The sequence below is a fragment of the Citrobacter sp. KH_055_1 genome (assembly GCF_057838705.1).
Window position 1 is genome coordinate 3,041,765 of the sequence record NZ_CM174473.1, and the last position, 57,671, is coordinate 3,099,435.

Sequence of the window (57,671 nt, forward strand, 5' to 3'; positions counted from 1 at the left end):
TTCATAAAAGTCCTTTTAAATCATAAGATAATGGAATGATTTCCAGTAACAGATCCGTTAATGACGACGATAGGCAACTTAGCCCCAAGGGGCAAGATGAATTTTATATTTCCCGCCACGACGGCTAAAAATTGCGAGTCTGTTTCCGAAAATAAGGTTGATCTTTAGTGATAGCAGGGTTACTGTATATCCATACAGTAACTCACAGGGCTGGATTGATTATGTACACTTCAGGCTACGCAAATCGTTCTTCGTCGTTCTCTTCAACATCAAGCAATAGTGCGCGCGTTTCTTCAGAAAATGCGACTGCCGGGCTTATCAGTGAAGTGGTCTATCGCGAGGACCAGCCCATGATGACGCAATTACTGCTATTACCCCTGCTTCAGCAGTTAGGGCAGCAATCACGTTGGCAGCTCTGGCTTACGCCACAACAAAAGCTGAGCCGTGAGTGGGTGCAATCAGCGGGGCTTCCATTAACGAAAGTTATGCAAATAAGTCAACTATCTCCCTGCCACACGTTAGAATCGATGGTTCGCGCGCTGCGCACCGGCAATTACAGCGTGGTTATTGGCTGGCTGACTGAAGAATTAACAGAAGATGAACATGCAGAACTGGTGAAAGCTGCAGATGAAGGGAACGCAATGGGATTTATTATGCGTCCTGTTCGCGCTCAGGCACTTGCGGGGAGACAGCATTCCGGGCTAAAAATTCACTCGAATTTGTATCATTAAGTAAAATTAGGATTAATCCTGGAATTTTTTTTCATACCTCAATCTGCCATTGAGATATAACGCATATTTTGTGTGAACGCCTGTCAGAAGCGGTTTTAGAGAAGTTTTGAGTTCAATTAATCAGCCATAAATGTTAAATATTGTGTATACAAGCCTTTTTTTTTCATATGCCTGACAGAGTTCACACTTGTAAGTTTTCAACTACGTTGTAGACTTTACATCGCCAGGGGTGCTCGGCTTAAGCCGCAGATATCGGTAGAGTAACTATTGAACTGATCCCCGGGTGAAGAATTTAACCGTGTTATCTCTCTGGAGATAGTCATGGCGAATTTTGGATGATAACGAGGCGCAAAAAATGAAAAAGACAGCTATCGCAATTGCAGTGGCACTGGCTGGTTTCGCTACCGTGGCGCAGGCCGCTCCGAAAGATAACACCTGGTATGCTGGTGCTAAAATGGGCTGGTCTCAGTTCCATGACGTAGGCAACAACCAGATCAACAACGCCGGTCCTACCCACGAAAGCCAACTGGGTGCTGGTGCGTTCGGTGGTTATCAGGTTAACCCGTACGTTGGTTTTGAAATGGGTTACGACTGGTTAGGTCGTATGCCGTACAAAGGCTACACCGACGGCACTCATCAAAACGGCGCTTTCAAAGCTCAGGGCGTTCAACTGACCGCTAAACTGGGTTACCCAATCACTGACGATCTGGACGTTTATACCCGTCTGGGTGGTATGGTTTGGCGTGCTGACGCTAAAAACAACGAAGGCTTTAAAGACCACGACACTGGCGTATCCCCAGTATTCGCTGGCGGCGTAGAGTATGCAATTACTCCTGAAATCGCTACCCGTCTGGAATACCAGTGGACCAACAACATCGGTGACGCGAACACCGTTGGTGGTCGTCCGGATAACGGCCTGTTGAGCGTTGGTGTTTCTTACCGTTTCGGCCAGCAGGAAGAAGCAGCTCCAGTAGTTGTAGCTCCGGCTCCGGCTCCAGAAGTACAGACCAAGCACTTCACTCTGAAGTCTGACGTTCTGTTCAACTTCAACAAAGCGACTCTGAAACCAGAAGGCCAGCAGGCTCTGGATCAGATGTACAGCCAGCTGAGCAACCTGGATCCGAAAGACGGTTCCGTTGTGGTTCTGGGCTTCACTGACCGTATCGGTTCTGACGCTTACAACCAGAGCCTGTCTGAGAAACGTGCTCAGTCCGTTGTTGATTACCTGATCTCTAAAGGTATTCCTTCTGACAAAATCTCTGCACGTGGCATGGGCGAATCTAACCCAGTTACTGGCAACACCTGTGACAACGTGAAAGCTCGCGCTGCACTGATCGACTGCCTGGCTCCGGATCGTCGTGTTGAGATCGAAGTTAAAGGCATCAAAGACGTTGTAACTCAGCCTCAGGCTTAAGTTCTCGTCTAATAAAAAACCCCGCGATGCGGGGTTTTTTTTCACCTGTGGTTCACCATAAAAACGTGGGTGCTCAGCACACCGAAGCCGACATCAGGCTATTCTTTTCCCAGCAGCGCTTGTAAATCCTGCTTCAATGTGGACATTTTGTTCGCGTACTTCTCTTTATGCTCAGCGTCTTCAATCAGCTGCACGATGGTTTCAGAAAGCGTTTTTCCACGCCGCTGCGCAAGCCCTGCTAAGCGCTGCCAAACCATGAACTCCAGATCGATAGATTTCTTACGCGTATGCTGATGCTCTGCATTAAAGTGCCGCTTACGCCTCGCGCGTATGGTTTGCTTCATACGATTTTGCAGCGCGGCATTCATGTGTTCTTCAATCCAGGTATTCACCCGAACCGGTTCATTTTCGAGGGTTAGCAATAAATCAACGGCTTCTTCGGCAGCGCTGGCTTCCACGTAACGGGTAATCAACTCCCCTTCACGATGCTTTTTCACCAGATACTTCCATTTCCAGCCGCTTTCAAGATTTTCAAGTTGTTGATATTTCATTGCGATCTCAATGTTACCGTGTAACTCTTATCAGAATATCAGCTTTTTGGGCATCTGAAGAAAAGAATATCCAGCCTGTGAACTGTCGCGCGTCATCATCCCCGTTTAGCGGTGCATTCCACGTGTGCAGTGCTGACGGTTACGGTATAATCTCGTTTTTTACAACAGACTAAAAAACATCAACTTTGACCATTACGAAACTTGCATGGCGTGATCTGGTTCCTGATACTGACAGTTATCAGGAAATATTTGCACAGCCGCACGTCACTGACGAAACCGATACCTTACTCAGTGATACTCAACCACGCTTACAATTTGCGCTTGAGCAACTGCTTCAGCAATGGGCGACGTCCTCCTTTATGCTGGTGAAAGCGCCGGAAGAGCTTGAGTATCTCAATCTTATCGCCACGGCTGCGCGCTCATTACATACGGATGCCGGAAGCTTAACCGGAGGTCATTACGACATCTCTGGGCACACTATCCGTTACCGTGCAGCACAGCACGCAGAAGACAATTTTGCGACCTTAACTCAGGTAGTCAATGCTGACTGGGTTGAAGCCGAACAACTGTTTGGCTGTTTGCGTCAGTTCAATGGTGAAATTACGCTGCAACCGGGACTGGTGCATCAGGCAAACGGGGGCGTGCTGGTTATCTCATTACGCACCCTATTGGCTCAACCCCTGCTGTGGATGCGCCTGAAAGCCATTGTCAGCCACGAGCGCTTTGACTGGGTAGCTTTCGACGAATCTCGTCCACTTCCTGTCTCCGTACCGTCTATGCCGCTGAAACTGAAAGTGGTGTTAGTCGGTGAGCGTGAGTCGCTGGCCGATTTCCAGGAAATGGAACCAGAATTAGCTGAACAGGCAATTTACAGCGAGTTTGAAGATAATCTGCAGATAGTGGATGCTGAAACCATGACCCAGTGGTGTCAGTGGGTCACGCATACCGCCATACGCAACAATCTTCCCTATCCCGCCCCTGACGCCTGGCAAACGCTGGTGCGTGAGGCCGTTCGTTATACCGGCGATCAGGCGACATTACCGCTTAATCCGCTGTGGATCATCCGCCAGTTCAAGGAAGTGGCCCCCCTTTGTGAAGGCGAAACCTGCAGCGCAGAACAGCTGGGTCTGATGCTGGCGCAACGCGAATGGCGGGAAGGTTTCCTGGCCGAACGCATGCAGGATGAGATCCTGCAAGAGCAGATCCTTATCGAGACGGAAGGCGAGCAAATTGGACAAATAAACGCGCTGTCGGTGATTGAGTTTCCAGGGCATCCTCGCGCGTTTGGTGAACCTTCTCGTATCAGCTGCGTTGTGCATATTGGCGATGGCGAATTTACCGATGTTGAGCGTAAAGCCGAACTGGGCGGAAATATTCATGCCAAGGGTATGATGATCATGCAGGCGTTCCTGATGTCGGAACTGCAGCTCGAACAGCAAATCCCCTTCTCTGCCTCGCTAACCTTCGAGCAATCCTACAGCGAAGTAGATGGAGACAGCGCATCCATGGCTGAACTGTGCGCATTAATTAGCGCCCTTGCCGATGTTCCTGTCAATCAAAGCATCGCGATTACCGGTTCTGTCGATCAGTTTGGCCGGGCGCAACCTGTCGGTGGCCTGAACGAGAAAATTGAAGGTTTCTTCACTATCTGCCAGCAGCGTGAATTAACCGGTACGCAGGGCGTGATTATCCCTTCAGCCAACGTCAGGCACCTGAGCCTACCGCCAGCCCTGTTACAGGCCGTTGAAGAAGAAAAGTTCACTATTTGGGCGGTGGATGACGTGACCGATGCGTTACCACTGTTGTTAAATTTGGTGTGGGATGGCGAAGGCCAAACAACGTTGATGCAAACTATCCAGGAGCGTATTGCTGCGGCAACGCAACAGGAAGGTCGTCACCGTTTTCCATGGCCGCTGCGTTGGCTGAACTGGATTATTCCGAACTGATCGGACTTGTTCAGCGTACACGTGTTAGCTATCCTGCGTGCTTCAATAAGATAAGGCTTACAGAGAACATGGTAGATAAACGCGAATCCTATACAAAAGAAGACCTTCTTGCCTCTGGTCGCGGTGAGCTGTTTGGCGCAAAAGGCCCACAACTGCCTGCACCAAGCATGCTGATGATGGACCGTGTCATCAAGATGACCGAAACCGGTGGCAACTTTGACAAAGGTTATGTTGAAGCTGAACTGGATATCAACCCGGACCTGTGGTTCTTCGGTTGCCATTTTATTGGCGATCCGGTGATGCCAGGCTGCCTGGGTCTGGATGCCATGTGGCAGCTGGTTGGATTCTATCTCGGCTGGCTCGGTGGTGAAGGTAAAGGCCGTGCACTGGGCGTGGGTGAAGTGAAATTCACCGGTCAGGTTCTGCCGACCGCGAAGAAAGTCACTTACCGCATTCACTTCAAACGTATCGTTAACCGCCGCCTGATCATGGGCCTGGCAGATGGTGAAGTGCTGGTTGATGGTCGTCTGATCTACACGGCGAACGATCTGAAAGTAGGCCTTTTCCAGGATACGTCTGCGTTCTAATTGCGGACATCTGTTAGCCTGATAAGATGCTACAAAAGGCGAAACCTCCGCAATGCGGAGGTTTCTTTTATCTAAAGAGACAGAATCAGGCCATTAACACCCTATCCCCCATGGCTTCTCGCCAGCCTCCCAGCCAGTATGACCTTTGATTCAGCGTCTGATAGGGACACATTTCTTTCGAGCGTCCGGCGATGCCGGCCTGATATCCACGTTGATGTGCCCGTTCCAGGCGATCTCGTTTTTGTCTCTTCATGCCTCGTTTCCCTCATCTTTGGGTCTGGTGGAAAAGAAAACAGTGATTACTAAGTGTGCAATCACACTAAACGAATACCCCGAAACATCAGACTCGTCAATGCGCAAAATTCACGCCAGTGTCATATTTGTGAGCTACCCGGTAAATCATCTATACAAAAATCATGAGTCAGAACAGTTATATCAGTCGCGAAAAAAATAAAAAAAACCGCCCAGGGCGCTGAGCCGAAGGCGGTGTAATTTACAATTATTTAAGCTTAAGGAATGCGTTTCAGTTCTTGAGCGATAGCCGTCGCCTCCTGACTCCATGCGCTGGCCAGTACCTTCACCATCTCATCATAGCCATCTTGCGTCTGCATGGCTTCGATGTGGAACGGGCGCTTAATCAGTTGTCCCTGGTGATTCAGCAACCATTCACCACTGACGATCACTTTACCATCGTAGCGGCCATGGAAGCCGGTTACCGTCACATTGAGCGTGTCCTGCGTACTGCCCAACGGTTGAGAGGCAACCACCCACCCTGGCAACTGCGTGCTCAGGTTGGCGACGAGAGTGTTACGCAATTGCTGATCTAACGGGCTGGCCCACAGATTACTGTTGGCAATAACGTACTTCACATCACTGGTTTGGTACACCACGCCATTACCTGCCAGGTAATCCGGTACCGCCACCTGCTCAACCCACAACAGGCGGTTACCCTGGTTAGCGCTACTCTGTACGCCCCCTTGGGCGATAGGGAGCTGGTAATAGCTTTTATTCTCTCCGCTGGAGCTACATGACGTCAGCCAGACCGCCATCATCACCACTAGCCACTTTTTCATTGTTTCGCCCTCTTCGGCTCTGGATCTTTTTTGTCCTTCGCTTCAAACACCAGCGCGTTACTCTTATCGTTCAACGTTTTCAATACCGGCTGCAACTCACGCAGAACCTGATCAAGACGCTGCATATCTGCCACCATCTTGTTATAGGCCGCAGAACCTGGCTGGAAGCCCTGCATGCTACGATTCAGTTCGCGCAGTGTATTCTGCATATCCGCAGGAAGCTGCTGCATCGACTGGCTACCGGTAATCTTATTCATGTTATCCAGCGTCGTTTGCAGATGTTTCATCGTGCGCTGGCTTTCTGAAAGTGTCGTGGTCGCCTGCACAATCATCGGATTCAGTGGCAGATTATTAATCTTATCCAATGCTTCCATCAAACGTTGCTGGATCTGCGCCAGACCACTGCTCACGGTCGGGATAATTTGGTAACCATTAAATTCGCGCACGCCCGTAATCGGTGGATCCTTCGGATAGAAGTCCAGATCGACATACAGCGCCCCGGTGACCAAATTCCCTGTTTTCAGGGATCCTCTTAATCCACGCTTGAGCAATTCGGCCAGATGGGTACCGACATCAGTATCTTCGCCCAACTGCGCCTTAAGGCGTTCAGGTTCAATGCGCACCAATACCGGAATACGATAATCATCATTGAACACCTGACGCATATTCGGGGCAAAGAAAGGCACCTTGCTAACCGTACCGAGGCGAATACCACGGAACTCCAGCGGTGCACCAGGCTGCAACCCGCGAATCGAGTCTTTAAAGAACATCAGGTAATCAATGTGATCCGTATACAGCGAGTCCTGAATACTTTTTTGATCGTCATACAGGCTAAACGTGGCCTGTTGTGCAACCGGCTGGCCTTGTTCTAACCCCTCCGGCACATCAAAGCTGACTCCACCGCCAAACAGCGTGGTTAGCGATCCCATTTCTACGCGCATCCCCGCCGAGGTGAGATCGACGGCAATACCGCTGTCCTTCCAGAAACGTACGTTGCTGGTGACCAGGCGATCGTTTGGCGCATTAATGAAAAGCTGATAGCTGATGGAGCGTTTTTGCGCATCAAAGGTGCTGGTCTCAACTGACCCTACACGATACCCGCGGAACAACACCGGGTCTCCCGGGCTAAGCTGACCGGCTTTTTTGCTGTCCAAAATCACGCGGATCCCCTTCGCATCTGGCGGTGCCAGCGGTGGAGAGTCCAGCAACTGATAATTGGCGAGCTGGCTGCCTTTGTTACCCGGCTGCAGTTCAATATACGCCCCGGATAACAGCGTGCCTAAGCCACTGATACCTTCACGTCCCACCTGCGGCTTCACTACCCAAAAGACCGAGTCTTTATGCAGCAGCTTTTCCATACCAGAATTGAGGCGTGCTTTAATTTCCACATGCGTCAAATCGTCGGTCAGCGTGGCACTTTCAACGACGCCGACATCCACGCTGCGGCTCTTGATCGTGGTTTTGCCACCTTCAATACCTTCAGCATTGGTTGTAATCAGCGTGACGACCGGCCCCTGATGACTGTAGTGATAAAACAGGACCCACGCGCCGATGAGTGCGGTGACGATTGGGAATATCCACACGGGCGACCAGTTTTTAACCTTTTGCACTTTGGCTTCCCCACTTTTAGATTCCATGCTGTCAGGACTCCTCATGGCCTGGTTCTGGTTCACGGTCCCACGACAGACGTGGATCAAACGTCATCGCAGAAAACATTGTCATAATGACGACTAAAGCAAACATCAATGCACCCATTGCAGGATAAATGTTCATCAACCCTCCCATACGCACCAGCGCAGAGAGTACCGCAATAACAAAAACATCGATCATTGACCAACGACCGACAAATTCCACAACTTCATAAATGAAATGCATACGTTCACTGTCGCGTTTGCCGTGCCCTTTGGCATCCCAGCACAGCCAGGCAATGGCGATCATTTTTAGCGTCGGCACCAGAATACTGGCAATAAAGATGACCGCTGCCACCGGATAAGAACCTTCGCTCCAGATTAAAACAACGCCTTCAATAATGGTTGATGGCAGTTTTGACCCTAACAAATCGGTAATCATGATCGGCATAATATTGGCGGGCAGATACAGCATGATCGACGTGAACAGGAGTGCCAGCGTCCATTGCAGACTGTTTTTACGTCGCACGTAGCCCGTTGTCTGACAGCGCGGGCAGACCGGCTCGTCAGCGGGAAGAATCGCGGTACAACAGGAGCAGGAACGCAACCCCTGGTGAATACCGGGTACACCGGGTTTTAAGACCTGCTTAACCTCCGGCATTGGCGCGATATCATCCCACAGCCAGCGACGATCGACACACTGAAAGGCGCGCAACTGAAGAACGCAAAACAGGCACCACGGGATAAAGCTGCTCCCCACGCCGATATCGCCATAGGCCATCAGCTTAACAAAGCTCACCAACACGCCTGCGAGGAAAATTTCTGCCATTCCCCAGCTTTTTAACTGAAACAGAATCCGCGCCAGCCACGCTTTCAGCCGCCAGGGCATCTCAACCCGGTTCACCAGCAATAAGATGGTGAACAGGCAAAAAGCAGGAACCAACTGCACGAATAATAAAAAGAAGGTGCCAAGACTGGCGTAGTCTTCTGAAAACAGAACGCCGGGGATTTCCAGCAACGTGACTTCGCTGCTCACCCCTGCGACATTCATGTTCACAAAGGGAAAAAGGTTCGATAAAAGCAGCATGAACAATGCTGCGATAACATACGCGGTGGGACGCTGTCTTGGCGCGTCCCACGCAACGGTTAATGTCGTGCCACATCTTGGACATGCCGCTTTTTGACCATGCGTCAGGCTCGGTAATGCCACCAGCATGTCACACTGCGAGCACAAAATATGCTTCGCGGCATGGTGATGTTCGCACATATGCGCTCCTTTAATTATGCGCCATTCTTCAAAGACTCAAGATACTCCCAGCGCTCAAAGGCTTGCTCAAGTTCTTGTTCCGCTTCGCTCAGATTAGCTAATACCTGCTGCGTTTGCTCATGTGGCTGACTGAAAAAAGAAGCATCAGCAACCTGGGCCTGCAACGTTTCCAGTTTAGCTTCCAGCTCTTCAAGCTGCGCAGGGAGCTGCTCCAGTTCGCGCTGGTGTTTATAGCTTAGTTTGCTGGTGCCGCGTTTTACAATTTCTGCTTTAGGGGCAGCAACTTCCTCAGTTTTTTTGGCAACAGGCTGTTTAAACGCCACATACTGTGACTGCTGCTCGCGTGCGTCATGGTAACCGCCTACATAACGACCAATTCTGCCGCCGCCTTCGAAGATCCAGCACTCGGTAACGGTGTTATCGACAAACTGACGATCGTGGCTAACCAGCAACACGGTTCCCTGATAACCGTCAATCAACTCTTCGAGAAGTTCCAGCGTTTCGACGTCGAGATCGTTCGTTGGTTCATCGAGAATCAAAAGATTGCTGGGCTTCAGAAAAAGACGCGCCAGTAACAGACGATTTCGTTCCCCACCGGAGAGCGCACGCACTGGTGTCATCGCTCGCTTAGGGTGGAACAGGAAGTCCTGCAGGTAGCCCAGCACGTGACGTGGTTTACCGTTGACCATCACCTCTTGCTTACCTTCCGACAGGTTATCCATGACGGTTTTATCCGGATCCAGCTCCGCGCGGTGTTGGTCAAAATAAGCCACTTCCAGCTTGGTACCGACATGGATACGACCGCTGTCAGCCTGTAACTGACCCAACATCAGCTTGATTAGCGTTGTTTTACCGCAACCGTTAGGTCCAATTAGCGCAATTTTGTCACTACGCTGTACCTGCGCCGAGAAGTCTTTCACCAGTTGTTTACCGTTAATCTGGTAATCAACATTCTCCATTTCAAAGACGATTTTACCCGAACGGCTCGCCTCTTCGACCTGCATCTTCGCGGTACCCATCACTTCACGACGCTCGCCACGCTCACGACGCATCGCCTTCAGCGCACGCACGCGGCCTTCGTTACGTGTACGGCGCGCTTTAATGCCCTGACGGATCCAAACCTCTTCCTGCGCCAGTTTGCGGTCAAACTCCGCATTCTGAAGCTCTTCTACACGCAGCGCTTCTTCTTTCTCCAGCAGGTACTGATCGTAATTACCCGGATAGGTCACCAGCTTGCCGCGATCGAGATCGACAATACGCGTTGCCATATTGCGAATAAACGAACGGTCGTGAGAAATGAAGATGATCGTTCCATTGAAGGTTTTCAGGAACCCTTCCAGCCAGTCGATGGTTTCGATATCCAGATGGTTGGTCGGTTCATCCAGCAACAATACGCGTGGATTGCTGACTAACGCCCGGCCCAGTGCGGCTTTACGCAGCCAACCGCCGGAAAGCGATGCCAGTTCCATGTCTGGCTCCAGCCCAAGCTGTTCCAGTACTTCATTGATGCGGTTTTCCAGTTGCCACAGATTGTGGTGATCCAGCTGTTCCTGAACCTTCGCCAGTTCCTGCAGGTTTTTATCACTCGGATCGGTGATCACCAGATGCGAAATATCATGGTAACGCTTGAGATACACCGCCTGCTCTGCAATCCCTTCGGCAACGAAATCGTAGACGGTACCCTGCACGTTACGCGGCGGATCCTGCTGCAGACGTGCCACAACCAGATCCTGTTCATAAATAATACGTCCGTCGTCAAGACCCTGTTCACGGTTGAGGATCTTCATCAGCGTCGATTTGCCCGCGCCGTTACGGCCAACCAGACAAACGCGCTCGTTATCTTCGATATGCAGTTCAGCATTATCAAGAAGCGGCGCATCGCTGAACGACAGCCATGCACCATGCATACTGATTAATGACATTTATTTTTCCTTTCAGGCTGCTGTAATCAGCCAGCAATTGTGGATCTGACGGTTACGGGCAAAGTCCTGAGAAAGCGTTTTTTGGGTAATTTCTTGTGCTTTCAATCCCAGTTCAGCCAGGCCGTCGAGATCCATACGGAATCCACGTTTGTTGTTAGAGAACATGATCGTGCCGTCTTTACGCAGCAGACGCTTCAGATCTTTCATTAGCGCCAGATGATCGCGCTGCACGTCAAACGAGTCTTCCATACGTTTTGAGTTAGAGAAGGTCGGTGGATCGATGAAGATCAGATCAAACTGTTCATTGGCTTCGCGCAGCCAGCCCAGGCAGTCGGCCTGAATTAAACGATGCGCGCGGCCGCTCAGCCCGTTAAGTCGCAGGTTACGTTCCGCCCACTCCAGATAAGTACGAGACATATCGACCGTTGTGGTGCTGCGCGCACCGCCAAGCCCGGCGTGTACGCTGGCGCTGCCGGTATACGAGAACAGATTAAGGAAATCTTTACCCTTGCTCATCTGGCCCAGCATGCGGCGCGCTATACGGTGATCCAGGAACAGACCGGTATCAAGATAGTCGGTCAGGTTAACCCACAGGCGCGCGTTGTACTCGCTCACCTCAATGAATTCACCCTTCTCATTCATCTTCTGATACTGGTTTTTCCCTTTCTGCCGTTCACGGGTTTTCAGCACCAGTTTATTCGGCGCAATCTCCAGTACCGACAGCGTGGCGGCAATGATGTCAAACAGACGCTGGCGAGCCTTCTGGGCATCAACCGTCTTCGGCGGCGCGTATTCCTGAACCACAACCCAGTCACCGTAGCGGTCGACCGCGACGTTGTATTCTGGCAGGTCAGCATCGTACAGGCGATAGCATTCAATGCCTTCCTGACGCGCCCATTTTTCCAGCTTTTTGATATTTTTACGCAGACGGTTGGCGTAGTCTTCCGCCACCGTGGCAGGCTTACTGTCTGCGGTGGTTTCCGCGACGTGATAGTTTTTCTGTACGCAATCCAGCGGGCCGTTTTTGGCTTTAAACTGCTTGTCAGCGCGTAATTGCAGACTGCTGAGCAAATCCGGTGAGGCGCTGAACAGCGACAGATTCCAGCCGCCAAACTGGTTTTTCATCGTGCGGCCCAGCAGGCTGTGTAGTGCGATCAGCGCCGGTTCGCTATCCAGACGTTCACCGTACGGCGGGTTGCTGATAACGGTACCATACGGACCTTGCGGTAGCGGGTTACTCAGTTTCGCTACGTCTTTGACGTCAAATGTCACCAGATCGGCAATCCCAGCGCGGCGGGCGTTGCTGCGCGCTTTTTCAATCACTCGGGCGTCACTATCAGAGCCATAGAAGTGCGACGTATAGTCCGCCAGCCCTTTACGCGCGCGAACCTGTGCTTCCGCTTTCACCTCTTGCCAGACCGCTTCATCATGCTGCGCCCAACCGTTAAAGCCCCAGTAGCCACGGTGCAGACCGGGTGCGCGATCGGTTGCCCACATCGCGGCTTCAATCAGCAGCGTACCGGAACCACACATCGGATCGAGCAGCGGCGTACCCGGCTGCCAGCCAGAACGCATCACGATAGCCGCAGCCAGCGTCTCTTTGATCGGCGCCTGACCGGCACGATCGCGATAGCCGCGCTGATGCAGACCATCACCGCTAAGATCGAGGGCAATGCTGGCGGTATCTTTGTTCAGCCAGACGTTAATACGCAGATCCGGGGATTCGCGATCCACATTCGGACGGGCCATATTTTTACGGGTAAAGGAATCGACAATCGCGTCCTTTACTTTTAATGCGCCGTACTGGCTGTTACGAATGGTGTCGTTTAAGCCGCTAAAATGCACGGCAAACGTCGCTCCTGGGTTAAATATCTCTGTCCAGTCGATTGCCTGAACACCGAGGTACAGATCAAGATCGCTGTAGACCTTGCACTCTCCCATCGGCAGGATAATGCGCGAGGCCAGGCGGCTCCACATCAGGCTCTGGTAAACAAGCCGCGTGTCGCCCTTAAAATGGACCCCACCCTGAACCACCTGGCACTCCGCGGCGCCGAGGTTTTCCAGTTCAGTTTTTAACAGCTCTTCCAGCCCACGGGCCGTACTGGCAAACAGAGAATTCATAATGTCACTTTTACTCCAATAAAATTGCTGCGCATTATAGCTAATCTCGCGCCCTTGTCATAAAGTTGAAGGCTTATTTTCGTTCGAGGGGCTGTACAGTGGTAACGTTAACCCGACTTTTTGTTCATCCGGTTAAATCAATGCGCGGTATTGGGCTCACGCACGCCCTGGCAGACGTTAGCGGTCTGGCCTTTGACCGCATCTTTATGGTTACCGAACCCGACGGAACGTTCATCACCGCCCGGCAGTTCCCCCAGATGGTCCGTTTTACCCCTTCCCCTTTACACGATGGGTTGCACTTAACCGCACCCGACGGCAGCAGTGCGTTGGTCCGTTTTGCCGACTTCGCCACCCAGGATGCGCCAACAGAAGTCTGGGGAAACCATTTTACTGCACGTATCGCGCCAACAGCTATCAATCAGTGGCTCAGCGGTTTTTTCTCGCGCGATGTACAGTTACGCTGGGTTGGCCCACAGTTAACCCGCCGGGTCAAACGCCACGACGGCGTACCGCTCTCGTTCGCCGATGGTTTTCCTTACCTTCTGACTAATGAAGCCTCACTGCGCGATGTGCAGCAACGCTGCCCGGCCAGTATCAGAATGGAGCAGTTTCGCCCCAACCTGGTGGTCTCAGGGGCTAGCGCCTGGGAGGAAGACACCTGGAAGGTGATTCGCATTGGCGAGGTCATCTTTGATGTGGCAAAACCCTGCAGCCGCTGTATTTTCACCACTATCAGCCCTGAAAAAGGCCAGAAACATCCGTCCGGTGAACCGCTGGCAACGCTGCAAACCTTCCGCAGCGCGGTGGATAACGGCGATGTCGATTTCGGTCAGAATCTCATTGCCCGCAACAGCGGCGTGATCCGCGTTGGCGATGAAGTTGAAATTTTGTCCACCGGGCCCGCCCGAGCTTACGGCGCGGTGGCTTCCGATGACACTATTGCACAGCAGCAGCAGCCTGATGCCAGCGTGCTTATCGACTGGCAGGGGCACACCTTTCGTGGCAACAATCAACAGGTGTTACTGGAACAACTGGAAAACCAGGGGATCCGGGTTCCTTATTCGTGCAGGGCGGGGATCTGCGGATGCTGCCGGATTCGGCTGGTAGAGGGCGAAGTCAGTCCGCTGAAAAAATCAGCGATTGGTGATGACGGGACGATTCTTTGCTGCAGTTGTGTGCCAAAAACAGCGGTCAGGCTGGAGAGTTAAACGGCCTGCTCAAGGCTGAAACTGTCGACAGGGAGTTGCGGTTTCAGTCTGTCATTCATGATTTTAATGGCGTCGCCAAGCTGCATGGTGCGCCCGGCAATAACCACGCCCGGCTGTGCCAACAGACACAGGGCCGCATTTTCCCCCGGCTCAACCACTAACAGATTGACCTGTTCCTCGGTATCGCTTAAATACACGCAGGCAGCGTCACCTATCCTCGGTGACCAACTAACAGTGTGCGCCACAAAGTGCCAGCTTTTTGGCATTTGCGGTTTTAGATAACGAATAGCCACCAGCGCATTGAGTACCAGCTCCGCTTTTTGTTCTTTGGCTAAATCCAGATCACGGCATTTTTCTTCAAAAGAAAAATAAAGCGCGGCATCATCAACACAAAAACCGGACGGAGAGAATGCATCGGGTGTGAGCATTTTGCGCGCAAAACGCGAACGAAATAACATGCCATTGGCTAAATCGAGCATCATACGATCGTGCTCTTCATCATAATACCAGCGCCAGTTATCGTCGGGTTTAATTCGCATCAGTATCTCTCCATTCCTTAATCATCGTCGTTACGACAGTATCCTTTTGCCGCTTCGTTTATTGCCCTAATAATAAAAGCTCAGAATGTTTAAATAAGCAACAGTAAAGGAATATAAAACAACCAGGGCCAGAAATAAAGCCCTGGTTTGTGATTAAGGTAGTATTCAGATATTGGTGATGATTTCTTTAATCAACGGCGGGCCTTTAAAAATAAAGCCTGAATAAATCTGAACCAGGGAAGCCCCTGCGGCTATTTTCTCACGCGCAGCGATGACTGAGTCGATACCGCCAACCCCGATAATCGGCAGTTGCCCTTTTAATTCCCGGGACAACATGCGAATAATTTCGGTGCTTTTTAATTGTAACGGTCGACCACTCAGGCCACCCATTTGATCGCAATTTTTCATTCCCTGTACCAGGGAGCGATCGAGCGTGGTGTTGGTGGCAATGACGCCATCAATATTATGGCGAACTAAACTGTCGGCCACCTGGATCAGTTCTTCTTCAGAAAGATCCGGGGCGATCTTTACCGCCACCGGAACATATTTATGGTGGATCGCCTGGAGATCGTTTTGCTTATTTTTAATTGCCGTCAGCAAATCATCCAGCGCTTCGCCGTATTGCAGCGTGCGTAACCCTGGCGTATTAGGTGAGGAAATATTAATCGCAATATAGCCAGCATAAGCATAGACTTTTTCCATACAAATCAGATAGTCATCTTTGCCATTCTCTACCGGGGTATCTTTGTTCTTACCAATATTGATCCCCAGAATGCCGTCAAAATGCGATTTCTTAACGTTCTCTACCAGGTTATCAACGCCCAGGTTATTGAAGCCCATGCGGTTGATCAAACCTTCTGCGTCAACCAGACGGAAAAGACGTGGCTTATCATTACCCGATTGAGGACGTGGCGTCACGGTGCCTATCTCAATTGAGCCGAACCCCATTGCACCGAGTGCATCAATGCACTCCCCGTCTTTATCCAGCCCGGCGGCAAGACCGAGCGGATTCTTAAACGTCAGCCCCATGCAGGTCACCGGTTTTGCCGGTACTTTCTGGCGGACAAGCGCTTCGAGCGGCGTGCCCGTAATGCGACGTAATTGCTGGAATGTCAATTCATGAGCGCGCTCTGGATCGAGCTGAAAAAGGGCTTTACGAACGAAGGGGTAGTACATGAACTCTCCTGGATTCCCGGTGTGCAAACCGGGGGCGTATTATGTGCGATCGTGAACAAAAAGGGAATTGACCTGCGGCAATAAAACGCAAACGTTTTCTTTCTTCTCCTCCTTTTATGCAGTTTTCAGCTTTTCTATCCCGCATAAATCATTTCGATAAACAAAATCTCTCTGCCAGACTGCACAAATTGTTATCAATGTTAAATAAAAACGAATATTTGGTTATAAGGAGAGAATATAAATATGCGCGTTATCACTCTGGCGGGTAGCCCACGCTTCCCCTCTCGCTCCAGCGCCCTACTGGAATATGCGCGAGAAAAACTGCATGGACAGGATGTCGAGGTCTATCACTGGAATCTGCACAATTTTGAGCCCGAGGATCTGATCTATGCGCGCTTCGACAGTCCGGCACTGAAGACGTTTATCGAACAGTTGCAGGATGCAGACGGACTGATTGTCGCCACGCCGGTCTACAAAGCGGCCTATTCCGGCGCATTGAAAACCTTGCTTGACCTGCTCCCCGAACGTGCACTGGAAGGCAAAGTCGTGTTGCCACTGGCCACCGGCGGCACCGTAGCACATTTACTGGCCGTCGATTACGCCCTGAAACCGGTACTCAGCGCACTGAAGGCCCAGGAGATCCTGCACGGCGTTTTCGCCGATGATTCGCAGGTTATTGATTATCAACATAAGCCGCAGTTTACGCCGAACCTGCAATTACGCCTGGACAGTGCACTCGAGACCTTTTGGCAGGCGTTGCAGCGTCGTGATGTCCAATTTGTGCACGTGAACACGCTGCGGGGTACCGCCCATGCTTAATTTACTCAAACGCCATACGCCGTGGCTGGCGCTGACCGGACTGCTGTCTTTATCCACGCTGGTTCACGCCGCAGAGACCGCGCCAGACGCCCTGCGCATTGGCTATCAGAAAGGCAGCGTCAGCATGGTGCTGGCTAAAAGCCATCAGTTGCTGGAAAAACGCTACCCGCAAACAAAAATCTCCTGGGTAGAGTTCCCAGCCGGCCCGCAAATGCTGGAGGCGCTCAATATCGGCAGCATCGATCTGGGCAGCACTGGTGATATCCCGCCGATTTTTGCTCAGGCCGCCGGGGCCGATCTGGTCTATGTCGGCGTCGAACCGCCAAAACCGCATGCAGAAGTGATTTTGGTACCGAAAGACAGCCCCATCCACACCGTCGCAGAGCTTAAAGGGCATAAGGTCGCCTTCCAGAAAGGCTCCAGCGCGCACAATCTGCTGTTGAGGGCCCTGCAGCAGGCCGGGTTGAAGTTTACCGATATCCAGGCCACCTATCTGACGCCCGCCGATGCGCGTGCCGCTTTCCAACAGGGGAATGTGGATGCATGGGCAATTTGGGACCCTTACTACTCCGCCGCCTTGCTGCAGGGTGATGTACGCGTACTCAAAGACGGTACCGACCTTAAACAGACCGGATCGTTTTATCTCGCTGCACGTCCTTATGCCGAGAATAACAGCGCATTTATTCCTGGCGTGCTGGACACCTTCAGCCAGGCCGATTCCTTAACACTCAGCCAACGCCAGCAGAGCATCACCCTGTTGGCGAAAACGATGGGGCTACCTGAGCCGGTCATAGCGTCCTATCTGGACCATCGCCCGCCAACCTCCATTACGCCCGTCAGTGCTTCTGTTGCCGCATTGCAGCAACAAACTGCCGATCTGTTTTATGACAATCGGCTGGTGCCGAAAAAAATCGACATTCGCCAGCGAATCTGGCAACCCACTCAGCAGACAGGAGCAAAATTATGAGTCTGAATATGTTCTGGTTTTTACCCACGCACGGTGACGGCCATTATCTGGGAACAGAAGAAGGTGCACGCCCGGTCGATCATGGTTATCTGCAACAAATCGCGCAAACGGCCGACCGCCTGGGATTTACCGGGGTACTGATCCCGACAGGCCGCTCCTGTGAAGATGCCTGGTTGGTTGCCGCCTCAATGATCCCGGTCACCCAGCGGTTAAAATTTCTGGTCGCGCTGCGCCCCAGCGTGACGTCCCCCACGGTGGCGGCACGCCAGGCGGCGACGCTCGACAGACTGTCCAACGGTCGGGCGCTATTTAATCTGGTAACCGGCAGCGATCCACAAGAGTTAGCAGGTGATGGTGTTTTTCTCGATCACACTGAGCGTTATGAAGCCTCCGCTGAATTTACCCAGGTATGGCGACGCTTGCTACAGGGCGACACCGTGGATTTTAACGGTAAACACGTTCACGTCCGTGGGGCAAAACTCTTTTTCCCGCCCGTGCAACAACCCCATCCGCCACTGTATTTCGGCGGGTCTTCCGACATAGCGCAGGAACTGGCCGCTGAGCAGGTTGATCTCTACCTGACCTGGGGTGAGCCGCCCGACTTGGTGAAAGAGAAGATAGAGCAAGTACGGGCAAAAGCAGCGGCGCTTGGGCGTAAGATCCGCTTTGGTATTCGCCTGCACGTGATTGTGCGCGAAACCACCGCTGAGGCATGGCAGGCAGCGGATCGCCTGATTGCCCATCTGGATGATGACACCATTGCCAAAGCCCAGGCCGCTTTCGCCAGAACCGACTCTGTGGGCCAGCACCGAATGGCAGCGCTGCACAACGGCAAGCGCGACCAACTGGAAATTAGCCCGAACTTGTGGGCGGGCGTTGGACTGGTACGTGGCGGGGCCGGGACCGCACTGGTGGGGGATGGTCCAACAGTGGCGGCACGGATTAATGAGTATGCCGCGCTGGGTATCGACAGCTTTGTGTTGTCCGGGTATCCACATCTGGAAGAGGCGTACAAGGTCGGCGAGCTACTGTTCCCGCATCTGGATGTCTCGATCCCAGAAATACCGCAGCCGCAACGCCTGCATCAACAAGGTGAAGCCGTGGCGAACGAATTTATTCCGCGTAGCGTCGCGCAACGCTAAGGAGCCCGATGATGGCAACGCCGCAAAATAAGTGGTTACTTCGCTTTGCTCCGTGGTTTTTACCGATTGGTCTGGTGGCGCTCTGGCAGCTGGCATCATCCATGGGCTGGCTGTCCACCCGCATCCTGCCCTCTCCAGAAGGTGTAGTAGAAGCTTTCTGGACGCTTTCCGTCAGCGGCGAGCTTTGGCAGCATCTGGCGATCAGCACCTGGCGGGCAGCGATCGGCTTTTCTATTGGCGGATCGATTGGCCTGACGTTGGGGCTGATAAGCGGCCTGTCACGCTGGGGGGAACGGTTGCTGGACACCTCGGTGCAGATGCTGCGTAACATACCGCATCTGGCGCTGATCCCTCTGGTCATTTTGTGGTTCGGTATTGATGAATCCGCCAAGATCTTTCTCGTTGCCCTGGGTACCTTGTTCCCGATTTACATCAATACCTGGCACGGGATCCGCAATATCGATCGCGGGCTGGTGGAAATGGCTCGCAGCTATGGGTTATCCGGTATTTCACTGTTTATCCATGTGATCCTGCCCGGCGCTCTGCCCTCGATCATGGTCGGCGTACGTTTTTCCCTTGGGCTCATGTGGCTGACGCTTATCGTGGCGGAAACCATTTCAGCGAACGCTGGCATCGGCTACCTGGCAATGAATGCCCGCGAATTTCTGCAAACGGATGTGGTCGTGGTGGCCATCATTCTCTACGCCCTGCTCGGCAAGTTGGCCGACATCAGCGCGCAACTACTGGAACGTAGCTGGCTACGCTGGAACCCGGCTTACCATGCGAAGGAGGTCACCGTATGAATACCACGCGTTTAAATCAGGGAATTCCGCTACTGCTAAGCGGCGTAACAAAACGCTACGGCGCCAATACGGTGCTCAATCAGCTAGATTTGCCTGTTCCAGCGGGGCAATTTGTTGCCGTGGTGGGCCGCAGCGGTGGCGGGAAAAGTACCCTGCTGCGTCTGCTGGCCGGTCTGGAATCGCCCACCTCAGGGGAATTGTTCGCCGGCACCGCGCCGCTGGCAGATATTCAGCATGATACGCGAATGATGTTTCAGGACGCACGCCTGCTGCCGTGGAAATCAGTCATTGATAACGTAGGACTGGGCCTTAATGGCCACTGGCAAGATGCAGCCCGGGATGCGCTGACGTCTGTTGGGCTGGAAAATCGGGCGCAGGAATGGCCTGCCGCCCTTTCCGGTGGGCAAAAACAGCGCGTGGCGCTGGCACGGGCACTGATTCATCGTCCCGGATTACTGTTGCTGGATGAACCACTGGGCGCGCTGGATGCGTTAACCCGTCTGGAAATGCAAGATTTGATTGTCTCGCTGTGGCAAAAGCAGGGATTTACCGTACTGCTGGTCACCCATGATGTCAGCGAAGCGGTGGCGATGGCCGATCGCGTGTTGCTGATTGAAGATGGAAAAATTGGTCTGGATTTGACGGTAGATATTCCACGTCCACGCCGACCAGGTTCAGTGCGCCTGGCAGAACTGGAAGCAGAAGTGTTGAATCGGGTGATGCAGCGTGGCGAGGCAGAACAGTCAATCCGACTACATGGATAAACATTCAGGACATTGTAGGCCCGGTAAGCGTTTGAGCCACCGGGCATTTTGCCGGATGGCGGCTTTACCGCCTTCTCCGGCCTACAAAACCACAGGTCAACGTCTCAGGCTAACGCTTTGGTTATCTTCTCGAACAGATCGCCGGACAGATTCTCCAGACCTTTCAGTTGCTCGAGCGCCGCACGCATCTTCGCCTGGCGTTTGGCATCATAACGTTTCAAGCGGATCAGCGGCTCAATCAGACGTGAGGCCACCTGCGGGTTACGGCTGTTCAGCTCGGTCAGCATGTCGACCAGGAACTGATAACCGCTACCGTCTTCCGCATGGAACGCCGCCGGGTTGCTGCCCGCGAAAGCGCCAATCAAAGAACGAATACGGTTCGGGTTGCTCATGCTAAAGGAACGATGCTGCAACAGGCCGCGTACCGTTTCCAGCACGTTGTCCGCCGGGCTGGTGGATTGCAGGATAAACCATTTATCCATCACCAGACCGTCATGATGCCACTTGTCGTCATACGCCTGCATCAGCGCATCGCGACACGGCAACTGCGCCGCTACCGCCGCAGACAGGGCCGCCAGCGCATCAGTCATGTTATTGGCTTCACGGTACTGCTTGCTCACCAGGGTATCTGCCAGATGCGTTTCGCCGAAAGCCAGGAAACGCAGACAAGCATTACGCAGCGTGCGTTTGCCAATATCGCCATGTTCAACGCGGTATTCTGCAAGATGGTTGGCGTTATACACGGCCAGGAACTCATCTGCCAGTTCGGCAGCCAGCGTACGGGTTAACGCCTCGCGCACGTCGGTAATCGCCACTGGATCGATAATCTCAAACAGCTCGGCAATTTCATTCGCCGAAGGCAGCGTCAGGATTTCTGCCGCCAGCGCCGGATCGATTTTCTCATCCAACAAAATGGCACGGAACGCATCAGCCACGTGCACCGGCAGCGACAGCGGTTGCCCTTGCTGATGGCGAGCAACGTTCAGCTTGATATAGGTGGCCAACAGGCTTTGCGCCGCATCCCAACGAGAGAAATCGTTACGCGCGTGACGCATCAGGAAGGTTAACTGCTGATCGCTCCATTTATATTCCAGTTTTACCGGTGCAGAGAATTCGCACAGCAGCGCCGGAACCGGCTGGAAGTAGACGTTATCAAAGACAAAGGTTTGTTCCGCCTGGGTGACGTTGAGCACAGAATTCACCGAATGCCCGCCTTTTTGCAACGGGATCACTTTGCCTTCGTTGTCGTACAACTCAATGGCAAAAGGAATATGCAGCGGCAGTTTTTCTGCCTGATCCGGTGTAGCCGGCGTACGTTGGCTTATCGTCAGCGTGTACTGTTCGGTGGCCGGGTTATAGTCATCACGTACGGTCACAATCGGCGTACCGGACTGACTGTACCAACGGCGGAAATGCGAGAGATCGACGTTAGACGCATCTTCCATCGCCTGCACGAAATCATCACAGGTCGCTGCGCTGCCATCATGGCGCTCAAAATAGAGCTGCATCCCCTTCTGGAAATTCGCTTCACCCAGCAGGGTGTGGATCATCCGGATCACTTCTGCGCCCTTTTCGTATACGGTCAGGGTATAGAAGTTGTTCATCTCAATGACACTATCCGGGCGGATAGGATGCGCCATCGGGCTGGCGTCTTCGGCAAACTGCAGACCGCGCATGGTACGCACGTTGCTGATCCGATTAACGGCACGAGAGCCAAGGTCGGAGCTAAACTCCTGGTCGCGGAACACGGTTAAGCCTTCTTTCAGGCTCAACTGGAACCAGTCGCGGCAGGTCACACGGTTGCCGGTCCAGTTGTGGAAGTATTCGTGGCCGATCACGCGCTCAATATCGAGGTAATCTTTGTCGGTGGCGGTATCGGTACGCGCCAGCACGTATTTGGAGTTAAAGATGTTCAGACCTTTATTCTCCATCGCGCCCATATTAAAGAAGTCCACCGCGACAATCATGTAGATATCGAGGTCATACTCAAGGCCAAAACGCTCTTCATCCCACTTCATGGAATTTTTCAGCGAGGTCATCGCCCACGGTGCGCGATCCAGATTGCCGCGGTCGACGTACAGCTCTAACGCCACTTCTCGCCCGGAACGGGTGGTAAAGGTGTCACTCAGAACATCGAAATCACCGGCTACCAGGGCAAACAGGTAGCATGGTTTCGGGAACGGATCCTGCCACTGTACCCAGTGACGACCGTTGTCCAGCTCGCCCTGAGCAATACGGTTACCGTTAGACAGCAGGAACGGATAGCGGGTTTTATCGGCGATAATTTTAGTGGTAAACCGTGCCAGCACGTCAGGACGGTCGAGATACCAGGTAATATGGCGGAAACCTTCCGCTTCGCACTGCGTGCACAGCGCTTCGCCGGACTGATACAGGCCTTCCAGTGCGGTATTCGTCGCCGGACTGATTTCATTCACGATACGCAGCGTAAAACGTTCCGGCAGGTGGCTGATGACCAGCGCCCCTTCTTCTTCTTTATACTCTGTCCACGGTTCGTCGTTCACGTGGATTGACACCAGGGTCAGATCCTCGCCATTCAGGCGCAGAGGGGCATCAGACGCACCATGACGGACAGCCTGGCTCACGGCAGTGACCACGGTTTTTTCAGCATCCAGGTCAAAGGTCAAATCAATATCAGTAATCTGGTAATCCGGCGCACGGTAGTCGTGGCGGTATTTGGCTTGTGGCTGTTGTGTCATAAAAAACCTTTAGCATCTATGGTAGAGTCTCGGGTTCAGTCTATTCCTGTTGCGTAAATCGCGCTACGCAGAATGTTCATCTTTTCAGGCACAAACACCCTTTTTGCTACATTTATATAACACGAGGCACGAATTGCCCTCGACCAGAAAGTCAGCTTATGGTGTGATCGGGGTTCAATAAATCGCTAAACAGGGTATACTCCAGCGGTTTTCTTAGTTGTTTATTGTACTAAACGCTCCCGTGAGAGGATGCTACTGCGCACCTATGACACAATTCGCTTCTCCTGTTCTGCACTCGCTGCTGGATACAGATGCTTATAAGTTGCATATGCAGCAAGCCGTTTTTCACCACTACTATGATGTACAAGTAGCGGCTGAATTTCGTTGCCGTGGCGATGACCTGCTCGGTATTTATGCCGATTCTATTCGCGAGCAGGTGAATGCTATGCAGCACCTGCAACTGCAGGAGGACGAGTACCAGTGGCTCTCCGGCCTGCCTTTCTTTAAAGCTGATTACCTCAGCTGGCTTCGCGATTTCCGCTATAACCCGCAGCAGGTATGCATCACCAACGATAACGGTAAGCTGAATATTCGTTTAACCGGCCCGTGGCGTGAAGTCATCATGTGGGAAGTCCCGCTGCTGGCAGTGATTAGCGAGCTGGTGCACCGCTACCGTTCACCAGAAGTCGGTGTGCCGCAAGCGCTGGATGAACTGGAAGGCAAACTAGTCGAATTCTCTGCTTTAACGAAAGTTGTCGATATGTCCCGCTTCCATCTGATGGATTTTGGTACGCGCCGTCGTTTTTCGCGTGACGTGCAGCAGGCGATTGTTAAACGTCTCCAGCAAGAGCCATGGTTTGTGGGCACCAGTAACTACGATCTCGCCCGCCGCCTGTCATTAACTCCAATGGGGACTCAGGCACACGAATGGTTCCAGGCTCATCAACAAATTAGCCCTGAACTTGCCACCAGTCAGCGCGTCGCACTTGCCGCATGGTTGCACGAGTACCCTAATCAACTCGGCATTGCGCTGACCGATTGCATCACCATGGACGCCTTTTTACGCGATTTCGGCGTTGAGTTTGCGACCCGCTATCAGGGTCTGCGCCATGACTCTGGCGATCCGCTGGAATGGGGTGAAAAAGCCATCGCGCATTACGAGAAATTGGGTATCGATCCACTGAGCAAAACGCTGGTGTTCTCCGATAATCTCGATTTGAAGAAAGCAATCGAACTGTATTGCCACTTCTCTTCTCGCGTGCAGCTGAGTTTTGGGATTGGCACGCGCTTAACCTGCAATATTCCTCAGGTCAAGCCGCTGAATATCGTTATCAAGCTGGTCGAATGCAACGGCAAACCGGTGGCGAAGTTGTCCGACAGCCCGGGTAAAACCATTTGCCATGATAAAGCGTTTGTCCGCGCGCTGCGCAAAGCCTTCGATCTTCCGCATATCAAAAAAGCCAGTTAATCTCTCCAGGGAGTCGTTTCGACTCCCTTTTCGCGTTTATTTCCGAAATCTTTCACTCCAGCTACGAATTCTGCTTGTCTGATTGCAGATGCCAGGTAACATAGGTATCCCCCCCCATTTACGGGTGGACATGTGTTTATATATCCGACTATTAACAGAGAGACTATTATGAGCGTAGTGCCTGTAGCCGACGTACTCCAGGGCCGCGTAGCCGTTGACAGCGAAGTCACCGTGCGCGGATGGGTGCGTACCCGCCGAGATTCAAAAGCTGGCATCTCCTTCCTCGCCGTTTATGACGGTTCCTGCTTTGATCCTGTACAGGCCGTCATCAATAATTCTCTGCCCAATTACAATCAAGACGTATTACGTCTGACGACGGGCTGCTCGGTTATCGTAACGGGTAAAGTCGTTGCGTCTCCAGGACAGGGACAGAGCTTTGAAATCCAGGCAACCGAAGTTGAAGTGACCGGCTGGGTTGACGATCCTGATACCTACCCAATGGCCGCTAAACGTCACAGCATTGAGTACCTGCGTGAAGTGGCGCATATGCGTCCGCGCACCAACATGATTGGTGCAGTCGCGCGCGTTCGTCATACGCTGGCGCAAGCGCTGCATCGCTTCTTCCACGAGCAGGGTTTCTTCTGGGTATCCACTCCGCTGATCACCGCCTCCGATACCGAAGGCGCCGGTGAAATGTTCCGCGTTTCAACGCTGGATCTGGAAAACCTGCCGCGTAACGATCAGGGTAAAGTCGATTTCGATAAAGACTTCTTTGGTAAAGAAGCGTTCCTGACCGTTTCAGGTCAGCTGAACGGCGAAACCTACGCCTGTGCCCTGTCCAAAATCTATACCTTTGGACCGACCTTCCGTGCAGAAAACTCCAATACCAGCCGCCACCTGGCTGAGTTCTGGATGCTGGAGCCGGAAGTTGCGTTTGCCGATCTGAACGATGTTGCGGGCCTGGCTGAAGCCATGCTGAAGTACGCGTTCAAAGCCGTACTGAATGAGCGTGCAGATGACATGAAATTCTTCGCTGAACGTGTCGACAAAGACGCGATTTCACGCCTGGAGCGTTTCATCGAGGCTGACTTCGCGCAGGTGGATTACACCGACGCGGTAAGCATTCTGGAAAACTGCGGTAAAAAGTTCGAGAACCCGGTTTACTGGGGCGTGGACCTGTCTTCCGAGCATGAACGTTACCTCGCGGAAGAGCACTTTAAAGCGCCGGTGGTGGTTAAAAACTACCCGAAAGACATTAAAGCGTTTTATATGCGCCTTAACGAAGACGGTAAAACCGTCGCGGCAATGGACGTACTTGCTCCAGGAATCGGTGAGATCATCGGTGGTTCCCAGCGTGAAGAACGTCTGGACGTGCTGGATGCCCGTATGCTGGAGATGGGGCTGAACAAAGAAGATTACTGGTGGTATCGCGATCTGCGCCGCTACGGCACCGTTCCGCATTCTGGTTTCGGTCTGGGCTTTGAACGTCTGATAGCCTACGTTACTGGCGTACAAAACGTGCGTGATGTTATTCCGTTCCCGCGTACACCGCGTAACGCCAGCTTCTGATCCTGAATGATTCTGCCAAAGGCCAGCATTGCTGGCCTTTTTTATATCCATCGCCCATACACCGTTTTTTCACTTAAGACAGACTCGCCATTCTCCCTGAATACAACCTCTTACTCCATTTGTCCTGTTACGTAATGTTTCTCTGCAATACATATGAACAAAAAACAATCAGTTCTTTTATTGTGGATTAGCATTTTCTGATTAAATAGACCATTTTTTAATCACTCGCATGGCATTCTGGATGGCCAAAAATAGTCAACTGTAAAAATCGAACTTTCCATTATTCGCACAGAAAAACGCCGTTATGATAATTAAATATAAGAAAATCATATAAATAGAAATGAAAGTGCTGTTTTTTAGCGCGGAGACAACTGAAGTTTGAAGTTGTTCACAAAGTTGCATAAAAATAACATTTGGTTACACATTTTTTCTTTTTGAAACCAAATCTTTATCTTTGTAGCACTTTGACGGTAGCGAAACGGTTGTTTGAATGGAAAGATGCCTGTCAGACACATAAAGACACCAAACTCTCATCAATAGTTCCGTAAATTTTGATTGACGGAATTTATTGGCGGCAGTGGCAGGTGTCATATAAAAACCGATGAGGGTAATAAATAATGATGAAGCGCAATATTCTGGCAGTGGTTATCCCTGCTCTGCTGGTAGCCGGGGCAGCTAACGCTGCAGAAGTTTATAACAAAGATGGCAACAAGCTGGATCTGTACGGTAAAACCGTTGGTCTGCACTATTTTTCTGACAATGCTGATAACGATGGCGATCAGACTTATGCCCGTCTTGGTTTCAAAGGGGAAACTCAGATTAACGATCAACTGACCGGTTACGGTCAGTGGGAATACAACTTTGCCGGCAACAATTCTGAAGGCGGTAGTGACGCTCAGAACGGCAACAAAACCCGTCTGTCATTTGCCGGTCTGAAATACGGCGACGCAGGTTCTTTCGATTACGGTCGTAACTACGGTATCGTTTACGATGCACTGGGCTACACCGATATGCTGCCAGAGTTTGGTGGTGATACTGCATACAGCGACAACTTCTTCGTGGGTCGTGTGGGTGGCGTTGCAACTTACCGTAACTCCAACTTCTTCGGTCTGGTTGACGGCCTGAATTTTGGCATTCAGTACCTGGGCAAAAATGAACGTGCTGGCAACATCGGCCGCTCTAACGGCGACGGTGTGGGCGGTTCTGTAAGCTACGAAATGGATGGCTTCGGTATCGTCGGTGCTTACGGCGCAGCTGACCGCACCAACGCACAGGAAAACTCTGCCTACGCTAACGGCGGCAAAAAAGCTGAGCAGTGGGCGACCGGTCTGAAATACGACGCTAACAACATCTACCTGGCAGCAAACTACGGCGAAACCCGTAACGCTACTCGCCTCACGACCAACCTGAATGGTACCGAGACCACAGGCTTCGCCAACAAAACTCAAGATTTCTTTGTTGTCGCTCAGTACCAGTTCGATTTCGGCCTGCGTCCGTCCATCTCCTACAACAAATCTAAAGCGAAAGACGTAGAAGGTATCGGCAACGAAGATCTGGTGGACTACATCGAAGTAGGCGCAACCTACTACTTCAACAAAAACATGTCCACCTATGTTGACTACCAGATCAACCAGATCGATTCTGACAACAAACTGGGCGTGAACTCTGACGACACCGTGGCACTCGGTATCGTTTACCAGTTCTAATAGCAGACCTCTTTGCTAAATGCCTAAAAAACAGGACTTCGGTCCTGTTTTTTTATGTCCATCAGCGGATTCTTGCGTCTTCAAAAAACACTCTATCTTTTCGTCACTAACGGTTGGCATTTTGTAAATCTACCGTTAACCTGATAGCGGACTTCCCTTCTGTAACCACAATGGAACCTCGTCATGTTTGAGAACATTACCGCCGCTCCCGCCGACCCAATTTTGGGCTTGGCTGATTTGTTTCGTGCCGATGACCGCCCAGGGAAAATCAACCTCGGGATCGGTGTATATAAAGATGAGACAGGCAAAACGCCGGTGCTGACCAGCGTGAAAAAAGCCGAGCAATATATACTGGAAAATGAAACCACCAAAAACTACCTTGGCATTGACGGTATTCCGGAGTTTGGTCGCTGCACTCAGGAATTACTGTTTGGTAAAGGTCACGCACTGATTAACGACAAACGCGCACGTACCGCGCAAACCCCTGGTGGTACCGGTGCATTGCGTGTGGCGGCAGATTTCCTGGCAAAAAACACCTCAACGCAGCGCGTATGGGTAAGTAACCCAAGCTGGCCGAACCATAAAAGCGTCTTTAACTCCGCCGGTCTGGAAGTTCGTGAGTACAATTATTACGACGCTGCCAGCCATTCATTAGACTTTGATGCGCTACTGGCAAGCCTCAGTGAAGCACAGGCAGGTGACGTGGTACTGTTCCACGGTTGCTGCCATAACCCTACCGGTATTGACCCTACGCTGGAGCAGTGGCAAACGCTGGCACAGCTGTCGGTAGAAAAAGGCTGGTTACCACTGTTCGACTTCGCTTATCAGGGCTTTGCTCGTGGTCTGGAAGAAGATGCCGAAGGCCTGCGTGCATTCGCCGCGCTGCACAAAGAGCTTATTGTCGCCAGCTCTTACTCCAAGAACTTTGGCCTGTACAATGAGCGCGTGGGTGCCTGTACGCTGATTGCTGCCGATGCCGACACCGTTGACCGTGCGTTCAGCCAGATGAAGTCCGTCATTCGTGCCAACTATTCCAACCCACCGGCCCACGGTGCATCGGTTGTCGCCACCATTCTGAGCAATGATGCCCTGCGTGCAATCTGGGAGCAGGAACTGACCGACATGCGTCAGCGCATTCAGCGTATGCGTCTGCTGTTTGTGAATACATTGCAGGAGAAAGGGGCAAACCGTGACTTCAGCTTTATCATCAAACAGAACGGCATGTTCTCCTTCAGCGGTCTGACGAAAGAACAGGTTCTGCGTCTGCGTGAGGAGTTTGGCGTTTACGCTGTCGCTTCCGGGCGCGTGAACGTCGCGGGTATGACGCCTGACAACATGGCGCCGCTGTGCGAAGCGATTGTCGCCGTGCTGTAAGCTCACCTGAAAAGAGAAAGCCCGCATATTCGTGCGGGCTTTTTTTTGCCGGATGGCGGCTAGCGCCTTATCCGGCCTACGGACTGGATTTACCAGACCGGCATTTCATCCTGCAGGAACGGATTGTGCTGGCGTTCATTCCCCAGCGTTGAAAGCGGACCGTGACCAGGAATAAACGTCACGTCATCGCCCAAGGGTAATAACTTGCGTTTAATCGAGTCGATCAGCTGGCTGTGATCCCCGCGCGGGAAGTCGCTGCGTCCGACTCCACCTTTGAAAATCACATCGCCTGAAATCAGCAGCTTTGACTGTTCATCAAAGAAGACCACGTGCCCCGGCGTGTGGCCCGGACAATGCAACACCTGTAACGTCACGCTGCCAACGCTGATGCGATCGCCTTCGTTTAGCCAGCGATCGGGCGTTAACGGCTCGCAGTCACCCAAGCCAAACATGCGGCTCTGCGAAGGCAGTCCCTGTAGCCAGAACTCATCTTCTTTTTCCGGACCGATAACCGGTACACCATAATGTTGCGCCAGTTCAGACGCCGCGCCCACGTGGTCAAGATGACCATGTGTGAGCAGGATCTGCATAAGCGTCAGACCGCTGGCATCCACTTCCTGTTTGATTTTCTCGGCATCGCCGCCGGGATCGACCAACGCGGCAAGACGCGTTTGTTCACACCAGATCAGCGAGCAGTTCTGAGCGAATGCAGTGACCGGAATAATACGATAGTTCATACAGCTCCTGTTTCATTAAGCGACGGCTCACCAGTGCCGTGCAGGCCCGGTGTCAATATGCACAAAGTTACTGCGTGGGTAGTATCCTACACCACCTGCGCGCATAGATAACGCAGCTTTGCGAATATTACTTAATGCAACGCCTTCAATGTGGAAATCCATGGCCTGCCCTTTGGTGTGGTAACTTTTCTTTGCCACACCACGGCTGCGCGCGCGTAATTCGTTGTTGGTATCGACAGAACGATAGCCGGAGATCAGCTGTACGGGTTTACGCGTGCCGAGGAGGCCTTGCAGACGGAAGAGTTGATCGAACAATCCCGGATCGATGGACTTGACTTTATTCGCGCGAAAATCACGGAAAAAGTGGTTAAGTTTTGCTAATTCGTCCTGAATATAGCCCCTGCCATCAAAAAACTCAGCTTTAATTGACTCACCGGTATGCAGGTTATTCAGAGTCAATATACGCGGACGTGGGGTGGAGAGTGTAGCAAACGCAGGCGTGGGCAGGATGGCGGCGCCGAGGGCAACGCCACCAAGCGCCAGCAGTTTGCGGCGATTAGCGTCAAATTTGTCCATGGTATTAAGGTCTACAAGGTCAATGTTATCGTATGTATGCTCTAGCGCACGCGGGAAACCTTACCGGGCTAACTAGTCTGCGTCAAGGCTCCCAACCCCAGGAAATACGGGGCCTGTAGCCATTTCACCCCGTTTCCAACATAACTTACGACAATCATTTTCCTCGAACTGCTTCATTTATCTGATTAATTGTTCCACTTTTGACACAATTTGTGCACTGGATCGCGCAGTAAGATCGTAATTGTAAATATCTGTACGATATTGCGTACGCCCATCGGGTCCAACAAATGCGGTCAGATAGTAAAGATTAACCGGAATATTTTGGCGAATATTCACGTAGCGCGTATCCCCTTGTTTCAGGGCATCCGAGATCCGCGAATCATTCCAGCCCGCATCCTGTAGCAGCATATTCGCCAGTTCCGAGGCCTTATTCACGCGCACACAACCAGAGCTAAGCGCCCGCGTATCTTTCTGGAACAAATTATGATTCGGCGTGTCGTGCAGATAAATAGCGTCTGAACTCGGCATATTGAATTTATAACGTCCCAACGAGTTGCGCGCACCCGGCGCTTGCTGGAAGCGGAACGGCAGATTTGACGGCGTAATCGTCGCCCAGTCCACCTGCCACGGATCGATAGTTTCTTTACTGTTCCAGCCACGCATCACGGTATACCCGTGACGTTCGAGATAGCCCGGATCGTTCCATACCTTAGGCAAAATGTCTTTGCGCGCCAGCGTCGGCGGAACGTTCCACGGTGGGTTTACGACGACGTTATTCAGCGCGCTGCTCATCATCGGCGTTTTACGGTCAGGACGTCCCACAATAACCCGTGAATCCAGCATCTGATTACCGTTTTGATAATAGACCAGCGAGTAAGCCGGAATATTAACCATAATCCCGGTAGACATCTCACCCGGCAGCAGGCGTAAACGCTGGATATTCAGTGCCAGCACACCCGCGCGCTGCGCGGGCGTCACGTTCAGCCAGTCACGCGTTGCCGGACCAATTGCACCATCGGCCCCCAATCCCTGCCATGTCTGAAAACGCTTTACCGCCGCAACCAGTTCACTGTCGTAAGCACTACGCCCTTCTCGGGCAGATGTACTGACTGTCGCATCCAGCATGCCGGTGCGCTGCAAAATTTCGCGCAGGGCCGGAATATCATTACTCCATTCACCTGGGCGCAGCGTGGCTGTGCTGGTTAACTGTGGCCACGGACGTGAATCGCCCACCAGCTTCAGCAGCGATTCATGCATCGCCGCGTACTGCGGGTGCTGCGGCGTCAGACTGGCTATAAAGGGGGTTAACTGGCCGTTATCCAATGCCACCTGCCATTGATTAATCACTGAAATGGGCGGCGTAGTCAGCGCGTAAGGCTTGTCGCTGTAGAGCCAGCGATTGCCTTTGACCGGGATATTGGCAATAAAGTGAAGGTAGCCCATCATCGCGTCAGAAAGAACGGCATCCCGCGCCAGGCCCGTTACGCCTGGGTCGGTCAATAAAGCCACCCAATTGGTGAACTGCGGCTGAAAACCGGCAATCGCTACCTCGGCGAGCTGTTGCTGAAAGGCTTTGACCGCATCGCGATTTTCCCACATTGGTTTCATATCGCGGGCGGCGTACAGCAACTCCAGTTGGCTCATGTAAACCGGCGTATAACCTACTGGAAGTTGAGAACGTAATTCTGCGCGAGCATTATCCACAGACGCGCCATCCGGCAGCGCCTGAATACCCGCCATCACGGCTGTGGCGAAAGATTGTCCCTGCGGCTGCGATAACGCGGTTGGCTGCTCGCTGACGGTCGCTGAGCTGTCGCCAGGGATCATTTCAGGCTCATCGGCCTGCGCATTGAACAGCGGAGCGAATGTTACGGCCAGGCACAAACTGATTGCCGACAGCCGACGACCACACATTTTATTAAGCAACATCCCTTGCCCCCTGTTTTCTTTATCATACTTAAATAGCCAGGCCGTCTGTATTCTCCCGATTATCTCGGGGCGGGCCTGTAAAACGCCAATACGCTCTGAAGTATGACGAGCAAGCCCGGTGACGCGTCGGGCTTATCTTCAGTATATAAACATCAAATCGTTTTTGCCTAACCTAATGTAAAGAAATATAAAGAAATTACACCAGGCATTGAGTCCTTTTCAGAAAAGAAGAAGGCGGCCCTTTAGCCGCCTTCCTGACTTAACTTGCCTGTGATGAGGCATCTTCCGTTCCGGGCAGCGGTTCAGGAAGCTGCGGTGCAAACCCGCGCAGACCCACTACATGAACGTGCTCAGTATTCTGGAAGACCTTACGCACCAGTTTATAGGTGGTGCCTTTCTCCGGGCTGATGTTCTCCGGCGCGGCGATAATAAGCTGCATCTGCAAACGCTCGCACAGTTCAAACAGGGTCGCGATTGAGCGTGCATCCAGTCGTGCGGCCTCATCAAGGAACAGCAGACGACACGGGGAAATATCTTTCCCACGCAGTCTACGTCCTTCATCTTCCCAGCTTTGTACCACCATCACCAGAATCGACATCCCGGTACCGATCGCTTCACCCGTTGACAGCGCACCGGACTCAGCACGCAGCCAGCCGTCTGAACCACGGTTAACTTCAACTTCCATTTCCAGATAGTTGCGGTAGTCCAGTAGCTCTTCACCAATGGTTTGCGGCGTGCGCTGCCCCATGTCAATCTGCGGATTCAGACGCTGATACAGCTTCGCCAGCGCTTCCGAGAAGGTCAGGCGGTTGCTGTTAAACAGATCCTGGTGCTGCTCGTGCTGCTCGGACAGGACATCCAGCAACGTGGCGTGGGTTTCACGCACGTTAACGTTCAGACGAACGCTGTTAACCTGACCAAAGGAGACGTTTTGCAGACCCTGGTTCAGCATACGAATACGGTTTTGCTCGCGCTGGATAGTCTTACGGATGATGTTCGCCACGCTGCGGGAGCTGATCGCCAGCTTCTGTTCACGCGAGGTTAACTCTTCCGTCAGGCGGCTAAGCTCAATTTCCATTTGCTCGATGGCTTCCACCGGATCGTCGGTGCGGATAATATCCTGACGAATACGTTCGCGCAGATGCTGGTAGACCGCCACGAAGAACTGGATTTTGCGTTCCGGACGCTTCGGATCTTCGGACATGCGCAGTACGTCACGCAGGTGTTCGTTATCCGCCACCGCCAGACGTAGCGCACCCAACGCCTTATCCGACATTGAACGTAATTCATCCCCGGAAAGATAAGCCAGCTCGCGACGGTGCAGACGACGTTCAACGCCATTGTCTTTCACCATGCGCATCACGGCGCACCATCCGGCTTTCGCCATGACCACCTGCTCACGCATTTCAAAGTAATCACGTTCCAGCTTACGCAGCCTGCGGGTCAGGTTATCCATTTCCGCTTCGCAGAAGGTCAGTGCTTTTTCCAGTTGGTTACGGCGCGCACGGTTGTTGCTGAGTTGCGCATGCAGCTCATCACGACGGATACGCGCTCGTTCTTCCGCTCCGCTGTCGGCGCGAACGCCAATATCCTGCAGCTCGCGCTGTAAATCGTTTAGCAGCTCTTTTTTGGTGTCATACGAGCTTTTCAGCGACGCCATTACCTGGCTGTACTGACTTAGCTGTGCAGCATGACTGCGCAAGGCTTCACGAGCACGGGTACGTTCAGCTTCTGCGTGCTCCAGACGTTCACGTAGCTTCTCGTTCAGATCGCTGTTACCGCTGAGCATATCTGCCGAGTCGGAATAGCTAAAGTGCGCGCGGCGCTGGACGACTTCAGTCAGCGCAAACGCCTGCTGACGCGCGTCACGCTGCATTTGCTGCGAGTATGCGTAGTCTTCTTTTAACTGTTCAAACTGCTCGGGGTCATTTTGCAGAACCGAAACCATCGGCTCCAGTTTGGCAAGCTGATTACCATGCTGCTGAACGAAACGCGCGGCCTCCTGGGCTTCATCCAGACGTTCGCGGATTTCGTCCACGCGATCAGCTAAGGTGTCGTCGGCCAGCAGATTCAAACGCGGCAACAGGCGGTTAAGGGCTGAGACGCCCTCTTTCGCCTGTTCAAACTGCATGCGTTGCTGCTGGTTATCATTTTCATGATTGGTCAGCGCACGCTCCAGCTCAACGCGGCGGCTGTTCAGTTGGCGAATTTCCGCCTCGGGATCGGACTCAAACGCCACCGACAGATGGCTGCCGATAAAGCGGCTAAACGCCTGGTGCAGACGTTGCGTTTTCTGGACGTCAAACGAGAGCGTGGCGAAGCGTTCGGACAGCCCTTCACGTTCGGCATGCAGGGTTTCTATGCGGCTTTCCCGCGCGGCGCGACCAAAAATCGGTACCGTCGGGAAGCGAGAATAACGCCACTGACGCTCGGCGGTTTTCACCACCACCGCGCCTTCCAGTTCATCCACGCTGAAGACGCTGTCATCAAACGACTGCGGGTCCCCTTCGATGAAATAGAGATCTTCCGGGCAATCCGTCAGTCCAGACAGCTGTTCGGTGACCAGCGACAGGTCCGGGACCACGATGGCATGGCGCGACGGGCCATACAGCGCGGAGAAGTACGGGGCATCTTCAAGGCTGACGTCATCGTAGATTTCTGACAGCAGCACGCCACCAAAACGTTCGGCCAGTGCGTTGAGGCGCTGATCTTCTGCGCCCCCCGGCTGACTTAAGCGTTCTATCTCTTCATCTACCGCGTTTTTACGTGCGCCGACTTCATCACGCTCAACAATGGCTTCGCGTTCGCGCTCCAGCAGTTGTTGCAGATATTCGGTGACCTCCTGGCTGGAGGTAAACTCTTCACCGCACTGCTCGCTGAGCTGGTTGAGGCTATTTTGCGCCGCCAGCCAGACAGGGGCTCGTTGCATTAAATGCTGAATGCGGGATTGCAGCTGTTCCTGCTCCTGACGCAGGGTCATACGCTGTTCGCTGGCAGACGACACGCTATCAGACAAGGACGCGATGCGGGCTTCCAGCTCCTGGTGCAGGGCTTCCAGCTCGTCGATGTCGAAGTGTTTACCCTGACGCTTACAGAATTCAGCCAGCAAACGCTCGGCCTCCTGCTGTTCGCGCAGACGCTGTTCCAGCTCGTTCAGCCGCATGCGCAGCGGCTGAACCTGCTCCGCCAGATGCCGTTGCTCAACGCCTTCACGCAGCAGCTCACGCGCCACGCTCCAGGCTTCGCCGCGCGCCAGCGGGCCGTTTATCGCCGCCACCAGCTGATAGGCTTGTTCGAACTGGCTGTGCGCGGTTTGCGCCACGCTCATTTTTTGTTCGAGCGTCAGTAGTTTTTCCGTGGCTTCCTGCTCTTTCGCCTGGAAGGTTTCCAGCCACTCCGCTGCGGAGTCTGGCGTCAGATCCGGTAAATGACAGATCTCTTTGGCCCGGCTCAGTGCCTGAATCGCCTGAGTATACTGAATCGCACGCGTTTGCTGGACGTCCAGCGCCTGCTGATAATCGGCAAGCTGGTTTTTCAGCTCATCCACTTCCAGCTCGGCGGCTTCCGCCCGCGCTTCGTTGTCTTCCTGGCGATCGGCGGCTTCCGCCACCACTTCATTTTGTTCTTCGAGACGGATCTGTAACTCTTCGAGATCCGCTTCATAACGTTCAATTTTTTCCTGCTGACGCAGCGCGGTTTGCACCAGATTCAGGTGATCGCTGGCCGCCTGATAATCGGCTTCAAGGTCGCCTTCGGCGCCATTATGCTCGCCCAGCTCACGCGCCATATCCACGTGCTTATACTGCTCTGCCGCCAGTTGTTTACGTGACGTGTGCAGCTCACGACGATATTCCAGCGCTTTATCCAGGTGAATACGACGTTCGTTGGCATGGCGCATATAGTCCGCCGCCACGTAGTTGGTCGCTTCGCTGATCAGGTGCTTAAACAGGTCGCGGTCAGACTGGGTCACGCGTATGGCTTCCAGCGTCATGCGGTTTTCACGCAGCGCGGCTTCCATATCCTGGAACGCTTTACGCACCCCGCCGTTTTCCGGCAGCAGGTAGTCACGAAGCGAACGGGTGATGGCGCTGGAAATCCCGCCATAAAGCGAGGCTTCAATCAGACGATAGAATTTGCTTCGATCGGAAGCGGAACGCAGACGACGAGCGATGATGCCCAAATCGAACATCAGCGAGTGATAATCCGTTATCGAGTTGAATTGCTTAAACTGGACGCCTTCCATCTCCTCAAGCTTATCTTTCAGCTCTGCAAGAGACAGGACGCGCGCTTGACGCTCGTTCAACGTTTCTGTGACCAGTTCGGTTGGCTGTACCGACATCGGCAGCCCCTGAATGGCGAACGGTTTGATATCCACTTTACGATCGCGCCCGGCGACCTGTTGCAAGCGCACGCCAACCACTACGCGTTGATGACGCGAATTCAGGACGTCGAGCATCGAGTAACAGACACCCGCTTTGAGCTTACCGTGCAGGCCTTTATCGCGCGATCCGCTGGTCGCACCGGCTTCGGTGGTATTACGGAAATGCAGCAAGGTTAAGTCCGGAATCAATGCCGTAACAAATGCCGCCATAGTGGTGGATTTACCGGCACCGTTCCCGCCGGACAACGTGGTAACCAGTTCATCCAGGTCAAACGTGCGGGCAAAAAAACCATTCCAGTTGATCAGCGTTAGTGAGCGAAATTTACCGCGTTCAATCATTATTCTTCCTCTCCACTGTCCAGCTGATTCTCTTCTGGCTCATCGTTGAGTTGCAGATTATTTTCGACCGACATCGCCTCACCATCACGAATTAAACGACGCTGCGCTTCGCGCGGATCGTCACCGCTGCGCACATCCGCGCCAAAGCGGAACACCGATTCCGTAATGCGGAATTTGCTACTGTCATGGCCCATAAACCACACCATGCCTAAGCGGCGCAGGCGGTTTAATGAAGAACGTACTTTTTCCTGCAGCTTCTGACGGTCAACGTCCGAGCCGGTGGAGCGGTTATTCACCAGCCTGAGCAATTTAGCTTCGTCCGCCAACGTCAGCAGTTCGTCGTACAGTTCTTGCTGGGTAAAAATCCCTTCATTGGCCAGACGTTCCGGGCTGAGATAGAGATAGCAAAGAATTTTACCAACCATCATGTCCAGTTCAGACAATACTGAGCGCGGAATAAGCGTGGTCGAGCGCGGACGAAGGTAGAAAAAACCCTCCGGGGCGCGAATGAGCTCCACGTTATAGCGGCTGTAAAATTCTTCAAAATATTCCTGAAAGTCCATCAGGAAGGCATGATTATCCAGCTCATCCAGCCCGATATGTCGGCCCGAACGTAATGCGCTGTCCAGCGCCGGAAATAACGGATTCGCCAGCGCCTGCGCCAGCTTAACCGGCATCACTTTTTCAATATTTGTCAATGACATGCGCCTGTACCTTGGCTCCGTAATCATTAATCGGCTGCCATTTGGCTGGCAGTCCGGTGAAATCTGCTTGCGCTACGCCAAGGCGTACCGCCTGATCGATAACAATACGCGCAACGTCGAAGTGACGCGCGCGCGGATATTGCGCCAGATACTCGCGCACTACCAAACCGAGATCCAGTGGCGTTTGTCTGGATTTATAGATAGCCAACTGTTCTTCGATGATCGCTGCCAGCTGTTCACGGATCTCGTTAAATTCTTCATACTCAAGGTCCGGCGGCAGTTCCCCAGTGACCTCTTCATCACGCAACACCATCTCTTCGTCACGCATGTCCAACAGACGATCGGCATTGGCATAGGTCAACGCCCACGGATCGTCAAAGTAAGTCTGGACAGACTGGCGCAAACGCTGAGCAAAGACGCGGTTTTTATCCATATCAATCGCGGTACGGATGAATTTATGCACGTGGCGATCGTAGCCGATCCACAGATCGATGGATTGCTGACCCCAGCTTATAATACGGTCAAGCTTGCTCTGTAAGTCGAACACCAGACGGTCAACGAAATGCAGATCGTCATGGGTCATGGTGGAGTCCTGAATACGCAGCAGGTTAGCCTGTAGCTTATCCCCCGCTGCTTCCAGCGTGTCCTGCAGTTCACGCAGCGTGCCGGAGGTTTCAGACAGCAGCATTTCGCAGCTGGAAATCGCCGCCCGCCAGTCTTTATTCAGCAATTGGGCAATGTCGTCTTTCACCTGCTGCTGCTGCTCATCCATAATGCGCTGCGTCAGGTCGATGCTGTCGAAGATTTCCGCCACCGAATATTTCAGCGGTGCGTACACATTGCGGTGCCAGTGGAACTCATCGCCGCCTTCTTCGGCCGCATCTGCCGCGCGCTTCAGTTCCCCAGCCACAATTGAGAGCTGCATGGAAAGGCGCAGCGTCGAGAACTCACGCTGGCGGATGTAATAATCGGTGATGCCAATCCCCAATGGCGTCAGACGATAAATGGCGTTTCCTTCCGCCTGCTCGCTGGTAAAGCGGTTCAGCAGACGTTGACGCACCATATCGTTGATCGCGTTGTTGGCGCGCACGCCGATGGTTTCGCTGGTTTGCTCAAACGCATCACTGACATGGCGGAATGCATCCACCAGTTCGCCTTCACTCATCTCACCGTCAAGCCGCTCACCGTTCAGCGTAGCCACAGCCAGCAGAAAAGAAAGTCTGTCTACCGGCAGAGAGATGGAAAAGTCATTTTTTCTGGCCCAGGCAACCAGTTCGGGGACTGTCTGGGAAAATTCACTCATAGGTTATCCTTGCATCTGCGGTTTGCGCGCGGTGACATGAATATAACGCCCAAGGCTGATAAACGGCTCCTGGCGACAATAGCGCGTTTCTATTTCTGTTAAAGCGTCAAAACAGTCATGCTGTTTTTGTTTATCACGCAGATAATCATGAAACACCCTCACGCCCGTTTTACCGGTTATCTCCCAGCCGATATCCTCCAGCCAGCCATAGACTTGCTGAGGGTCGCGCGGGAAATCGGGAGACAACGTGCGCCGTTTCTTTTTATACATTCCCTGCTGTACATAGCCGAAATTACCGACCAACACATTACGCATCAACAGACCGTTTGCATTGTAGAACATCAGCGATAAAGCACCGCCCGGGCGTAACATCGACCACAGTGTTTTTAAGACCGCTTGCGGGTCAGCCACCCATTCCAGCACAGCATGAAACAATATCAGATCAACCTGAGAATCCAAATGCTGCGGAATGTCCTGAGCGGCACAATGTATAAAATGCATGTTGTCGCTCACACCTTGCTCTTCTGCCGCTCGTTGCGCTCGCGCCACCATTTCAGCAGAAAGATCGCACAAGGTGACGTGATGGCCCCGCTGCGCCATCAGAATGGCTGTCTGCCCTTCTCCGCCACCCGCATCAAGCACACGCAACGTTTGGCCCGCGTAGTCGGCAAGCAGCGTGTCCAGATCCTGCCAGAGGATCGTCTGACGAAGCTGACCTTTGGTGGTACCGTAAATGTTACGGGAAAACTTCTCGGCAATATCATCAAAATTGCGATCCCGCATCGCGCACTCCACATGCTGGCTTAAGGGTGACTAAGTAAAACCGCTATTTTGTCACACCCACGCCGAGAATGAACCTTTCTGGTGTAATATCCCTGCTGATCTTCTGCTGTATGGTTAAAAAAGGAACCAAAAAGGATGCTTTTTACGCTGAAGAAAGTGATTGGCGGTATGATGCTGCCGCTTCCGTTGATGCTGCTGGTGATGGGGATAGGACTGGCGCTAGTGTGGTTTAGTCGCTTTCAGAAAACAGGGAAAGTGTGTATTAGCCTTAGCTGGCTGGCACTTTTGCTGCTCAGCTTGCAGCCCGTCGCCGATAGTCTGCTAAAACCGATTGAGGATACCTATCCCACCTGGCAGGATACGCAGAAAGTCGAGTTTGTTGTGGTACTGGGCGGAGGTTATACGTGGAACCCGCAATGGGCGCCGAGTTCAAATCTTATCAATAATAGCCTTCCGCGCCTCAATGAAGGTCTGCGCCTGTGGCGAGCCAATCCGGGATCGAAACTTATCTTTACTGGTGCTGCAGCTAAGACCAATCCCGTCAGCACTGCTGAAGTTGGTGCCCGAGTGGCGCAATCACTGGGGGTTCCCCGCAGTGAGATAATTACCCTGGATGAACCTAAAGATACCGAAGAAGAAGCCGCCGCAGTGAAAAAAACAATCGGTGACGCGCCATTCCTGCTGGTGACCTCCGCATCACATTTACCGCGCGCGATGATCTTCTTCCAGCAGGCCGGACTGCATCCGCTACCAGCACCCGCTAATCAACTGGCGATAGACTCTCCGCTGAACCCGTGGGAGCGCGCCATTCCGTCCCCCGTCTGGCTGATGCACAGCGATCGCGTCGGCTACGAAACGCTGGGAAGGATCTGGCAGTGGTTGAAGGGCTCATCAGGCGAGCCAGGGCAACAGTGATTTGGTTGCCAGATCAAAGTTAGACCGACTGAAACGCCCGGTATTGACCAACTGGGCGACTTCATCCCACAACACATACAGCCAGCGTCGCCAGATGAACGACTCCGCCACGGGCGCGCGTTGCAGATATTGCCACAACAGGCTTTCCGCCAGCGCATTATCCATCAGCCGGAACAGCTCAAACTCTCTTGGCGCCCAGAGCATTAATCCCGGCCCGACCATTGCCAGGAGCTGATCGCTACGGGCATCTTTGAGCATACTGCGCAAACTGAAATTGCCGTGGATCAGAACGCAGTTATCGTTAAAACCTTCGAACAGGCTGGGCAGGCACTCTCGGGTACGAAACAAAATCCGTTTGTCCTGCATCGTTAACCCGGTATTGCTGAACTGGTTGAGGGTGCTCCACAACACCTCCACACGTTGACGATACCAGGATGGCCAGAAATTTTCCTGGGTATTATCCACCTCACCAACACATCCGCGACTGTCCTGGCGATGCCATGACAGCATACCTTCTACAATCTGATCTTTTAAATGTTCCCAACGCTCGGGCGTTCTGGCAGGTGCTTCCACCGGCACGCCGCGTAAGCGCTCAAGTAGCAGCACGTCCGGGCCAGGATGTTCCTCGTGCGTCAGGACACCATAAATGACCGGCATACGTACCGTACCACTGCGCGCCAGCATGGACGTTTTCCATGCCAGCTGCTGTGCCATACCCGGCGTAGTGAAACTTCTCGCCATCAGCGGCATCGGGTTTCCCTGGCTGTCATACAATGCCCACAGCGCTGTATCCGCTTTTTCATTCACGCATTCTATACGACTGAGTTTTTCACCCAGTAAATGACTGAGTTCGGCACGCAACTGTTCCATTTCAGATGGCCCTCATAAATGCGACTGCTTTCATAATGAGCGTCGTGCAGACGGATGTCACCCGGATGAGATCAATTGATGAACAGAAAAGTGGAAGAAAAGAATCAAGATACGACACTCCTCCCACTAATACTCGTCAGATATCAATCTGTAGTGAGGGGAGTGTGATTAGAAAAACTAACGCATTTCTGCGCGAACGCGCTCGAGATCTTCGGCGGTATCAACACCTGTGCCGGGTACTTCTTTTGCCACAGCAACGTGAATTTTTTCGCCGTACCACAGTACGCGGAGCTGCTCCAGCATTTCAATATGCTCAAGCGGGCTCGGCTGCCAATTAACATAGCGACGGATAAAACCGGCGCGATAGCCATAAATCCCCAGGTGACGCAGGAAAGTATCACCGACGGTTTCAAGACTTTTGGCAAAACGATCGCGATCCCAGGGAATAGTTGCCCGTGAGAAATAGAGCGCATAACCTTCCGAATCCAGTACCACTTTTACCGCATTAGGATTAAAGGCTTCTTCCGTGGTGTGGATCGGCGCGGCAAGCGTTGCCATACCGACCTGCCGCTGCGCCAGGTTCTCTGCTACCTGCCGAATAATGACCGCCGGGATCATCGGCTCATCACCCTGCACGTTCACAATAACGGTATCGTCGCTAAAACCACATTTCTCGACGACTTCCGCCAGGCGCTCCGTTCCGGACTGGTGATCGGCGCGCGTCATGCACACTTCCCCACCCACCGCTTCGACTGCGCGAGCAACATCTTCATGATCGGTAGCAACAATAATGCGATCGGCACCGGACTCGCGCGCACGCTCCAGAACATGCACGATCATCGGTTTGCCGTTGATATCCAGCAGTGGCTTACCGGGCAGGCGCGTAGACGCATAGCGCGCGGGAATAATGACCACAAAACTCATGATTTACTCTCATCCGCCGTCAGGGCGCGAGCTTCCGTTTCCAGCAACACGGGAATACCGTCTCGCAGTGGGAACGCCAGGTTATCCGGCTTACAAATAAGTTCCTGTTTTTCCTGGTTGTACCAGAGTTTTCCATTGCATACCGGGCAGGCAATAATTTCAAGCAGACGATGATCCATAGTTCCTCCAGATGGACCGGATTGTGAATCCGTAAATATTAACATATTCGTTTAGCGGGCTGGGGCTATTTCCCAGCCATCACGGCAGTCGACAAATAAACTGTCAGGATAGCGTCCCAGCGTAACGCGTGTCGCCTGTTGCCAGCGCGCAAAATCATCGATGGCCTGGAACACGCCCCTTTGCAGGGTAATTCCCGGTTTGACGCCATCCTGCAACCATAGTGAGATAATCTCTAGCACGCCCGTTTTACGGTGCATTTTAGCATCCATACGACCCACCAGTTGCCCACGATGCAGCAAAGGCAAAACAAAATAGCCGTATTGCCGTTTCGGCGCTGGCGTATAGCACTCCAGCCGATAGTTAAAATCAAACAACTGCTCCGCGCGTTTACGATCCCAGACCACCGGGTCAAAGGGAGATAACACAGCACTGTGGGTGGCTGTTAATTTGCCCGCCTTTGCCTGTTCAAGCAATGGTAGAAGATCGCTATGGAGCCACATAGGCCCCAACCTTTCGACATCGACAGGGATGATTTTCCGTTGCTCTGCGCGCACATCACGCCAGTTTTTGAGTTCTGGACGCTTCAATCGATAGTAGTCCGCCAGCCACGGTTCGCGGAAAATACCGAGGCTGCGCGCACTGTTGTCCAGCATGGCCGTTTCCGCTTGCGTCTGCGAAAGCAAGTCTCGTTCATCATCCCAGTGCGGCATAACCCGATGCGTTACATCATAGACCCGCTGGAAATTACGCCGCTCCACCACCATCACCCTACCGGCGGTGAACAGTCCTTCAAGATGACGTTTCTGCGGCTTCCATTCCCACCACCCGCTGGTTCCCTTGCGCGGATGCTCAAAATCGGCTGAACGCACCGGTCCATTTTGCTGAATGTGATGAAGCAATTGTTCAATCTCATGGACATGCTCTTGCATCCAGGCGGCTTTGTACTTCCAGCCCATATTCTCTGGGGCAAGCATACGATGGCGAATCAGCATAAAGTCGCTGCGCGGTAAGAAGCACGCCTCATGCGCCCAATATTCCATCAACTCACCACGTAGTAGCGAGTCATCCAGCCACTGCGGGGAATAGTCGCCCAGGCGACTGAACAGCACCAGATAAGGGCTACGCGCGACAATATTAATGGTGTCTATTTGCAGTAAAGACATACGCGTAATGGTCGCAAGAATATCTGCCGGGGTCGCCTGACGACGTGTTTTTTTCAGCAGGCCCTGTGCTGCCAGGTGAAGATGACGAGCATCCGTCAGAGAAAGGTGCGGCAACGACATGGATAACCTCATCAATCAGTCGCTGCCGCAGCGTGAAACCGTTAACGAGCCAGCGAGGTTAATCTATCAAGTAATACGTCAGGCTGGTCACCCGACAGATGCGCATCAACAGGGAGGTACCACCAGTTATCCTCGGCAAAGGCGCGACATTTCACCGCGTCTTTTTCCGTCATCACCAGCGTTTGTCCGGCAACTAATAATGCACTGACGTCACTGTAGGTCAGAGACTGATGGTCTGCCAATGGGACACATTTCTGTGGGTTAGCCCCGCATGCCGCCAGGGTGGCAAAGAAACGCGGGGGATGGCCAATCCCAGCCATAGCAACAATATTGGGTAACAGCGCAACGTCGCAGCGCTCGCCGGTGCGTAAATTAACGGCCAGCCCCGGCTCAAGGCGCATCGGAATTTCTCCCGCCTGCGGAATACCACCGTTGACGATAGCCGCATCCACCGATTTAAGCCGATCCGCTCGCTCCCGCATAGGCCCCGCGGGAAGCCACCAGCCGTTGCCAAACCGACGTTCACCGTCAATCACCACGATTTCAACATCGCGCGCCAGGGCATAATGCTGCAGACCATCGTCCGTGACGATAATCTGCACGTCATGATGAGCAAGAATGGCTTTTACCGCATCGGCTCTTACCGGAGAAACAGCAACCGGCACGCCGGTACGCTGGAAGATCAGTACCGGTTCATCGCCCGCTTCTGCCGTCGTGGTGTCCGCCGTCAGCAACAGCGGGTACGCCTGCGCTTTTCCGCCATAGCCGCGAGAAACTACGCCCACACGAATGCCGCGTTGCTGCAGGTGTTCAACCAACCAAATAACGACTGGCGTTTTACCATTGCCGCCAGCTGTAAGGTTTCCAACTACCACAACCGGCACCGGTGCGCGCCATGCACGTTTAAGCCCAAGCGTATAGCATAAGCGGATCACCCCGCTCACCAGACCATATAGCCAGGAGAGCGGAAGTAACAACCGCCACAGCGGCGATTCACCGGACCAGATACGCGCGATCATTGACCAAATTGCATTTTGTGTAATTGCGCATACACACCGCGCTGTTCAAGCAGTTCGCTATGGGTGCCGCGTTCAACAATCAGCCCGTCTTCCACAACGACAATCTCATCCGCCTGTTCGATGGTCGAAAGACGGTGCGCAATGACCAGCGAGGTGCGGTTCTTCTGCAGTTCATCAAGAGCCGCCTGGATAGCGCGTTCGGATTCGGTATCCAGCGCCGACGTCGCTTCATCCAAGATCAGAATCGGGCTGTCGCGCAGCAAGGCACGGGCGATAGCAATACGCTGGCGCTGACCGCCGGAAAGCAGCACGCCGTTCTCGCCGATGACCGTATCCAGACCATCATCCATCTTGTTGATGAAGTCCATGGCGTAGGCCATACGCGCCGCTTCTTCAATCTGTTCGCGGCTGTAGATATCCGTACGTGCGTAAGCGATGTTATTGGCAACCGTGTCGTTAAACAGGTGCACGTTCTGCGAGACCAGCGCAACCTGATCGCGCAAGGCCGCCAGGGTATATTCACGCAGATCGTGTCCATCCATCAGAATTTGCCCTTCATCAATGTCATAGAAGCGCGTAATCAGACTGGCGATGGTGGATTTACCTGAACCTGAACGCCCAACCAGCGCAACGGTTTTTCCTGCCGGAATATGCAGGTTGATGTTACGCAGTGCAGGCACTTCACGACCCGGATAGGTAAAGGTGACGTTACGGAACTCTAAATCGCCGGTCGCACGTTCGATAACGCGTTTACCTTCGTCTTTTTCCTGTTCGCTATCCAGAATAGTGAACAAGGTCTGGCACGCCGCCATACCACGTTGGAACTGGGCGTTGACGTTAGTCAGAGACTTCAGCGGACGCATCAGGGCGATCATTGAGGAGAAGACCACCGTGATGGTCCCTGCCGTCAGGTTTTCCATGACGCTGGGGAAACTGGCTGCATACAATACGAAAGCCAGCGCCAGCGACGCAATCAACTGAATGATTGGATCGGAGATAGAAGACGCGGAAACCATCTTCATGCCCTGTAAACGCATCTTGTTACTGACTTTATCAAAACGTTTGGTTTCGACTTCCTGACCACCAAAAATCAAGACTTCTTTGTGGCCTTTCAGCATCTGCTCCGCACTGGTCGTCACTTGCCCCATAGTGTTTTGCATATTCTTACTGATGCTACGGAAACGCTTGGAAACCACGCGGATCGCAATCGACACAATGGGTGCCAGCACAATCAGAATTAATGACAGCTGCCAGCTGTAATAAAACATCATGATAAACAGGCCAATAATCGAGGCCCCTTCACGCACTACGGTGATCAGTGCGCCAGAAGACGATGACGCAACTTGCTCTGAATCATAGGTAATACGAGACAGTAACGTACCGGTTGATTGTTTATCAAAAAAAGCGACGGGCATGCCCATCATATGACCAAACAGGCGGCGGCGTATGGTCATTACCACTTTGCCTGACACCCAGGAAATACAGTAGCTGGAGACGTAGCTGGTTAAGCCACGTACTACCATCAGTCCAATGACCACCAGTGGCATCCACATCAGCACCGAGCGATCGGCTTTACCAAAACCATCATCCAGTAATGGTTTAAGGAGCGATAGCATGAAGGTATCGCTGGCCGCGTTCAGGACTAACGCTATACCCGCCACGATCAGACCCGATTTAAAAGGCGCTATGGTCGGCCATAGTCGGCGAAACGTCTGCCACGTAGAGAGATCTTTATCGTTATGCATTCAAAAAACCAGCATTTGTTAGAATAGCCGTATATTCTACCCGTTATCCTCCGGCACGCCAAACCACTGATGATACCAACGAGGTAAAATCTGATCCCGCAAACTGCGTATCCGCCAATTTCCCGGGAAAAAGTCTAGTGTAACCTGCCCCTGATGAGGCGTGTCCAACCATTGGTAACTCTGCTGCTGATAGCGTTGCTTCACTTTCCAGGAAGGCAGACGCCAGGCGTTATAGCGTGAAGCTGAGGCTACCGCCACCTGCCCAGCAACCCGCTGAACAAACGCTAATGACGATGAAGTATTGCTGCCATGATGCGGTACCTGAATAAAAGTGGACTGCAGATGCTGCCAGTAATGACTTAGCATTTTTTGTTCTGCAGGAGATTCAATATCACCGGTCAGCAGAAAACTGCGCTTGCCGTCGTCAACTCTCACCACACAGGAATGGTTATTCCCCCGATCGTTAGTCCCACGGAGCGGCCAGTGAGCGCTGAACTTTAATCCCTGCCATTGCCAGCTCTCGCCGCGAAAACAGGGTAAATGGCCTTTCCATCCTAGCGGGCTTCTCACCCACATTGCTGGCCAGGTTTTCAGTAACGAGTCCATTCCCCCCCGATGGTCCAGATGTTCATGGCTCAACACGATCCCTTCAGGTGTCAGGTTGTGCCAGCGTAACCAGGGGATGATCAACTGCTGTGCGCTATCACCCCCAGGCCATGCCAGCCCGGTATCGTAGAGGATTGCTTTACCATTACGGGCGATGACCATTGCCAGTCCTTGCCCAACATCCAGCATATACACCTGCCACACTTGCGTTCGCGCAGGTCGCCAGAATGGCAAGCTCAACAAAAGCACTGCCGAAATGCAGACCACCGGTAAGGTACGCCATGCATTCAGTCGCCATGCAACGAGCATCACCCAGGGCGATAACGAAAGCCATTGCCAGCGTTGGTCAATGTTGATCCAACCTTCTGGCAGACTATTGAGCGCCCAGAATAAGAGTGCCAGCGATCGATCGGCCAGATACCAGCACCCGGTCTCGACAACCAGCGGCCCGGTTAAGTGCACAATCATACCCGCGAGTATCAGCGGGACAGAAACAAACGTGACCAACGGTACGGCAAACAAATTGGCCAGAAATGAGGTCAGGCTGATACCGTGAAACAGGGCGATTTGCACTGGCAGAAGCAGGAGCGTGATACCTAACTGGAGATGCGCCAGCTCGAGAACTACGCGTCCCACACGGGAGAGTGACCATTCGGGCAGTGGAAACCATTGATACCAGAATATCAGTGCCGCAACGGCAAACGCGGACAACCACAGGCTTTGTGAGAGAACAGCAACGGGATCAACCATCACAATTGCAGCCAGACAGCATGTCCAGACAGCCCACCCACTCCACTGCCGCCCGCTCAGTTTAAGCGCACCCCAGACAATCAGTGCAACCACGGTGCGTAATGCGGGAGGCTGTAGCCCTGTTAACCATGCATAAAACGTCGCACAGGCGATTCCGCCCACCAGCGGAACCTGCCAGGCGATCCAGCGGGTTGGCATAAAAAATTGCCCACCGCGAATTAGCCCGGCGGCTAAAAGCGCGGCAAAGGCAATATGTAGCCCGGAAATAGCCATCAAATGCGCCGTTCCGGTGTCGCGCATAATGGTTTTCACCTCTTGCGAAACAGAGAGTCGCTCCCCCATTCCCAGGCCCAGTATCACCTGCTGCCAGGGATAAGCGGATAACGTTGTATTCAACGAAGAGAGATAACGGGCACGCAGGCTACACTGTGGCGAAATGACACTTGCCTGCAGGAAGCGTCCCGTCAGCGGTTGATGCTGTGCTAACGCATAGCGCTGGCTATCAAATCCCCCTTCATTTAATTGGCCGTGTACCGCGCGAACCTTAAGCGTCATCGCCCATTTCTGACCCGCACAAACCTCACCAGGTAAGTATTGTCCATACAGTACGATCCCCTGCGCCGGAAATATTCGTCTCCCCTGCAGGTGGGTAATCTGTCCATAGTGCGTGGTCATATGGTCAGTGCCGGTTATTTGTACTATGGCCTGCTGAGTGTTAGCGGGGAGCGTATTGCCCGCCCAGGTAGCGTCTTTCGCCGCCAGTATTCCCCAGAGAAAGAACAACAGCGTTAACCCGGCATAATGCAGATACTTGTGCGGAATAAGACAGAGCACACACGCCAGGCAAAACAGGCCGCTGACGTACAGCATTTCGGGCAGTGAGGGTAATACCGTAAGCGGGAGAATACCGCACAATGCACACGAACTGACCGTTGTTATTTTCACAAAACACCTCCCTGTTACAGGAAGTGTGCAGGACAACGCAGCGGTTGTCTGGCAGCAATTTTTCGTTTTCCGGCGTGTGTTCTGCTGTTATTACGCGAAGGATGTAATGTGCAATTTAACTGAGAGGCGGGTTCCAATATGGGCAAGCAGAAATGAAAAAAGCACCCCTACAGGTGCTTTTCTCGACGTTAAGTTTTGTGAAAAACTTAGCCGTAAATATTGGCGCGATCGCGCAGCTCTTTACCCGGTTTAAAGTGCGGAACATATTTTCCTTCCAGATCCACTTTATCGCCAGTCTTCGGATTACGTCCGGTACGTGGTGCGCGGTAATGCAGAGAAAAACTACCGAAACCGCGGATTTCAATACGCTCGCCCTGCGCCAGAGTCGAGGCCATATGTTCCAGCATCTCTTTTACCGCGTCTTCAACCGCTTTCGCGGGAATGTGAGGCTGCTGGGTTGCAAGTCTTTCGATCAATTCTGACTTGGTCATGATTCCTCCGGTTCCTTAAAGGCAAAATTAGCTGCTGCATTGATTAAGGGCGGCCGTAGCCGCCCTTTGTCATTGATTACAGGACGAATCCTGTAATCTGTCAAGCTACTCGTCACCCTTTGTGCTGTTAATAGCACAAAGGATTTGAAGCACTCGATATTACTCGCCTTTAGCTGCTTTGAAAGCTTCAGCCATTGCGTTGTTAGAGAAGTTTGCATCTTCCTGTTTGTTAACAGTTGCGATTGCATCTTTCTCATCAGCTTCGTCTTTAGCACGAACAGACAGGCTGATTGCACGGTTCTTACGATCAACGCCGGTGAATTTAGCTTCAACGTCGTCGCCTACGCTCAGAACCAGAGTTGCATCTTCAACGCGGTCACGTGAAGCTTCAGAAGCGCGCAGGTAACCTTCAACGCCGTCAGCCAGTTCTACGGTTGCGCCTTTAGCGTCAACTGCAGTCACTTTACCGTTTACGATTGCGCCTTTCTTGTTCAGTGCAACCCAGTTGTTGAACGGATCTTCTGCGAGCTGTTTAACGCCCAGAGAGATACGCTCACGTTCTGCGTCAACCTGCAGAACAACTGCTGCGATTTCGTCGCCTTTTTTGTATTCACGAACTGCTTCTTCGCCTGCAACGTTCCAGGAGATGTCAGACAGGTGAACCAGGCCGTCGATGCCGCCGTCCAGGCCGATGAAGATACCGAAGTCAGTGATAGACTTGATTTTACCTTCAACACGGTCACCCTTGTTGTGGGTTTCCGCGAACTGCTGCCATGGGTTGTTTTTGCACTGCTTCAGACCCAGGGAGATACGACGACGTTCTTCGTCGATATCCAGAACCATAACTTCCACTACGTCGCCAACGTTAACAACTTTGGACGGGTGGATGTTTTTGTTGGTCCAATCCATTTCGGAAACGTGAACCAGGCCTTCAACGCCTTCTTCGATTTCAACGAAGCAGCCGTAGTCGGTCAGGTTGGTCACGCGACCAGTCAGTTTGGTACCTTCCGGATAACGCTTAGCGATAGCTACCCATGGATCTTCGCCCAGCTGTTTCAGGCCCAGAGATACACGAGTACGCTCGCGGTCGAACTTCAGCACTTTAACAGTGATTTCGTCGCCAACGTTTACGATTTCGCTCGGATGCTTAACGCGTTTCCATGCCATGTCGGTGATGTGCAGCAGGCCGTCAACGCCACCCAGATCAACGAATGCACCGTAGTCAGTGAGGTTCTTAACGATACCTTTAACTTCCATGCCTTCCTGCAGGTTTTCCAGCAGCTGATCGCGTTCTGCGCTGTTTTCGGATTCGATAACGGCACGACGGGAAACAACGACGTTGTTACGTTTCTGATCCAGCTTGATTACTTTGAATTCAAGCTCTTTGCCTTCCAGGTGCAGCGTGTCGCGGACCGGACGAACGTCTACCAGGGAACCCGGCAGGAACGCGCGAATACCATTCAGCTCAACAGTGAAGCCACCCTTGACTTTGCCATTGATAACACCAGTAACGGTCGCAGCTTCTTCGTAAGCTTTTTCCAGCGTGATCCAAGCTTCGTGACGTTTAGCTTTTTCACGGGACAGCAGAGTTTCACCGAAGCCGTCTTCTACTGCATCCAGAGCAACGTCAACTTCGTCACCAACCTGGATTTCCAGCTCGCCCTGGGCGTTTTTGAACTGCTCTGCCGGAATGGCAGACTCAGATTTCAGACCGGCGTCAACCAGTACGATATCTTTGTCGATAGCAACAACAACACCACGAACGATGGAACCCGGACGGGTTTCAATTGTTTTTAAGGATTCTTCAAATAGTTGAGCAAAAGATTCTGTCATGTTTAATCTTCAGGTTTCATATTTAACGTCCACCTGGCTCCATGCCGGATGGGGTTGTTTAACATACCCGCTAACACTCCATTGCTACGGGGGTACTGCAAATTCGGTCGCACTTAAGCGAGTGCCAGTTTTTGGCGCGCGTATTGTAACGCTTTTTCAATCACTTGCTCAATGCTTAATCGGGTTGAATCCAAAACTAAGGCATCAACAGCAGGAACTAACGGCGCTACCGCACGGTTTCGATCGCGGTCGTCGCGTTCTTCGATCTCGGCCAAAAGGCGTTCAAAGTTAACACTAAAGCCCTTCTCCTGCAACTGTAGCATACGTCGATGCGCACGTTCTTGCGAGGAAGCGTCCAGAAAAATTTTCACCGGCGCGTCAGGGAATACCACGGTCCCCATGTCGCGTCCGTCAGCGATTAATCCCGGTGCTTCACGGAAGGCGCGTTGACGACGCAACAGCGCTTCGCGCACACGGGGAAACGCAGCAACCTGAGAGGCGGCGTTTGCCACTTCCTGAGTGCGGATTTCACCGCTAACATCTTCACCTTCCAGGATAACTTCCAGATTGCCGTCTGTTGAGATAAAACGCACATCCAGATGTGACGCCAGCGGGACCAGCGCATCTTCAGAGGCGACATCAACATGGTGATGTAACGCCGCAAGCGCCAGTACACGATAAATCGCGCCAGAATCTAACAGATGCCACTGCAATGCTTCCGCCATTGCTTTGCACAAGGTGCCTTTACCTGCACCGCTTGGGCCATCAATGGTAATAACCGGGGCAATTGCCGTCATCTTTTTCTCCTTAAACAGGCATACGTTAACGTAAACGCCGCGCATTATACGCGCCAACGTCAACGATCGTTATCTTTGTGTGAAAAATACAGAATCATTGAAGCTGAGTGTAGAATAAATGGGCAATCGAGGATGTCAGAATGTGCCGCACGTGGTAGTGCGGCCATCAAATCAGGCAGGTGTACTAATACGTGCCAACTGTTCGAAATAATCCGGGAAGGTTTTGGCCGTGCATTTAGGGTCAAGAATAGTGACTGGCGTGTCAGACAGCGCCACCAGCGAGAAACACATCGCCATGCGGTGATCGTTATAGGTCGCAATATCAGCAAATGTTAACGTAGCAGGTGGCGTGATACGGATAAAATCATGCCCCTCTTCCACTTCAGCGCCCACTTTACGCAGCTCCGTTGCCATCGCAAATAAACGGTCTGTCTCCTTGACTCGCCAGTTGTAGATGTTGCGAAGAGTCGTGGTGCCTTTCGCAAACAGCGCCGCGGTAGCAATCGTCATCGCCGCATCCGGAATGTGGTTCATATCCATATCAATGGCGTGTAATTCCCCGTGCGTACAGGCAATGAAATCATCTCCCCACGTCACGGTCGCGCCCATTTTTTCCAGCACATCGGCAAAGCGAATATCGCCCTGCATGCTGTTGCGGCCAATCCCGGTGACTTTCACCGTACCGCCTTTAATCGCTCCGGCGGCAAGGAAATACGAGGCCGATGACGCATCCCCTTCCACCAGGTATGCGCCAGGGGACTGGTACTGCTGTCCACCTTTGACAACAAAATGTTGGTAGTCCTGGTTCTCAATCTCAACGCCAAAGGTTTTCATCAGGTTTAGCGTAATATCGATGTAAGGTTTTGATACCAGCTCGCCTTTAATTGCGATCGTCGTATCCTGCGGCGCCAGCGGCGCGGTCATCAGCAACGCGGTGAGGAACTGGCTGGACACGCTACCGTCCACGTCAACCTGGCCACCGATAAAACCACCGCGCAGTCGTAAAGGCGGATAGTTTTCCTGCTCCAGGTAATCTATGTTTGCGCCCCCCTGGCGTAGCGCATCGACCAGATGGCCAATCGGGCGCTCTTTCATACGCGGTTCACCCGTCAGCACAATATCGTTGTGCCCCAGACACAGCGCAGCCGCCAGCGGACGCATCGCGGTGCCGGCGTTGCCAAGAAACAGTTCGACTGCACCTTCGGCCTGTAACGCGCCGCCGTTACCGATGATTTCGCAGCGGGTACGATCGGCAGAAAGGGTATAACTAATCCCTAACGCATTCAGCGCGTTAAGCATATGGCGGACATCATCACTGTCCAGCAGGTTGGTCAGGACAGTGGTGCCATTTGCTAATGCAGCCAGCAGCAAAGCGCGGTTAGAAACACTTTTAGAACCAGGCAGATTGATGGTGCCATCTACCCGCGCAATGGGTTGTAACGTCAGGGATTCCATGAAACTTAACTCTCAAAAACAGATATAAAAACCCCACAGGCTGGCTGTGGGGATGAAAAATAGCAGCAGATTAGCCGCGGCGACGCTCGAAATCGATCATGAAATCGGTCAACGCTTTCACGCCTTCAAGCGGCATTGCATTGTAGATAGACGCGCGCATCCCACCGACCACACGATGCCCTTTCAGCGCATGCAGACCGGCAGCAAAAGACTCTTCCAGGAACAGTTTATCCAGTGAGCTGTCAGCCAACTGGAAAGGAACGTTCATGCGCGAGCGGTTAGACTCCGCAACGTCGTTACGATAGAAATCACTGTTATCAATGACGCCGTACAACAGTTCCGCTTTTTGCTGGTTAATTTTGTCCATTGCGCTGACGCCGCCTTGCGCTTTCAGCCACTTAAAGACCAGACCAGAGAGGTACCAGGCAAATGTCGGCGGCGTGTTAAACATCGAGTCATTGTCGTTCAGGACGGTGTAATCGAGGATCGACGGGCAGGACACGTGCGCTTTGCCGAGTAAATCTTCACGTACGATGACGATCGTCAGACCCGCTGGGCCGATATTTTTCTGCGCGCCGGCGTAGATTACGCCATAGCGGCTAACATCAAGCGGCCCAGACAAGATGGTGGAAGACAGGTCAGCGGTCACCACAACGTTACTGGCAAAATTCGGCGTCTCATCGATTGCAATACCATCAATGGTTTCGTTCGGGCAATAGTGCAGATAAGCCGCATTGTCAGAAAGCTGCCATTCACTCATTGGCGTGACCGCCCGCAGGCCGTCAACGGTGACTTTGGCATCAATCACGTTTGGTGTGCAGTATTTCTTCGCTTCTTTAATGGCGCTGGCTGCCCAATAACCGGCATCGACGTAATCTGCCGTGGTCTTATCGCCTAAAATATTGAGCGGGATCCCGGCGAACTGACCGCGACCACCGCCATGGCAGAACAACACTTTGTAGTTGGAGGGAATGCTGAGGAGATCGCGAAAATCCTGCTCTGCTTCCTCTGCGACCTGGATAAACTCTTTACCACGGTGGCTAATTTCCATCACCGACGTGCCAAGACCATTCCAGTCGCGGAGATCCTGTTGAGCCAGTTTAAGTACGTCCGCCGGTAGCATTGCCGGACCTGAACTAAAATTGAAGACCTGAGTCATTTCCCCTCACCACGTTGTGTTGTTATCCGGTCAACATCCTGTCGTTGGCAATAATTCCTGTGACAGACATTGGGTATATGTTTTTCCTGTGGATATCGGTTTTATCATTCAGCGACACGCGCCGCAATGGGTAATACGGGTCAGGGGAAAAATGTGTCATTCGTCACACAACAGAATCTATCGGATTGACGGCTCAAAACCGATATTTTCGCTGTCAGGTGACCCGTTTTGCCCGACTGGCCTTCGTCCATTCTGGATTTGCACAGCGCGGACATAATTGATGATCCCCAGCGCGCATGTGAATAACTTCACTACAGCGTACGCAGGCATAATCCCCTGCCGCCGGTACCACCTTAAAGCGTTGCGTACAGTGTTTAGGCAGAATGCTGAGACCGGGTTTGACGTCTTCATCGGCAAAGAAATAGACGCTGATTTGCCCGTTTGTCTCCAGAATAGCGAGCTTCACCTGCCCTAATTGCTCTACACCGTTCAACCGCAATTCCATAAAAAACTCGAATTCCGTCATATTGGCGTTATTGAGCTTCGACCATGACAGTTCGCCGTCTTCGATGATCACCAGCGGTTTACCCTCCAGCAGATCCTCCAGCTTTTCACTGTGTGCCATCAGCCACATCACTAAGCGATACAGCAGCGCCAGGGTAATGAATACCACCAGCACCGGTAGCAGCGGAACATCGTCATAAAACGCCACATCTCCCGCTGCCGACCCCAGCGTCAGGATAATCAACACTTCAAAAAGCGACATCTGGCGTACACCACGCCGCCCCGTGAGCTTTAAAAACAGAAAAACCAATATAAAGGTATACAAGCTGCGCAGCGCCACCTCACCCAGAAACTCCATGGGCACTTTATCCAGCGCCATACGGTGTAAATCGAATGCTTTCATTTTGTACTCTTAACGTGGGTTATCGTGTGAAAGCATAGTCAACGCTTTTATTTGCGTCACCGCAGTGGCGGCGATAGCGCCATTCATATAAAACCCGTATCATTGCGCGCTTTCCGTACGACAAAAGTGATTTTCATGACGCAAACATTTATTCCCGGCAAAGATGCCGCGCTGGAAGATTCCATCGCCCGCTTCCAGCAAAAATTACTCGACCTTGGTTTCCAGATTGAAGAAGCCTCATGGTTAAACCCCGTTCCTAACGTTTGGTCTGTGCATATTCGCGATAAAGAGTGCGCACTGTGTTTCACCAACGGTAAAGGCGCGACGAAAAAAGCGGCGCTGGCTTCCGCGCTGGGCGAATATTTTGAGCGTCTGTCCACCAACTACTTTTTTGCCGATTTCTGGCTGGGTGAAACTGTCGCTAACGGTCCATTCGTGCATTATCCGAACGAAAAATGGTTCCCGTTAACCGAAGAGGATGACGTTCCAGAAGGTCTGTTGGATGCCCGTCTGCGCGCGTTCTACGATCCGGAAAATGAACTGACCGGCAGCATGCTGATCGACCTGCAGTCAGGCAATGAAGAACGCGGCGTTTGCGGTCTGCCGTTTACCCGCCAGTCTGATAACCAAACCGTGTACATTCCGATGAATATCATTGGCAACCTGTACGTTTCCAACGGAATGTCTGCCGGTAACACCCCAAATGAAGCACGCGTTCAGGGGCTTTCTGAAGTCTTTGAACGTTATGTGAAGAACCGCATTATCGCAGAAAGCATCAGTCTGCCGGAAATCCCAGCCGACGTGCTGGCGCGTTACCCGGCTGTGGTCGAGTCCATCGCCAAACTGGAAGCCGAAGGGTTCCCAATTTTCGCCTATGACGGCTCGCTGGGCGGCAAATACCCGGTTATCTGTGTAGTACTGTTTAACCCGGCTAACGGGACCTGCTTTGCGTCATTTGGCGCCCACCCGGACTTCGGCGTGGCACTGGAGCGTACCGTCACTGAACTGTTGCAGGGCCGCGGTCTGAAAGATCTTGATGTCTTTATGCCCCCGACCTTTGATGATGAAGAAGTGGCTGAGCATACCAACCTCGAAACCCACTTCATCGATTCCAGCGGCCTGATCTCCTGGGATTTGTTCAAGCAAGATGCCGATTATCCGTTCGTTGACTGGAATTTCTCCGGCACTACGGAAGAAGAGTTCGCCACCCTGATGGCTATCTTCAAAACCGAAGATAAAGAAGTGTATATCGCTGATTACGAGCATCTGGGCGTGTACGCCTGCCGCATCATCGTTCCGGGGATGTCCGATATCTATCCGGCTGAAGATCTGTGGTTAGCGAACAACGGTATGGGCACACATCTGCGTGAAACCATTCTTTCTCTGCCGGGCAGCGAGTGGGATAAAGAAGACTATCTCAGCCTGCTCGAACAACTGGATGAAGAAGGTTTTGACGACTTTACCCGCGTACGTGAGCTGCTGGGTCTGGCAACAGGTTCAGACAACGGCTGGTCTACGCTGCGTATTGGTGAGCTGAAAGTGATGCTG

General features: G+C 52.6%; 47 protein-coding genes (2 of these 47 running past the window's edge). 16 read left to right on the forward strand and 31 right to left on the reverse strand.

The features are described from left to right. Positions 1 to 5 carry the 5' portion of a TfoX/Sxy family DNA transformation protein gene (locus tag AC3ITF_RS14495; protein ID WP_115258917.1) on the reverse strand. It extends 610 nt beyond the left edge of the window, so the window shows 5 of its 615 coding nt (coding positions 1-5); the start codon lies at positions 3 to 5; the stop codon falls past the left edge of the window. 216 nt (positions 6 to 221) lie between these two features. Here AC3ITF_RS14495 and sulA point away from each other — a divergent pair, with 216 nt between their 5' ends. Both sulA and ompA read left to right on the forward strand, forming a co-directional pair. Continuing rightward, on the forward strand, positions 222 to 731 hold the full coding sequence (gene sulA / locus AC3ITF_RS14500) for an SOS-induced cell division inhibitor SulA (RefSeq protein WP_096757640.1): 510 nt from the start codon (positions 222 to 224) through the stop codon (positions 729 to 731). Between the two features lie 355 nt (positions 732 to 1,086). Further along, positions 1,087 to 2,145, forward strand: coding sequence for a porin OmpA (gene ompA / locus AC3ITF_RS14505; protein ID WP_115259970.1), 1,059 nt, complete (start codon positions 1,087 to 1,089; stop codon positions 2,143 to 2,145). A gap of 98 nt (positions 2,146 to 2,243) precedes the next feature. Here ompA and matP read toward each other — a convergent pair whose 3' ends face one another. Then, positions 2,244 to 2,696, reverse strand: coding sequence for a macrodomain Ter protein MatP (gene matP, locus AC3ITF_RS14510; protein ID WP_096757641.1), 453 nt, complete (start codon positions 2,694 to 2,696; stop codon positions 2,244 to 2,246). Between the two features lie 185 nt (positions 2,697 to 2,881). Here matP and AC3ITF_RS14515 point away from each other — a divergent pair, with 185 nt between their 5' ends. Beyond that, the gene (locus AC3ITF_RS14515; RefSeq protein WP_115258918.1) at positions 2,882 to 4,642 is read left to right on the forward strand and encodes an AAA family ATPase; all 1,761 of its coding nucleotides are present in this window, start codon (positions 2,882 to 2,884) and stop codon (positions 4,640 to 4,642) included. A gap of 68 nt (positions 4,643 to 4,710) precedes the next feature. Then, complete coding sequence (fabA, locus tag AC3ITF_RS14520) at positions 4,711 to 5,229, forward strand: bifunctional 3-hydroxydecanoyl-ACP dehydratase/trans-2-decenoyl-ACP isomerase (RefSeq protein ID WP_003035875.1); 519 nt, start codon at positions 4,711 to 4,713, stop codon at positions 5,227 to 5,229. 85 nt (positions 5,230 to 5,314) lie between these two features. Here the strand turns inward: fabA and rmf are convergent, their stop codons facing one another. The 6 genes from rmf to rlmKL form a co-directional block, all read right to left on the reverse strand. After that, positions 5,315 to 5,482: a ribosome modulation factor gene (gene rmf / locus AC3ITF_RS14525; RefSeq protein ID WP_003035871.1), complete on the reverse strand. Its 168-nt coding sequence runs from the start codon at positions 5,480 to 5,482 to the stop codon at positions 5,315 to 5,317. Between the two features lie 256 nt (positions 5,483 to 5,738). Continuing rightward, positions 5,739 to 6,302 carry a membrane integrity-associated transporter subunit PqiC gene (gene pqiC / locus AC3ITF_RS14530; RefSeq protein WP_096757644.1) on the reverse strand — a complete coding sequence of 188 codons (564 nt, stop codon included), beginning with the start codon at positions 6,300 to 6,302 and terminating at the stop codon, positions 5,739 to 5,741. Further along, the gene (gene pqiB / locus AC3ITF_RS14535; RefSeq protein ID WP_117341732.1) at positions 6,299 to 7,939 is read right to left on the reverse strand and encodes an intermembrane transport protein PqiB; all 1,641 of its coding nucleotides are present in this window, start codon (positions 7,937 to 7,939) and stop codon (positions 6,299 to 6,301) included. Before pqiB ends, pqiC begins: the two co-directional genes overlap by 4 nt. Positions 7,940 to 7,943: 4 nt before the next feature. Next, positions 7,944 to 9,197: a membrane integrity-associated transporter subunit PqiA gene (pqiA, locus tag AC3ITF_RS14540; RefSeq protein ID WP_096757646.1), complete on the reverse strand. Its 1,254-nt coding sequence runs from the start codon at positions 9,195 to 9,197 to the stop codon at positions 7,944 to 7,946. A 14-nt stretch (positions 9,198 to 9,211) separates the two neighbouring features. Next, positions 9,212 to 11,119: an ABC transporter ATP-binding protein gene (locus tag AC3ITF_RS14545; protein ID WP_181219330.1), complete on the reverse strand. Its 1,908-nt coding sequence runs from the start codon at positions 11,117 to 11,119 to the stop codon at positions 9,212 to 9,214. Positions 11,120 to 11,131: 12 nt separating this feature from the next. Then, the gene (rlmKL, locus tag AC3ITF_RS14550; protein ID WP_117341731.1) at positions 11,132 to 13,240 is read right to left on the reverse strand and encodes a bifunctional 23S rRNA (guanine(2069)-N(7))-methyltransferase RlmK/23S rRNA (guanine(2445)-N(2))-methyltransferase RlmL; all 2,109 of its coding nucleotides are present in this window, start codon (positions 13,238 to 13,240) and stop codon (positions 11,132 to 11,134) included. Between the two features lie 98 nt (positions 13,241 to 13,338). On the opposite strand from rlmKL, the gene AC3ITF_RS14555 reads away from it, so the two are divergent. Further along, on the forward strand, positions 13,339 to 14,448 hold the full coding sequence (locus tag AC3ITF_RS14555) for a YcbX family protein (protein ID WP_117341730.1): 1,110 nt from the start codon (positions 13,339 to 13,341) through the stop codon (positions 14,446 to 14,448). On the opposite strand, the gene zapC is transcribed toward AC3ITF_RS14555, so the two are convergent. Both zapC and pyrD read right to left on the reverse strand, forming a co-directional pair. Beyond that, complete coding sequence (gene zapC, locus AC3ITF_RS14560; protein ID WP_117341729.1) at positions 14,445 to 14,987, reverse strand: cell division protein ZapC; 543 nt, start codon at positions 14,985 to 14,987, stop codon at positions 14,445 to 14,447. The genes AC3ITF_RS14555 and zapC overlap by 4 nt on opposite strands. 165 nt (positions 14,988 to 15,152) lie before the next feature. After that, positions 15,153 to 16,163, reverse strand: coding sequence for a quinone-dependent dihydroorotate dehydrogenase (gene pyrD, locus AC3ITF_RS14565; RefSeq protein ID WP_096757651.1), 1,011 nt, complete (start codon positions 16,161 to 16,163; stop codon positions 15,153 to 15,155). 243 nt (positions 16,164 to 16,406) lie between these two features. Here pyrD and ssuE point away from each other — a divergent pair, with 243 nt between their 5' ends. Genes ssuE through ssuB form a run of 5 tightly spaced genes read left to right on the forward strand, consistent with a single transcriptional unit; the run spans position 16,407 to position 20,658 of the window. Beyond that, complete coding sequence (ssuE, locus tag AC3ITF_RS14570) at positions 16,407 to 16,982, forward strand: NADPH-dependent FMN reductase (RefSeq protein WP_146717092.1); 576 nt, start codon at positions 16,407 to 16,409, stop codon at positions 16,980 to 16,982. After that, positions 16,975 to 17,949 (forward strand): sulfonate ABC transporter substrate-binding protein, encoded by a 975-nt coding sequence (locus tag AC3ITF_RS14575; RefSeq protein ID WP_489175785.1) that lies wholly within the window; start codon positions 16,975 to 16,977, stop codon positions 17,947 to 17,949. Before ssuE ends, AC3ITF_RS14575 begins: the two co-directional genes overlap by 8 nt. Continuing rightward, on the forward strand, positions 17,946 to 19,091 hold the full coding sequence (gene ssuD / locus AC3ITF_RS14580; protein WP_117341725.1) for an FMNH2-dependent alkanesulfonate monooxygenase: 1,146 nt from the start codon (positions 17,946 to 17,948) through the stop codon (positions 19,089 to 19,091). The genes AC3ITF_RS14575 and ssuD overlap by 4 nt, the downstream gene beginning before the upstream one ends. A gap of 11 nt (positions 19,092 to 19,102) precedes the next feature. Next, positions 19,103 to 19,894, forward strand: coding sequence for an aliphatic sulfonate ABC transporter permease SsuC (gene ssuC / locus AC3ITF_RS14585; RefSeq protein ID WP_137362383.1), 792 nt, complete (start codon positions 19,103 to 19,105; stop codon positions 19,892 to 19,894). Beyond that, positions 19,891 to 20,658: an aliphatic sulfonates ABC transporter ATP-binding protein gene (gene ssuB / locus AC3ITF_RS14590; protein ID WP_174360686.1), complete on the forward strand. Its 768-nt coding sequence runs from the start codon at positions 19,891 to 19,893 to the stop codon at positions 20,656 to 20,658. Before ssuC ends, ssuB begins: the two co-directional genes overlap by 4 nt. A 104-nt stretch (positions 20,659 to 20,762) precedes the next feature. Here the strand turns inward: ssuB and pepN are convergent, their stop codons facing one another. Next, on the reverse strand, positions 20,763 to 23,375 hold the full coding sequence (gene pepN / locus AC3ITF_RS14595) for an aminopeptidase N (protein WP_489175786.1): 2,613 nt from the start codon (positions 23,373 to 23,375) through the stop codon (positions 20,763 to 20,765). A 265-nt stretch (positions 23,376 to 23,640) separates the two neighbouring features. Between pepN and pncB the strand changes: the two genes are divergently transcribed. From pncB to aspC, 4 genes are all read left to right on the forward strand, one after another. Further along, positions 23,641 to 24,843 carry a nicotinate phosphoribosyltransferase gene (gene pncB, locus AC3ITF_RS14600; protein WP_489175787.1) on the forward strand — a complete coding sequence of 401 codons (1,203 nt, stop codon included), beginning with the start codon at positions 23,641 to 23,643 and terminating at the stop codon, positions 24,841 to 24,843. Positions 24,844 to 25,011: 168 nt separating this feature from the next. After that, entirely contained in the window at positions 25,012 to 26,412 is a 1,401-nt protein-coding gene (asnS, locus tag AC3ITF_RS14605; RefSeq protein WP_117341721.1) for an asparagine--tRNA ligase, read from the forward strand. A gap of 617 nt (positions 26,413 to 27,029) precedes the next feature. Beyond that, positions 27,030 to 28,118 carry a porin OmpF gene (gene ompF, locus AC3ITF_RS14610; RefSeq protein WP_135912319.1) on the forward strand — a complete coding sequence of 363 codons (1,089 nt, stop codon included), beginning with the start codon at positions 27,030 to 27,032 and terminating at the stop codon, positions 28,116 to 28,118. Positions 28,119 to 28,301: 183 nt separating this feature from the next. Beyond that, on the forward strand, positions 28,302 to 29,492 hold the full coding sequence (aspC, locus tag AC3ITF_RS14615) for an aspartate transaminase (protein WP_135912320.1): 1,191 nt from the start codon (positions 28,302 to 28,304) through the stop codon (positions 29,490 to 29,492). An 89-nt stretch (positions 29,493 to 29,581) separates the two neighbouring features. Here aspC and AC3ITF_RS14620 read toward each other — a convergent pair whose 3' ends face one another. The 7 genes from AC3ITF_RS14620 to cmoM form a co-directional block, all read right to left on the reverse strand. Continuing rightward, entirely contained in the window at positions 29,582 to 30,229 is a 648-nt protein-coding gene (locus AC3ITF_RS14620; protein WP_181490385.1) for an MBL fold metallo-hydrolase, read from the reverse strand. A 27-nt stretch (positions 30,230 to 30,256) separates the two neighbouring features. Next, positions 30,257 to 30,805, reverse strand: a complete 549-nt coding sequence (gene mepK / locus AC3ITF_RS14625) for a peptidoglycan L,D-endopeptidase MepK (RefSeq protein ID WP_096757664.1) — start codon at positions 30,803 to 30,805, stop codon at positions 30,257 to 30,259. A 177-nt stretch (positions 30,806 to 30,982) separates the two neighbouring features. Further along, a complete protein-coding gene (gene ldtD / locus AC3ITF_RS14630; RefSeq protein ID WP_489175788.1) occupies positions 30,983 to 32,734 on the reverse strand; it encodes a L,D-transpeptidase in 1,752 nt (583 codons plus the stop codon). A gap of 259 nt (positions 32,735 to 32,993) precedes the next feature. Next, the gene (gene mukB, locus AC3ITF_RS14635; protein ID WP_489175789.1) at positions 32,994 to 37,454 is read right to left on the reverse strand and encodes a chromosome partition protein MukB; all 4,461 of its coding nucleotides are present in this window, start codon (positions 37,452 to 37,454) and stop codon (positions 32,994 to 32,996) included. Further along, a complete protein-coding gene (mukE, locus tag AC3ITF_RS14640; protein WP_489175790.1) occupies positions 37,454 to 38,158 on the reverse strand; it encodes a chromosome partition protein MukE in 705 nt (234 codons plus the stop codon). Before mukE ends, mukB begins: the two co-directional genes overlap by 1 nt. Next, complete coding sequence (gene mukF, locus AC3ITF_RS14645) at positions 38,139 to 39,461, reverse strand: chromosome partition protein MukF (protein WP_096757668.1); 1,323 nt, start codon at positions 39,459 to 39,461, stop codon at positions 38,139 to 38,141. The genes mukE and mukF overlap by 20 nt, the downstream gene beginning before the upstream one ends. A 3-nt stretch (positions 39,462 to 39,464) precedes the next feature. After that, positions 39,465 to 40,244 carry a tRNA uridine 5-oxyacetic acid(34) methyltransferase CmoM gene (gene cmoM / locus AC3ITF_RS14650; RefSeq protein ID WP_182292619.1) on the reverse strand — a complete coding sequence of 260 codons (780 nt, stop codon included), beginning with the start codon at positions 40,242 to 40,244 and terminating at the stop codon, positions 39,465 to 39,467. 135 nt (positions 40,245 to 40,379) lie between these two features. Between cmoM and elyC the strand changes: the two genes are divergently transcribed. Continuing rightward, the gene (gene elyC / locus AC3ITF_RS14655; RefSeq protein ID WP_115258937.1) at positions 40,380 to 41,159 is read left to right on the forward strand and encodes an envelope biogenesis factor ElyC; all 780 of its coding nucleotides are present in this window, start codon (positions 40,380 to 40,382) and stop codon (positions 41,157 to 41,159) included. Here elyC and AC3ITF_RS14660 read toward each other — a convergent pair. The 13 genes from AC3ITF_RS14660 to AC3ITF_RS14720 all read right to left on the reverse strand — a co-directional run bounded on the left by AC3ITF_RS14660 (position 41,136) and on the right by AC3ITF_RS14720 (position 56,123). Continuing rightward, on the reverse strand, positions 41,136 to 42,029 hold the full coding sequence (locus AC3ITF_RS14660; RefSeq protein ID WP_096757672.1) for a YcbJ family phosphotransferase: 894 nt from the start codon (positions 42,027 to 42,029) through the stop codon (positions 41,136 to 41,138). The two genes, elyC and AC3ITF_RS14660, sit on opposite strands and share 24 nt — an antisense overlap. 177 nt (positions 42,030 to 42,206) lie before the next feature. Further along, positions 42,207 to 42,953 carry a 3-deoxy-manno-octulosonate cytidylyltransferase gene (gene kdsB / locus AC3ITF_RS14665; RefSeq protein WP_117341716.1) on the reverse strand — a complete coding sequence of 249 codons (747 nt, stop codon included), beginning with the start codon at positions 42,951 to 42,953 and terminating at the stop codon, positions 42,207 to 42,209. Beyond that, entirely contained in the window at positions 42,950 to 43,132 is a 183-nt protein-coding gene (ycaR, locus tag AC3ITF_RS14670) for a protein YcaR (RefSeq protein WP_096757674.1), read from the reverse strand. The genes kdsB and ycaR overlap by 4 nt, the downstream gene beginning before the upstream one ends. Positions 43,133 to 43,183: 51 nt before the next feature. Next, complete coding sequence (locus tag AC3ITF_RS14675) at positions 43,184 to 44,416, reverse strand: winged helix-turn-helix domain-containing protein (protein ID WP_181688319.1); 1,233 nt, start codon at positions 44,414 to 44,416, stop codon at positions 43,184 to 43,186. A 41-nt stretch (positions 44,417 to 44,457) separates the two neighbouring features. After that, positions 44,458 to 45,435, reverse strand: a complete 978-nt coding sequence (gene lpxK, locus AC3ITF_RS14680; protein ID WP_137362374.1) for a tetraacyldisaccharide 4'-kinase — start codon at positions 45,433 to 45,435, stop codon at positions 44,458 to 44,460. Continuing rightward, positions 45,432 to 47,180, reverse strand: coding sequence for a lipid A ABC transporter ATP-binding protein/permease MsbA (gene msbA, locus AC3ITF_RS14685; RefSeq protein WP_489175791.1), 1,749 nt, complete (start codon positions 47,178 to 47,180; stop codon positions 45,432 to 45,434). The genes lpxK and msbA overlap by 4 nt, the downstream gene beginning before the upstream one ends. Before the next feature lie 36 nt (positions 47,181 to 47,216). After that, positions 47,217 to 49,481 carry a ComEC family protein gene (locus AC3ITF_RS14690; protein ID WP_489175792.1) on the reverse strand — a complete coding sequence of 755 codons (2,265 nt, stop codon included), beginning with the start codon at positions 49,479 to 49,481 and terminating at the stop codon, positions 47,217 to 47,219. A gap of 206 nt (positions 49,482 to 49,687) precedes the next feature. Then, positions 49,688 to 49,972, reverse strand: a complete 285-nt coding sequence (ihfB, locus tag AC3ITF_RS14695; protein WP_003035780.1) for an integration host factor subunit beta — start codon at positions 49,970 to 49,972, stop codon at positions 49,688 to 49,690. A gap of 159 nt (positions 49,973 to 50,131) precedes the next feature. Next, positions 50,132 to 51,805: a 30S ribosomal protein S1 gene (gene rpsA / locus AC3ITF_RS14700; RefSeq protein WP_096757679.1), complete on the reverse strand. Its 1,674-nt coding sequence runs from the start codon at positions 51,803 to 51,805 to the stop codon at positions 50,132 to 50,134. Positions 51,806 to 51,918: 113 nt separating this feature from the next. Then, entirely contained in the window at positions 51,919 to 52,602 is a 684-nt protein-coding gene (gene cmk / locus AC3ITF_RS14705; protein WP_489175793.1) for a (d)CMP kinase, read from the reverse strand. Between the two features lie 171 nt (positions 52,603 to 52,773). Continuing rightward, complete coding sequence (gene aroA, locus AC3ITF_RS14710; RefSeq protein ID WP_181619009.1) at positions 52,774 to 54,057, reverse strand: 3-phosphoshikimate 1-carboxyvinyltransferase; 1,284 nt, start codon at positions 54,055 to 54,057, stop codon at positions 52,774 to 52,776. A gap of 70 nt (positions 54,058 to 54,127) precedes the next feature. Further along, positions 54,128 to 55,216: a 3-phosphoserine/phosphohydroxythreonine transaminase gene (serC, locus tag AC3ITF_RS14715; RefSeq protein WP_135912328.1), complete on the reverse strand. Its 1,089-nt coding sequence runs from the start codon at positions 55,214 to 55,216 to the stop codon at positions 54,128 to 54,130. A gap of 214 nt (positions 55,217 to 55,430) precedes the next feature. Further along, the gene (locus AC3ITF_RS14720; protein WP_117341710.1) at positions 55,431 to 56,123 is read right to left on the reverse strand and encodes a DUF421 domain-containing protein; all 693 of its coding nucleotides are present in this window, start codon (positions 56,121 to 56,123) and stop codon (positions 55,431 to 55,433) included. A gap of 135 nt (positions 56,124 to 56,258) precedes the next feature. Here AC3ITF_RS14720 and ycaO point away from each other — a divergent pair, with 135 nt between their 5' ends. Then, positions 56,259 to 57,671: the 5' portion of a 30S ribosomal protein S12 methylthiotransferase accessory factor YcaO gene (gene ycaO / locus AC3ITF_RS14725; protein ID WP_115258945.1), read on the forward strand. The gene runs 348 nt beyond the window's last position; the window shows 1,413 of its 1,761 coding nt (coding positions 1-1,413); it begins with the start codon at positions 56,259 to 56,261; its stop codon lies beyond the right edge, outside the window.

Coding starts and splice junctions, on each gene's coding strand:
- aspC (WP_135912320.1), top strand. CDS start 28,302: ATGTTTGAGAACATTACCGCCGCTCCCGCCGACCCAATTTTGGGCTTG.
- ldtD (WP_489175788.1), bottom strand. CDS start 32,734: ATGTTGCTTAATAAAATGTGTGGTCGTCGGCTGTCGGCAATCAGTTTG.
- ssuD (WP_117341725.1), top strand. CDS start 17,946: ATGAGTCTGAATATGTTCTGGTTTTTACCCACGCACGGTGACGGCCAT.
- ompA (WP_115259970.1), top strand. CDS start 1,087: ATGAAAAAGACAGCTATCGCAATTGCAGTGGCACTGGCTGGTTTCGCT.
- matP (WP_096757641.1), bottom strand. CDS start 2,696: ATGAAATATCAACAACTTGAAAATCTTGAAAGCGGCTGGAAATGGAAG.
- pyrD (WP_096757651.1), bottom strand. CDS start 16,163: ATGTACTACCCCTTCGTTCGTAAAGCCCTTTTTCAGCTCGATCCAGAG.
- rpsA (WP_096757679.1), bottom strand. CDS start 51,805: ATGACAGAATCTTTTGCTCAACTATTTGAAGAATCCTTAAAAACAATT.
- AC3ITF_RS14660 (WP_096757672.1), bottom strand. CDS start 42,029: ATGGAACAGTTGCGTGCCGAACTCAGTCATTTACTGGGTGAAAAACTC.
- kdsB (WP_117341716.1), bottom strand. CDS start 42,953: ATGAGTTTTGTGGTCATTATTCCCGCGCGCTATGCGTCTACGCGCCTG.
- pepN (WP_489175786.1), bottom strand. CDS start 23,375: ATGACACAACAGCCACAAGCCAAATACCGCCACGACTACCGTGCGCCG.
- AC3ITF_RS14620 (WP_181490385.1), bottom strand. CDS start 30,229: ATGAACTATCGTATTATTCCGGTCACTGCATTCGCTCAGAACTGCTCG.
- sulA (WP_096757640.1), top strand. CDS start 222: ATGTACACTTCAGGCTACGCAAATCGTTCTTCGTCGTTCTCTTCAACA.
- elyC (WP_115258937.1), top strand. CDS start 40,380: ATGCTTTTTACGCTGAAGAAAGTGATTGGCGGTATGATGCTGCCGCTT.
- mepK (WP_096757664.1), bottom strand. CDS start 30,805: ATGGACAAATTTGACGCTAATCGCCGCAAACTGCTGGCGCTTGGTGGC.
- fabA (WP_003035875.1), top strand. CDS start 4,711: ATGGTAGATAAACGCGAATCCTATACAAAAGAAGACCTTCTTGCCTCT.
- mukB (WP_489175789.1), bottom strand. CDS start 37,454: ATGATTGAACGCGGTAAATTTCGCTCACTAACGCTGATCAACTGGAAT.
- AC3ITF_RS14675 (WP_181688319.1), bottom strand. CDS start 44,416: ATGTCGTTGCCGCACCTTTCTCTGACGGATGCTCGTCATCTTCACCTG.
- zapC (WP_117341729.1), bottom strand. CDS start 14,987: ATGCGAATTAAACCCGACGATAACTGGCGCTGGTATTATGATGAAGAG.
- pqiB (WP_117341732.1), bottom strand. CDS start 7,939: ATGGAATCTAAAAGTGGGGAAGCCAAAGTGCAAAAGGTTAAAAACTGG.
- lpxK (WP_137362374.1), bottom strand. CDS start 45,435: ATGATCGCGCGTATCTGGTCCGGTGAATCGCCGCTGTGGCGGTTGTTA.
- ssuE (WP_146717092.1), top strand. CDS start 16,407: ATGCGCGTTATCACTCTGGCGGGTAGCCCACGCTTCCCCTCTCGCTCC.
- ssuB (WP_174360686.1), top strand. CDS start 19,891: ATGAATACCACGCGTTTAAATCAGGGAATTCCGCTACTGCTAAGCGGC.
- mukF (WP_096757668.1), bottom strand. CDS start 39,461: ATGAGTGAATTTTCCCAGACAGTCCCCGAACTGGTTGCCTGGGCCAGA.
- aroA (WP_181619009.1), bottom strand. CDS start 54,057: ATGGAATCCCTGACGTTACAACCCATTGCGCGGGTAGATGGCACCATC.
- pncB (WP_489175787.1), top strand. CDS start 23,641: ATGACACAATTCGCTTCTCCTGTTCTGCACTCGCTGCTGGATACAGAT.
- cmk (WP_489175793.1), bottom strand. CDS start 52,602: ATGACGGCAATTGCCCCGGTTATTACCATTGATGGCCCAAGCGGTGCA.
- ompF (WP_135912319.1), top strand. CDS start 27,030: ATGATGAAGCGCAATATTCTGGCAGTGGTTATCCCTGCTCTGCTGGTA.
- ycaR (WP_096757674.1), bottom strand. CDS start 43,132: ATGGATCATCGTCTGCTTGAAATTATTGCCTGCCCGGTATGCAATGGA.
- AC3ITF_RS14575 (WP_489175785.1), top strand. CDS start 16,975: ATGCTTAATTTACTCAAACGCCATACGCCGTGGCTGGCGCTGACCGGA.
- mukE (WP_489175790.1), bottom strand. CDS start 38,158: ATGTCATTGACAAATATTGAAAAAGTGATGCCGGTTAAGCTGGCGCAG.
- ssuC (WP_137362383.1), top strand. CDS start 19,103: ATGGCAACGCCGCAAAATAAGTGGTTACTTCGCTTTGCTCCGTGGTTT.
- cmoM (WP_182292619.1), bottom strand. CDS start 40,244: ATGCGGGATCGCAATTTTGATGATATTGCCGAGAAGTTTTCCCGTAAC.
- rlmKL (WP_117341731.1), bottom strand. CDS start 13,240: ATGAATTCTCTGTTTGCCAGTACGGCCCGTGGGCTGGAAGAGCTGTTA.
- AC3ITF_RS14545 (WP_181219330.1), bottom strand. CDS start 11,119: ATGTCATTAATCAGTATGCATGGTGCATGGCTGTCGTTCAGCGATGCG.
- ihfB (WP_003035780.1), bottom strand. CDS start 49,972: ATGACCAAGTCAGAATTGATCGAAAGACTTGCAACCCAGCAGCCTCAC.
- asnS (WP_117341721.1), top strand. CDS start 25,012: ATGAGCGTAGTGCCTGTAGCCGACGTACTCCAGGGCCGCGTAGCCGTT.
- pqiC (WP_096757644.1), bottom strand. CDS start 6,302: ATGAAAAAGTGGCTAGTGGTGATGATGGCGGTCTGGCTGACGTCATGT.
- pqiA (WP_096757646.1), bottom strand. CDS start 9,197: ATGTGCGAACATCACCATGCCGCGAAGCATATTTTGTGCTCGCAGTGT.
- AC3ITF_RS14720 (WP_117341710.1), bottom strand. CDS start 56,123: ATGAAAGCATTCGATTTACACCGTATGGCGCTGGATAAAGTGCCCATG.
- serC (WP_135912328.1), bottom strand. CDS start 55,216: ATGACTCAGGTCTTCAATTTTAGTTCAGGTCCGGCAATGCTACCGGCG.
- msbA (WP_489175791.1), bottom strand. CDS start 47,180: ATGCATAACGATAAAGATCTCTCTACGTGGCAGACGTTTCGCCGACTA.
- rmf (WP_003035871.1), bottom strand. CDS start 5,482: ATGAAGAGACAAAAACGAGATCGCCTGGAACGGGCACATCAACGTGGA.